This window comes from Roseburia sp. TF10-5 (genome assembly GCF_003462365.1).
Lineage (GTDB): Bacteria > Bacillota > Clostridia > Lachnospirales > Lachnospiraceae > Roseburia > Roseburia faecis.
In genome coordinates this window covers 484-58,154 of sequence record NZ_QTYW01000018.1, presented here as the reverse complement: position 1 = coordinate 58,154, position 57,671 = coordinate 484, and the positions used below count along the sequence as shown (strand labels likewise).

52 protein-coding genes, 3 tRNA genes and 1 pseudogene are annotated in these 57,671 nt (G+C 44.0%); 49 read left to right on the top strand and 7 right to left on the bottom strand.

The features are described from left to right. The first annotated feature begins 15 nt into the window (after positions 1-15). Both DXD06_RS13830 and DXD06_RS13825 read left to right on the top strand, forming a co-directional pair. A tRNA-Lys gene (locus DXD06_RS13830) sits at positions 16-88 on the top strand. Between the two features lie 69 nt (positions 89-157). Then, positions 158-472: a GGDEF domain-containing protein gene (locus DXD06_RS13825; protein ID WP_117832567.1), complete on the top strand. Its 315-nt coding sequence runs from the start codon at positions 158-160 to the stop codon at positions 470-472. A 167-nt stretch (positions 473-639) separates the two neighbouring features. Here DXD06_RS13825 and DXD06_RS13820 read toward each other — a convergent pair whose 3' ends face one another. Beyond that, positions 640-2,007, bottom strand: coding sequence for an MATE family efflux transporter (locus DXD06_RS13820; RefSeq protein WP_117832565.1), 1,368 nt, complete (start codon positions 2,005-2,007; stop codon positions 640-642). 79 nt (positions 2,008-2,086) lie between these two features. Then, positions 2,087-2,166: transfer RNA gene (locus DXD06_RS13815), tRNA-Leu, on the bottom strand. A gap of 168 nt (positions 2,167-2,334) precedes the next feature. Between DXD06_RS13815 and DXD06_RS13810 the strand changes: the two genes are divergently transcribed. From DXD06_RS13810 to DXD06_RS13785, 6 genes are all read left to right on the top strand, one after another. Beyond that, positions 2,335-2,408 (top strand) — tRNA-Ile (locus tag DXD06_RS13810). 348 nt (positions 2,409-2,756) lie between these two features. Further along, a complete protein-coding gene (locus tag DXD06_RS13805; RefSeq protein WP_022044917.1) occupies positions 2,757-3,668 on the top strand; it encodes an ABC transporter permease in 912 nt (303 codons plus the stop codon). A gap of 24 nt (positions 3,669-3,692) precedes the next feature. Continuing rightward, the gene (locus tag DXD06_RS13800; protein ID WP_330418218.1) at positions 3,693-4,781 is read left to right on the top strand and encodes an ABC transporter permease; all 1,089 of its coding nucleotides are present in this window, start codon (positions 3,693-3,695) and stop codon (positions 4,779-4,781) included. Between the two features lie 12 nt (positions 4,782-4,793). Beyond that, positions 4,794-5,810: an ABC transporter ATP-binding protein gene (locus DXD06_RS13795; RefSeq protein WP_022046526.1), complete on the top strand. Its 1,017-nt coding sequence runs from the start codon at positions 4,794-4,796 to the stop codon at positions 5,808-5,810. Next, positions 5,800-6,852, top strand: a complete 1,053-nt coding sequence (locus DXD06_RS13790) for an ABC transporter ATP-binding protein (protein WP_055067293.1) — start codon at positions 5,800-5,802, stop codon at positions 6,850-6,852. Before DXD06_RS13795 ends, DXD06_RS13790 begins: the two co-directional genes overlap by 11 nt. A gap of 52 nt (positions 6,853-6,904) precedes the next feature. Beyond that, positions 6,905-8,638, top strand: a complete 1,734-nt coding sequence (locus tag DXD06_RS13785) for a peptide ABC transporter substrate-binding protein (protein WP_117832563.1) — start codon at positions 6,905-6,907, stop codon at positions 8,636-8,638. A gap of 71 nt (positions 8,639-8,709) precedes the next feature. On the opposite strand, the gene DXD06_RS13780 is transcribed toward DXD06_RS13785, so the two are convergent. Then, positions 8,710-9,006, bottom strand: a complete 297-nt coding sequence (locus DXD06_RS13780; RefSeq protein ID WP_055067294.1) for a hypothetical protein — start codon at positions 9,004-9,006, stop codon at positions 8,710-8,712. A gap of 97 nt (positions 9,007-9,103) precedes the next feature. Here DXD06_RS13780 and DXD06_RS13775 point away from each other — a divergent pair, with 97 nt between their 5' ends. Both DXD06_RS13775 and DXD06_RS13770 read left to right on the top strand, forming a co-directional pair. Then, positions 9,104-9,829 carry a hypothetical protein gene (locus tag DXD06_RS13775; protein ID WP_117832561.1) on the top strand — a complete coding sequence of 242 codons (726 nt, stop codon included), beginning with the start codon at positions 9,104-9,106 and terminating at the stop codon, positions 9,827-9,829. An 18-nt stretch (positions 9,830-9,847) separates the two neighbouring features. Beyond that, a complete protein-coding gene (locus tag DXD06_RS13770) occupies positions 9,848-10,411 on the top strand; it encodes a DUF1653 domain-containing protein (protein WP_055261596.1) in 564 nt (187 codons plus the stop codon). Here DXD06_RS13770 and DXD06_RS13765 read toward each other — a convergent pair whose 3' ends face one another. Beyond that, the gene (locus tag DXD06_RS13765; protein WP_055067297.1) at positions 10,412-10,864 is read right to left on the bottom strand and encodes a CYTH domain-containing protein; all 453 of its coding nucleotides are present in this window, start codon (positions 10,862-10,864) and stop codon (positions 10,412-10,414) included. A 13-nt stretch (positions 10,865-10,877) separates the two neighbouring features. Further along, positions 10,878-11,753, bottom strand: a complete 876-nt coding sequence (locus DXD06_RS13760; protein WP_117832559.1) for a LysR family transcriptional regulator — start codon at positions 11,751-11,753, stop codon at positions 10,878-10,880. Positions 11,754-11,898: 145 nt separating this feature from the next. Between DXD06_RS13760 and DXD06_RS13755 the strand changes: the two genes are divergently transcribed. From DXD06_RS13755 to DXD06_RS13670, 18 genes and pseudogenes are all read left to right on the top strand, one after another. Further along, positions 11,899-12,447: a DJ-1 family glyoxalase III gene (locus tag DXD06_RS13755; RefSeq protein ID WP_117832557.1), complete on the top strand. Its 549-nt coding sequence runs from the start codon at positions 11,899-11,901 to the stop codon at positions 12,445-12,447. 168 nt (positions 12,448-12,615) lie between these two features. Further along, positions 12,616-12,831, top strand: coding sequence for an alpha/beta-type small acid-soluble spore protein (locus DXD06_RS13750; RefSeq protein ID WP_022046238.1), 216 nt, complete (start codon positions 12,616-12,618; stop codon positions 12,829-12,831). A gap of 209 nt (positions 12,832-13,040) precedes the next feature. Beyond that, entirely contained in the window at positions 13,041-14,375 is a 1,335-nt protein-coding gene (gene tig, locus DXD06_RS13745; protein ID WP_117832555.1) for a trigger factor, read from the top strand. A gap of 111 nt (positions 14,376-14,486) precedes the next feature. Next, positions 14,487-15,068: an ATP-dependent Clp endopeptidase proteolytic subunit ClpP gene (clpP, locus tag DXD06_RS13740; RefSeq protein WP_022046240.1), complete on the top strand. Its 582-nt coding sequence runs from the start codon at positions 14,487-14,489 to the stop codon at positions 15,066-15,068. Positions 15,069-15,128: 60 nt separating this feature from the next. Further along, positions 15,129-16,415 carry an ATP-dependent Clp protease ATP-binding subunit ClpX gene (gene clpX, locus DXD06_RS13735; RefSeq protein WP_055067300.1) on the top strand — a complete coding sequence of 429 codons (1,287 nt, stop codon included), beginning with the start codon at positions 15,129-15,131 and terminating at the stop codon, positions 16,413-16,415. Positions 16,416-16,454: 39 nt separating this feature from the next. Continuing rightward, positions 16,455-18,770: an endopeptidase La gene (lon, locus tag DXD06_RS13730; RefSeq protein ID WP_117832553.1), complete on the top strand. Its 2,316-nt coding sequence runs from the start codon at positions 16,455-16,457 to the stop codon at positions 18,768-18,770. Positions 18,771-18,803: 33 nt separating this feature from the next. Beyond that, positions 18,804-19,394 (top strand): annotated as a pseudogene (gene yihA / locus DXD06_RS13725) (ribosome biogenesis GTP-binding protein YihA/YsxC); the annotation flags it as partial. Positions 19,395-19,551: 157 nt separating this feature from the next. Continuing rightward, a complete protein-coding gene (locus DXD06_RS13720; protein WP_117832549.1) occupies positions 19,552-20,517 on the top strand; it encodes a metal ABC transporter substrate-binding protein in 966 nt (321 codons plus the stop codon). Beyond that, positions 20,501-21,274, top strand: a complete 774-nt coding sequence (locus DXD06_RS13715; RefSeq protein ID WP_055067303.1) for a metal ABC transporter ATP-binding protein — start codon at positions 20,501-20,503, stop codon at positions 21,272-21,274. The genes DXD06_RS13720 and DXD06_RS13715 overlap by 17 nt, the downstream gene beginning before the upstream one ends. Next, positions 21,267-22,082 (top strand): metal ABC transporter permease, encoded by an 816-nt coding sequence (locus DXD06_RS13710; RefSeq protein ID WP_243001104.1) that lies wholly within the window; start codon positions 21,267-21,269, stop codon positions 22,080-22,082. Before DXD06_RS13715 ends, DXD06_RS13710 begins: the two co-directional genes overlap by 8 nt. 74 nt (positions 22,083-22,156) lie before the next feature. Continuing rightward, positions 22,157-23,032 (top strand): 4-(cytidine 5'-diphospho)-2-C-methyl-D-erythritol kinase, encoded by an 876-nt coding sequence (gene ispE, locus DXD06_RS13705; RefSeq protein ID WP_022046248.1) that lies wholly within the window; start codon positions 22,157-22,159, stop codon positions 23,030-23,032. Between the two features lie 32 nt (positions 23,033-23,064). Beyond that, a complete protein-coding gene (locus DXD06_RS13700) occupies positions 23,065-23,754 on the top strand; it encodes a GntR family transcriptional regulator (protein ID WP_022046249.1) in 690 nt (229 codons plus the stop codon). Between the two features lie 103 nt (positions 23,755-23,857). Next, entirely contained in the window at positions 23,858-25,342 is a 1,485-nt protein-coding gene (locus DXD06_RS13695) for a spore germination protein (RefSeq protein ID WP_117832547.1), read from the top strand. A gap of 28 nt (positions 25,343-25,370) precedes the next feature. Then, positions 25,371-26,468, top strand: coding sequence for a GerAB/ArcD/ProY family transporter (locus DXD06_RS13690; RefSeq protein ID WP_117832545.1), 1,098 nt, complete (start codon positions 25,371-25,373; stop codon positions 26,466-26,468). Further along, positions 26,458-27,117 (top strand): Ger(x)C family spore germination protein, encoded by a 660-nt coding sequence (locus DXD06_RS13685; RefSeq protein ID WP_117832543.1) that lies wholly within the window; start codon positions 26,458-26,460, stop codon positions 27,115-27,117. The genes DXD06_RS13690 and DXD06_RS13685 overlap by 11 nt, the downstream gene beginning before the upstream one ends. Before the next feature lie 41 nt (positions 27,118-27,158). Continuing rightward, the gene (spoIIR, locus tag DXD06_RS13680; RefSeq protein WP_117832541.1) at positions 27,159-27,776 is read left to right on the top strand and encodes a stage II sporulation protein R; all 618 of its coding nucleotides are present in this window, start codon (positions 27,159-27,161) and stop codon (positions 27,774-27,776) included. A 64-nt stretch (positions 27,777-27,840) separates the two neighbouring features. Next, positions 27,841-28,290 carry a DUF1934 domain-containing protein gene (locus DXD06_RS13675; protein WP_117832539.1) on the top strand — a complete coding sequence of 150 codons (450 nt, stop codon included), beginning with the start codon at positions 27,841-27,843 and terminating at the stop codon, positions 28,288-28,290. A 121-nt stretch (positions 28,291-28,411) separates the two neighbouring features. After that, the gene (locus tag DXD06_RS13670; RefSeq protein ID WP_117832537.1) at positions 28,412-30,127 is read left to right on the top strand and encodes a methyl-accepting chemotaxis protein; all 1,716 of its coding nucleotides are present in this window, start codon (positions 28,412-28,414) and stop codon (positions 30,125-30,127) included. A 94-nt stretch (positions 30,128-30,221) separates the two neighbouring features. Here the strand turns inward: DXD06_RS13670 and DXD06_RS13665 are convergent, their stop codons facing one another. After that, complete coding sequence (locus tag DXD06_RS13665; protein WP_117832535.1) at positions 30,222-30,725, bottom strand: hypothetical protein; 504 nt, start codon at positions 30,723-30,725, stop codon at positions 30,222-30,224. Positions 30,726-30,865: 140 nt separating this feature from the next. Here DXD06_RS13665 and DXD06_RS13660 point away from each other — a divergent pair, with 140 nt between their 5' ends. The 13 genes from DXD06_RS13660 to DXD06_RS13600 all read left to right on the top strand — a co-directional run bounded on the left by DXD06_RS13660 (position 30,866) and on the right by DXD06_RS13600 (position 47,321). Continuing rightward, entirely contained in the window at positions 30,866-32,086 is a 1,221-nt protein-coding gene (locus DXD06_RS13660) for an FKBP-type peptidyl-prolyl cis-trans isomerase (protein WP_158569547.1), read from the top strand. Between the two features lie 54 nt (positions 32,087-32,140). After that, positions 32,141-33,532, top strand: a complete 1,392-nt coding sequence (asnS, locus tag DXD06_RS13655) for an asparagine--tRNA ligase (protein WP_117832530.1) — start codon at positions 32,141-32,143, stop codon at positions 33,530-33,532. A 192-nt stretch (positions 33,533-33,724) separates the two neighbouring features. Continuing rightward, positions 33,725-33,994, top strand: a complete 270-nt coding sequence (locus DXD06_RS13650) for a hypothetical protein (RefSeq protein WP_147343637.1) — start codon at positions 33,725-33,727, stop codon at positions 33,992-33,994. A 103-nt stretch (positions 33,995-34,097) separates the two neighbouring features. Continuing rightward, complete coding sequence (gene scfA / locus DXD06_RS13645; protein ID WP_022046260.1) at positions 34,098-34,241, top strand: six-cysteine ranthipeptide SCIFF; 144 nt, start codon at positions 34,098-34,100, stop codon at positions 34,239-34,241. Between the two features lie 115 nt (positions 34,242-34,356). Then, the gene (scfB, locus tag DXD06_RS13640) at positions 34,357-35,712 is read left to right on the top strand and encodes a thioether cross-link-forming SCIFF peptide maturase (protein ID WP_022046261.1); all 1,356 of its coding nucleotides are present in this window, start codon (positions 34,357-34,359) and stop codon (positions 35,710-35,712) included. Between the two features lie 21 nt (positions 35,713-35,733). Then, positions 35,734-38,037, top strand: a complete 2,304-nt coding sequence (secD, locus tag DXD06_RS13635) for a protein translocase subunit SecD (protein ID WP_117832526.1) — start codon at positions 35,734-35,736, stop codon at positions 38,035-38,037. Between the two features lie 118 nt (positions 38,038-38,155). Further along, on the top strand, positions 38,156-39,403 hold the full coding sequence (gene glyA / locus DXD06_RS13630; protein WP_117832524.1) for a serine hydroxymethyltransferase: 1,248 nt from the start codon (positions 38,156-38,158) through the stop codon (positions 39,401-39,403). A gap of 29 nt (positions 39,404-39,432) precedes the next feature. Continuing rightward, positions 39,433-40,725: a serine--tRNA ligase gene (gene serS, locus DXD06_RS13625; RefSeq protein ID WP_117832522.1), complete on the top strand. Its 1,293-nt coding sequence runs from the start codon at positions 39,433-39,435 to the stop codon at positions 40,723-40,725. An 11-nt stretch (positions 40,726-40,736) separates the two neighbouring features. After that, a complete protein-coding gene (locus tag DXD06_RS13620) occupies positions 40,737-40,919 on the top strand; it encodes a hypothetical protein (protein WP_117832520.1) in 183 nt (60 codons plus the stop codon). 155 nt (positions 40,920-41,074) lie between these two features. Next, entirely contained in the window at positions 41,075-43,156 is a 2,082-nt protein-coding gene (locus DXD06_RS13615) for an EAL domain-containing protein (RefSeq protein ID WP_117832518.1), read from the top strand. 133 nt (positions 43,157-43,289) lie between these two features. Next, a complete protein-coding gene (locus tag DXD06_RS13610) occupies positions 43,290-43,877 on the top strand; it encodes a zinc dependent phospholipase C family protein (RefSeq protein WP_117832588.1) in 588 nt (195 codons plus the stop codon). Between the two features lie 170 nt (positions 43,878-44,047). After that, complete coding sequence (locus DXD06_RS13605) at positions 44,048-44,851, top strand: enoyl-CoA hydratase-related protein (RefSeq protein ID WP_022046269.1); 804 nt, start codon at positions 44,048-44,050, stop codon at positions 44,849-44,851. Positions 44,852-45,038: 187 nt separating this feature from the next. Then, entirely contained in the window at positions 45,039-47,321 is a 2,283-nt protein-coding gene (locus DXD06_RS13600) for an EAL domain-containing protein (RefSeq protein WP_117832516.1), read from the top strand. Positions 47,322-47,344: 23 nt separating this feature from the next. Here the strand turns inward: DXD06_RS13600 and DXD06_RS13595 are convergent, their stop codons facing one another. After that, positions 47,345-47,572: a helix-turn-helix domain-containing protein gene (locus DXD06_RS13595; protein WP_158569546.1), complete on the bottom strand. Its 228-nt coding sequence runs from the start codon at positions 47,570-47,572 to the stop codon at positions 47,345-47,347. Positions 47,573-47,853: 281 nt separating this feature from the next. Between DXD06_RS13595 and DXD06_RS13590 the strand changes: the two genes are divergently transcribed. The 8 genes from DXD06_RS13590 to DXD06_RS13550 form a co-directional block, all read left to right on the top strand. Continuing rightward, positions 47,854-49,443: an AAA family ATPase gene (locus DXD06_RS13590; RefSeq protein ID WP_117832512.1), complete on the top strand. Its 1,590-nt coding sequence runs from the start codon at positions 47,854-47,856 to the stop codon at positions 49,441-49,443. A gap of 72 nt (positions 49,444-49,515) precedes the next feature. Next, a complete protein-coding gene (locus DXD06_RS13585; protein WP_243001102.1) occupies positions 49,516-50,211 on the top strand; it encodes a response regulator transcription factor in 696 nt (231 codons plus the stop codon). Next, entirely contained in the window at positions 50,199-51,143 is a 945-nt protein-coding gene (locus DXD06_RS13580; RefSeq protein WP_243001100.1) for a sensor histidine kinase, read from the top strand. Before DXD06_RS13585 ends, DXD06_RS13580 begins: the two co-directional genes overlap by 13 nt. Positions 51,144-51,242: 99 nt before the next feature. Further along, positions 51,243-51,929: an ABC transporter ATP-binding protein gene (locus tag DXD06_RS13575; protein ID WP_117832510.1), complete on the top strand. Its 687-nt coding sequence runs from the start codon at positions 51,243-51,245 to the stop codon at positions 51,927-51,929. Next, positions 51,926-54,598, top strand: a complete 2,673-nt coding sequence (locus DXD06_RS13570) for an ABC transporter permease (protein ID WP_243001098.1) — start codon at positions 51,926-51,928, stop codon at positions 54,596-54,598. The genes DXD06_RS13575 and DXD06_RS13570 overlap by 4 nt, the downstream gene beginning before the upstream one ends. Before the next feature lie 339 nt (positions 54,599-54,937). Then, positions 54,938-55,765 carry a DUF4300 family protein gene (locus DXD06_RS13565; RefSeq protein ID WP_117832580.1) on the top strand — a complete coding sequence of 276 codons (828 nt, stop codon included), beginning with the start codon at positions 54,938-54,940 and terminating at the stop codon, positions 55,763-55,765. A 265-nt stretch (positions 55,766-56,030) separates the two neighbouring features. After that, a complete protein-coding gene (locus DXD06_RS13555; RefSeq protein ID WP_117832578.1) occupies positions 56,031-56,426 on the top strand; it encodes a hypothetical protein in 396 nt (131 codons plus the stop codon). Positions 56,427-56,807: 381 nt separating this feature from the next. Beyond that, on the top strand, positions 56,808-57,671 hold an 864-nt coding region (locus DXD06_RS13550; RefSeq protein ID WP_243001094.1), incomplete at its 3' end, for an Rpn family recombination-promoting nuclease/putative transposase.

The window sequence follows — 57,671 nt, the reverse complement described above, 5'->3', positions numbered from 1 at the left end:
TAAAAATTAAATTATGGGATACTAGCTCAGTTGGTAGAGCACTTGACTTTTAATCAAGTTGTCGGGGGTTCGAATCCCCCGTGTCTCACTGAAAGATCTATAGTGGTTTGCTATAGGTCTTTTTTTGTGCTAAGAAGTATACAAACTGTTTATTTTTATGGCATTTGGCATTGCAGCACCACTTCCATATGAGGTTATAGGACATGGGCTGCTGTTTGTGGATATTGCGATTGCAATGTATGATCTGGACAAGTTTAAGCGTATTAATGATATGTATGGACATTCGGCTGGAGATGAAGTATTAGTTGCGGTATCGGAAGCTGTGAGGTCCAGATTATGCGAGGACGAGATTCTGGTTCGCTGGGGAGGGGAAGAGTTTATCGTCATCATGAAACAGAATGAGCGGAGATTTGAGGAACATGCGCAGGAAATCCGCGAGGCTGTGGAACAGTTACAACTGGAAACCGTGTAGTGATGTACTGCAGCGAAATGGACTCCGCAGATAACGGTTATTGTGGATAAATCAGATGATAAAAGAATCCAAAAGGTATCATCAATCATACCTTTTGACCGGAACAACTTATGAGATAAAATAAAAAGGGAGCGGTGACGCTCCCTTTTTCCGACATGGAAGAATAGTTATTTGATGCAGTTCATGGTGGCATTTTCTGCGTTTAGCTGTTTTTTGACACGATGTTTCCAAATCATATAAGTAACAATCAGTAAAATACCGGTGGTCAGCCAGGCAGCAGCATCGGCACTGCATACACCCACGTATCCAAAAGGCTTTGCGGCGATCAGGATAACCGCATAACGGCTGAACAGTTCAAGCACACCGCTGAGCATGGGAACCAGACCACGGTCTAAGCCCTGCAGACCATTACGGTATACAAAGATCCATGCCAGAGGCAGCATAAAAATACTTGCAATGTGCAGATACTGCATTGCTGCGTGCAGTGTCTGTTCAGATGGGTTGTGGATGAACCATCCGACCATCGTAGGTCCGGCAAGGCAGCAGAGCAGTGCGGCGGCTCCGGCTGCAAAGAAACATAAATAAAATGCATCTTTCATACCGCGGAAAATGCGGTCATGTTTTCCTGCACCGAGATTCTGTCCGCAGTAGGTTGCCATGGCTGTACCGAGTGTCGGCATGGTCTGGGTGGCAATGTTGCTGACTTTGGAAGCAGCAGTAAAAGCAGCTACCACGCTGGAACCAAACACGTTGACGGCACTTTGCAGGATCATGGTTCCGATTGCTGTGATGGAATAGTTTAAAGCCATCGGAATTCCCACAGACAGCATCCGGCGGATCTCATGAAAATCACAGTAATAATCTTCGCGTGTGGTCCGCAGGATGTCATGTTTGCGGAACATGACGATGAAACATAAAACTGCGGAAACCGCCTGCGAGATAACGGTGGCATAAGCGGCACCGGCAGTGCCGAGTTTTACCACAACAATAAGGAAGATGTCCAGAAAAATATTGAGACCGCTGGACAGGATCAAAAAATAAAGTGGTGTCCGGCTGTCACCGATCCCGCGTAAAATACCGGATGCTACGTTATATGCCATGGTAGCAAAGATACCGGCAAAGATGACCCGGATGTACCGGTTTGCCAGTGTGATGATATTTTCCGGAGTATTCAGCCACAGAAGCAGCTGGCGGGAAAACGCAACCGTAGGAACGGTCAGAATCATGGAAATTACAACCGTTAAAAGCAGTGAAAGTGCTACGTAATGACGGAGAAGCTTCATGTCTTTGGCACCGAATGCATGGGATACCATGACACCGAATCCCTGGGCAATTCCGTTGGCGAAACCGAGAACCAGAAACATCAGGCAGCCCGTAGAACCGACGGCGGCCAGTGCATCCTCCCCAAGATACTGGCCTACGATCACGGTGTCTACCATGTTGTAGAACTGCTGGAACAGATTTCCAAGCAGAACCGGAAGGGAAAAAAGAAGAATGATCTTCATTGGATTTCCGATCGTCATGTCTTTTCTCATAGTAAAATCTCCTTTACCTCTTATTCATTTGTAATTGTAGTCAAAGAAAGAGACTAACAGTAAGGATAGTCTCTTTTCGTGCGGGCAACAGGACTTGAACCTGCACGGTCTCCCACTAGAACCTAAATCTAGCGCGTCTGCCAATTCCGCCATGCCCGCAAGTTTATGTAGTTTTTGTATCTTTTATTATAGAAGATACTTTACTAACTATAACGACATTGTGTGCAGATGTCAATTACTTTTTGCTTAAAAAAATGACAAAATTATGGGAAAACTACTTGACGAATAGAAAAAAATATTGTATTGTATATTACGTGTTTTGCACAAGGGCTTATAGCTCAGCCGGTTAGAGCGCACGCCTGATAAGCGTGAGGTCGGTGGTTCGAGTCCACTTAAGCCCATATCCTACAGGATGTCTGGGATGACCGGACATCTTTTTTGTTTTATTGACAAGAAGAAAATATTATAAATAGGGGTTACAGTTCACAGATTACCCTGCAAACCGTAACAAATAAGGTACAAAGCATACAATACCCATTTTTTGTATATTGACAAAATATTTTATGAAGGTATAATACAAATTATCATTTGTATGATCCATTGAGGTAAATTGGTACGCAAATAATGTCAAAGGGGGCATGTTTACGTGCTTTTTTTTTGAAGCACTTTAACGTGCTACAGAGCTAATGAAGCAATGAGATAATACGATGAAATTACTAAATACTCAATAAGAGGTAGGAGAGAAGAACATGAGTAAATATCTAGTAAAACGTGTATTGTTAGCGATATTATCAATACTCATTGTAAGTGCCATTACGTTTTTCGTAATGAACCTGATTCCTGGTGGACCGTTTAATAAGGAGAAAGCGACCAGCAAGGAAGCACAGCAGGTATTGGAGGAAAGGTACAATCTGGACAAGCCGGTTCCGGAACAGTATGTATTGTATATGAACAATCTGCTGCATGGCGACTGGGGAGTTTCACTTCACAGTGGAAGAAATATCGGAACAGAGATTTCCAGAAAGTTTGCAGTATCTGCAAAATTAGGTGGAATTGCGGCAATTGTTGCCATTATCATCGGTGTGATATTGGGCAGTATCGCAGCACTTACAAGAAATAAACTGCCGGATCGTCTGATCGTATTTTTCACGACACTGGGTACGGCAATGCCGTCTTTTGTACTGGCAACGCTGCTTTTACTTGTATTTTGTTTAAAACTCGGATGGATTCCGGTATGGTCTTCGAGCAATCCGAATTATTTGCTCCCGATCATTGCACTGGCGGCATATCCGATGGCATATATTACGCGTCTGACAAAGACAAGTATGCTGGATGCGCTAAATCAGGATTATATCCGTACTGCAAGGGCAAAGGGCGTGCACCGGCTCAAAGTTATTTTTAAGCATGCGCTGAAAAATGCCCTGATTCCGGTTGTAACATATGTTGGTCCTATGGTTGCCTATATTCTGACAGGTTCCATGGTTGTGGAGAACATATTTACCATTGGTGGTCTTGGAACCGAATTCGTAACAAGCATTGTCAACCGTGATTACACGATGATTATGGCAATCACGATTTTCCTTGCGGTTCTGATGGTAGTTGCAAATCTTCTTACAGATATTGCATATAAACTGATTGATCCAAGAATCACATTTGAATAATGATGGAGGAAGGAACTTAGAATAATGCAGGGAAATGAAAAATTAAAAAAGCGGCAGATGCTGTCCGCACAGATTGATTTAAGTAAATTTAATAAGGGCGATTTTATAAAGGCAACGGAAGAAGAGAAGAAGCAGCAGGATGTCATGGGCGAGTCAACGACATTTTTTAAAGATGGCATGAAACGTCTGAAAAAGAATCCGCTGGCAATGGGAAGTATTGTGATTCTGGTTCTGATTCTGGCACTGATCATTATTGCACCGTTTTTTGTACCATACAGCTATTCGGATATCATTACAGTGGACGGCAAGCGTGACAAGACCGCAGCCAATATGGCACCGTTTGAGTACTCGAAATTAGAGCAGCAGTATATGGATCGTACCGGCGAGAAACTGTTTCCGCATATTTTCGGAACCGATAACTTAAGCCGTGATTACTTTATCCGTGTGATTTACGGTACGAGAGTCAGCCTTTCGGTTGGTGTGATCGCTGCAATCATGGTACTTATCATTGGACTGGTTTATGGTTCGGTTGCGGGATATTTTGGTGGAAAAGTGGATCTGATCATGATGCGTATCGTGGATATTGTGTATTCCTTGCCGGATATGCTCATTATCATTCTGCTTTCGGTTGTGTTTCAGGAACGGTTAAAGCCATTGATTGAGGGAACCATGTTTGAAAAACTCGGAACCAATATGATATCCATGTTTATTGTGTTTGGATTGCTTTACTGGGTAAGTATGGCGCGTCTGATCCGTGGACAGATTCTTACAATTAAAAACAACGAATATGTACTGGCAGCTCGCTGTATTGGTACCAAGAACAGTCGTATCCTGACACGTCATATTCTGCCAAACTGTTTATCTGTTATCATCATTACGACCGCGCTGCAGGTGCCAAGTGCTATCTTTACTGAGAGTTACTTAAGTTTCCTCGGTCTGGGAGTCAGTGCACCGCTGACTTCTCTGGGAAGTCTGGCAAACGATGCGCGTTCGGCTATGCAGTCGTATCCTTATCGTCTGGTTATTCCGGCAGTGCTGATCTGTCTGATCGTGCTGGCATTGAACCTTCTGGGCGATGGATTAAGAGATGCATTTGATTCAAAACTGAATTAAGGAGATAAGCAAATGAGCGAAGAAAATAAATATATATTACAAGTAAAAGATCTTCATACCAGCTTTGCAACCGATGCTGGAGAAGTCCGTGCCGTAAACGGTGTCTCCTTTAATTTGGAACCAGGTAAGACACTGGGAATCGTAGGAGAGTCCGGTTCCGGTAAATCGGTAACGTCATATTCCATCATGCAGATTCTTGCGGAAACCGGAAAAATTACTGGAGGAGAGGTACTTTACCGCGGCGAGGATATCTCCAAGTGGAACGAAAAGCAGATGCAGAAGTTCCGGGGGGAAAAGTGCTCGATCATTTTCCAGGATCCGATGACAAGCCTGAATCCGGTATTTACGATTGGAAATCAGTTGATGGAGGCAATTCTGCTCCACACAGACAAGGATAAAAAACAGGCGCGTGAGCGCGCCATTGAAATGTTAACACTGGTTGGTGTCAATGAGCCGGAAAGCCGTCTGAAACAGTATCCGCATGAGTTATCCGGTGGTATGCGCCAGCGTGTGATGATTGCCATGGCACTGGTCTGTGAACCGGATATTCTGATCGCAGATGAGCCGACTACGGCACTTGATGTGACCATTCAGGCGCAGATCCTTGAACTGATGCAGGATCTGCAGAAGAAGCTCGGTATGGCGATCATCATGGTAACCCATGATCTGGGTGTTATTGCAAGTATGTGTGATGAGATTATTGTCATGTATGGTGGACGTGTCTGTGAGCGGGGCACAGCGGATGCCATTTTCTATCATCCGGCACATGAGTACACCAAAGGACTGCTCCGCTCCATCCCAAAGGCAGACAATATGAACGAAAAACTCATCCCAATCGGCGGAACTCCGATCAATCTGCTCCAGATGCCGGAGGGCTGTGCGTTTTGTCCACGTTGTGAGTCGGCAATGAAGATCTGCTTAAAACAGCAGCCAGCGGAGTTCCGCGTGGGCGAAGACCATCTGGCGAGCTGCTGGATGAATGTAAAAGAAATCTATGAAGCACAGGAGGGCGGCAGCAATGAGCAGTGAAAAGAAAAACAATGATTATCTGCTGGAAGTAGAACATTTGAAGCAGTATTTTCCGGTGCATCAGGGTTTTAGCACCATTCCGCTGAAAGCAGTGGACGATATTTCCTTTGCCATCCGCCCGGGAGAAACACTTGGTCTGGTTGGTGAGTCCGGCTGTGGAAAGACAACAGTAGGCCGTACACTGCTTCGCCTGTATCAGCCGACGGCAGGTAAGATTACGTTTGACGGAAAAGTTCTCTTTGACAGTGGAGAACAGTATGATGAAAACGGAAAAATGATCGTTGATGCAAACGGAAAGCCGGTTATGGGCAAAAAAGTAGATGTCAATATGATGCCGTACCGCAAGGAAATGCAGATGGTATTCCAAGACCCGTATTCATCATTAAATCCACGTATGACGGTGGAAGATATTATCGGGGAACCTTTGGATGTGCATAAACTCTACAGAAATAGAAAAGAGCGTCGTGAAAAGATTCTCGATCTGATGGAGCTGGTCGGTCTGAATGCAGAGCATGCCATGCGTTATGCGCATGAGTTTTCCGGTGGACAGCGCCAGCGTATCGGAATTGCCCGTGCACTTGCGGTAAATCCGAAATTTATTGTCTGTGATGAGGCGGTATCTGCACTGGATGTTTCCATTCAGGCGCAGGTTGTCAATATGTTTGAGGAATTACAGGAAAAACTTGGAGTTGCCTATTTGTTTATCGCACATGACCTGTTGGTTGTACATCATATTTCCGACCGGATTGCGGTTATGTATCTGGGAAAGATGATGGAAATTGCGGATGCAGATGAGTTAAATGCAAATCCGATACATCCATATACACTGAGTCTGCTGTCCGCAGTTCCGATTCCGGATCCGGAGACAGCAAGAAAAAGTCATAGAATCGTGCTGGAGGGGGATGTTCCGAGTCCACTGAAAATGCCAACCGGATGTCCATTCCGTACAAGATGTAAGTATGCAACGGAAAAATGCGGTCAGGAGATGCCGCAGCTGACCGACAGGGGGAATGGTCATATGGTTGCATGCTGGAATAAATAAGGTTTTTTCCCGCAAGGGTGAAACATATAAATAATTTTCAGGAGGAACAATTATGAAGAAGAAACTTGTATCAATCATGCTGGTTGCTGCAATGGCTCTTAGCGTAGCTGCATGTGGTTCATCAAAAGGAAACTCTGCAAAGACGGACGGAACCGAAGCAATGGCTTCCAGTGTAAGTAAAACACCGGACAACCAGATAAGCATTAACCTTGCTTCCGAGCCACAATCCATCGATCCGGCACTGAACTCTGCCGTAGATGGTGGATGTATGATCGTGAATTCTTTCGCGGGTCTTTATACCTACGACAAGGACGGCAAGCTGATTCCACAGCTGGCATCTGATATGCCGGAAGTATCCGATGATGAAACTGTTTATACGGTAAAGATGATAAAATCCCAGTGGAGCAACGGGGAAGAGGTAACAGCAAACGACTTCGTATACAGCTGGAACCGTGCTGCGGATGAAAAAACAGCAGCTGATTATGCGTATCTGTTTGATATTATTGCAAGAAATGATGACGGCTCACTTGCTGTAGAGGCAACTGATGATTATACGTTAAAAATTACACTGACCAATCCATGCCCGTATTTCAATGACCTGATGGCATTTCCTACTTATTTCCCGGTATACCAGAAGGATGTGGAAAAAGCGGATCCTGATGGAAAGAATCCGGGTAAGTGGTGTCAGGAGGCTGGCTTTGTATCAAACGGTGCTTATACATTAAAATCATGGAAGCACAACGAGAGCATGGTTTATGTAAAGAACCCGAAGTATTACGATGCAGACAATGTAACTATGGATGAGATCCACATCATGCTGAGTGCAGATGATACTGCAACCTATGCAGCATACAATAGTGGAGACCTTGACTTTGTAGATACCGTTCCAAACGATGAGATTTCAACATTAAATGGAAAGAACTCTGATTTCCATATCATTCCAAACCTTGGAACTTATTATGTTGGTTTTAACGTAAACGACCCGATTTTTGACGGAAAGACCGTAGAGCAGGCAGCATCTATGCGTAAAGCAATGAACCTGCTGATTGATCGTGAGTTTATCGTGGAGAATGTAGGACAGACCGGACAGATTGCCGCAGATTCTTTCGTACCGGCAGGTATGTCAGACGGTAACGGCGGAGTATTCAAGACCGATGATACAAGCTACTATGATGCAGACAAGACAGGTGCAGACCAGGTAGAGGAAGCAAAGAAGCTGCTGGAAAGTGCCGGTTATACATTTACGGATAACGGAGATGGTTCATACAAGTGTGATCCGGCAATTTCCATGACGTTCCTGACCAACGATGACAGTACGCATATTGCAGTTGGGGAGTCCCTGCAGCAGGATTTCGCACTGCTGGGGATCAATATGGAGATTAAGTCGGAAGACTGGAATGTATTTATTGAAGACCGTAAGTCCGGCAACTTTACCATCGCCCGCGAGGGATGGCTGGCAGATTACAACGACCCGATCAATATGTTAGAACTCTTTACAACGGATTCTGGTAACAACGATATGCAGCTTGGAAAGGGAGACAAGCCTTCCGATTCTGCACCGGACTGGACAGATTATAATAAGCTGATCAAAGAGATCCGTACAACTGCTGATTTCTCCAAACGTGTGGATCTGATGCATCAGGCAGAGGATATGCTGATGGATACCGGTGCAGTAATGCCGATTTACTACTACAATGATATTTATATGTTAAAGTCAAATATCAAGGGCATTTACTCTACCATCTATGGTATGAAGTACTTTATGTATGCAACAAAAGACAAATAAAATCATCCGGATACAACCGCGATGAGAAACATGAAAACTCCGGGAAAGGCTCCCGGAGTTTTTGTGTTTTGTTAATACAGATTTTTTTTCTCATGTGACCATTTTTCCGGATGATCCTCATACTGTGCGTTAATCCAGTCAACGACCTGCTGCTTGCCTTCGTTTGTAAAGGGCGCAGTAAAATCCGTTTTGAGGGAATCATCCGTCAGGGAAAAGATAAGAGGACCGGGCCAGACCCATGCATGAAAAAAGGCGTCCCCTTCCTCGGGGGCTTCCCGTCTGATCAGAAAACGCATGCCGTTGATCCAGCCGGTATAGCTCGTTTTTTTGTAATAATTTAAGTTTAATACTTCGTCAGATGTTAACATAGTATCTCCCAGTTTCATTATTTTGTAATAATTGTAACACATTTCCATTAATTTTGGTATAATGTCTGTTAGAGTGTTTGAACGAAGGTGAAAAAATATGTTTGGGAGAAATGATTTTGTTGAAAATGTAAAATCTGCACTGGCAGCAGTGGATTGTGATATGGGGGCATTTCGCAGCTGGCAGAAAATGTATGACAAGCTGAAAAAGAAAAAAAGTGAGCAGGAGGATCGCTACCGGCGATGCAGAGAGCAGACAAAGCGTGTGCAGGAAGATGCACAGCTGATGGAACATATGCTTACCACTGCGCAATCGGTAGACGGAAAGGAATTCGGCAGACTTTTAAAAGATCTTCGTCAGATGCAGAACAGTTTTGATCATGAATTTCTGGTCAGCAAAGAAGATCAGGAGTTTCATTCCACGTACGATACGATTCTGCGGCTGGGAACGAAAGCGTTGAATGCCCCGGATCAGAAACTTCTGTTGCAGAGTGAAATTGAAAATCTGCTCGCGCTTCTTAAGGAAAATCTGGAAAAAGAGGAACCGGAGATTGCGGCACTTACATTTTATTATCAGTTTGGATCGGATCAGGAACTCGCGCAGCTGCCGCCGGCAGAGAAGCTGTCGAAGATTACATATTTATATGAATGTGAGTTCCGGCGACCGATTCTGCAGCTTTTGGAATCAGGTATTTCCGGTGCCGGAGAGCAGAAACATATATATGAAACTGCAACAGACCGTGGCAGCAGAAAAAAATATGAAACGCTGCAGATCTTTTTTGGTGCACATCCGGAACATATTTTAGAACAGATGATGGAAGAATAAAGAAACAGGAGGATTCCTATGGAACGCAGACCATTGCCGGGAGAAAAATACCGGCACTTTAAAAATAAACTATATCAGGTGATTACCATTGCAAAACATTCCGAAACGGGAGAGGAACTGGTGATTTATCAGGCGTTATATGGAAGTTTTGGCGTGTATGCAAGACCGCTTTCCATGTTTGTGAGTGAAGTGGATCATGTCAGGTATCCGGATGTACATCAGAAATACCGGTTTGAGCGTGTGGATGAGTCGATGGAAGAAACCGGGAAAAACGCAGAACCAAAGGCAGAGACGGCGCAGCCTGTTATGCAGAAAGCAACAGCGGAAAATGCCGTGACGCCGGACCAGACACAACCGGAGGTGGAACCGAAACTCATGGAGTTTCTGGAGTCAGACAGTTTTGATGAAAAATATAATATTCTGACGTCCATGAGGGATGTTATTACAGACAGTATGATCGATACGATGGCGGTTGTGATGGATACCGTGATTCCGGAGGGAGATTTGGATAAGAGATATGACGATTTAAGGTATGTGATCCGGACCAGACAACAGTATGAATTTGCCAACCGGCTGCGCTGATTAGCGCAGTCCGTGCTGACTTAAATAACTGTTATGGTATTTTCCGGAATTGGTCACGTCTTCTCCGAACCAGTCCGGTGCGGTGAAGCGATCGGCTTCTTCTATGGAGTCAAATTCCACTTCTACGAGAGAAAGCGGAGCGAGATCTTTTTCAAAGATATCCAGTTCTGCAGTCAGATGATCGTTTAATGGAATCAGATAGCGGGTTTTTGCTATCAGAAGTCCGTCGATTTTTAAAAGCAGGTGTTCGTAGGCTTCTTTGGTGAGCGGTAGATTGTATTCTTCCCGCACCATAAGGCCTTCCCCTTTATAGGTGAGATAATAATCATCGTTGGAGCGGCGGATACGTACCACCGGTGCCGTACACAGGTATCCCTGTGCGATTTTTTTACTTTGATATTGTTCTAAGTGCTCAGGTAATGTTTTTACCAGATATTTTCGTTCGATTTCCATTTTATAGAATTCCTCATTTAAAATAAGTTAATAGTTTTTGTACAGCGATACTTTGTGGTTTTCCACTGTCTTCTACGAGTGTGATCTGACGTTCCGGGATTTCTTCTTCTAACAGAATCTCATACACTTCCCCGCGTTCTACAGCGGGTCTGGCAATTCCTTCCGGGCAGAAACCGATGCCGAGATTACTGCGCACCATAGGAAGAATCTGGTCTGTCGTGGCAACTTCCATATCCGGAGAAAAACGCATATGGTTTTCATAGAAAAAGCGGATATACAGATCACTTGTTCCAGTGCCGGAAATCAGAGAAACAAAGGAATAATCTTCGAGTTCTTTCAGAGAACGCTTCCGGCTGGCGATTGCTTTGTAAGCACTGCCTCCGATGAGGATATCATGATAGCTGCGCAGTGCGGTTTTACGCAAAGGTTTTCGGATTTCCAAAGGAGAGGTGACCATGGAGATATCAACCAGACCTTTTTCTAAGGCATCAATGGCCTGCGGGGTGGAATGATTGGAAATTTTCAGACGGACATGTGGATAATCTTTATGAAATTCCTGCAGTTTGTCTAAAAGGTACAGACGCATGGCGGTTTCACTGATGCCGATATTGATCTGCCCGCTTTCAAGGCTCTTGTTTTTGATAATTTCTTTTTCTCCATAGGTGAGCTGTTCAATTGCAATGGCAACGTGACGGAACAGGTGCTCGCCCTCGGTTGTCAGCTGAATCCCTTTGTGGGAACGGATCAGCAGTTTGCAGTCAAGCTCATTTTCCAGAATATTCATACAGCGGGTGATGTTGGGCTGGTTACTTCCGAGCATTTCTGCCGCGTTGGAAAAGCTTTTATAACGGGCAACATAATAGAAAATGCGGTAATAATCTAAAGTCATGATATTCCCTCCTCATAAACTATCGAAAGTATAATACAAAAATGGCAGGTGAGTCAAATGGAAATCCTCCGATTGTGTGCTTGTCGTTTTTGTAAGAAATTGCTACAATAGATCATAGCAATTACCGAAAAGGAGAATGATAAATATGAGCAGACTTGGAATTTTTATTGCAGACGGATGTGAAGAAGTAGAAGCACTGACGGTTGTGGATATTGTGCGCCGTGCAAAACTTGAAATTGACATGATTTCCATCAACGGAACAAAGCAGGTGACCAGTTCCCGCAATGTGACATTTATGACAGACACGACAAAAGAGGAGGCTGACTTTTCCGCGTATGACGGGATCATTCTGCCGGGCGGTATGCCGGGAACGGTTCATCTGGGAGAAGATGATACGGTCAGTCAGGTGATCCGTGAGTTTGCAAAAGAAGGAAAACTTGTTGCGGCAATCTGCGCAGCACCGAGTGTGCTGGGACAGGCCGGAATTTTAAATGGGAAGAAAGCTGCGTGTCATCCGGGATTTGAAGAAAAACTGACCGGAGCAGAAGTATTCTTTTCCCCGGTAGTATGTGATGGAAATGTGATTACAAGCCGCGGCATGGGAACTGCCGTACCGTTTGGTCTTGCAGTTGCCCGTTATTTTACCGATGATGCAACCATAGAACATGTAAAAGCCGGACTTGTATACGCATAAACAGGTTCCAGAAATTGTCAGCTTTTTGTTCTCATAATTCCTCTGGTTCTGGTCACACTATACTCAGGCACATGAGAACAGCAAGTTGACCCAAAAAGCCGACCTGCCTTCTTGTGTGCAGGCCGGCTTTTTTTATGCAGGCATATAAAATACAGGAGGTGAAGAACTATGGCAGGTAACAACAATTCATCAAGCGGTACAAACCGTATGGCAGTACCGGAGGCAAAGGACGCAATGAAGCGTTTTAAGGAAGAGGTTGCAAGCGAGCTTGGAGTACCTTTAAAAGATGGATACAATGGGGATCTGACTTCCAAACAGGCAGGTTCTATTGGTGGAGAAATGGTCAAGAAGATGATCATGAAGCAGGAAGAACAGATGAAATAAGGACTTTCTGCCGGAAAACAAAACAGCGTATGGCTTTTTACAGGCCATACGCTGTTTTTATTATAGGAAATAAAAAAACACTTGGCAAATATGTATTTCGTATGCTATAATGCTTAAATGACTGTGGTGGTCGTAGTATGCCTGTTTGTACCATCACGGAAAAATAGATCGTACATGGAATTGATATATATAAGGAGGAAACAATTAAGATGAGTGTACAGGTTGAAAATTTAGAGAAGAATATGGCGAAACTTACCATCGAGGTTTCAGCAGAGGATCTGGAGAAAGCACTTGAGTCAGCTTACCAGAAGCAGAAGAAGCAGATCAGTGTTCCGGGATTCCGTAAAGGAAAAGTTCCGAGAGCCATGATCGAGAAGATGTATGGAGTTGACGTATTCTATGAGGATGCAGCAAACGCTCTGATGCAGCAGAATTATGCAGCAGCTGTTGACGAAAGCGGAATTGATATTGTGTCACGTCCGACCGTTGACGTTGTACAGATTGAAAAGGGCAAGCCTTTTATTTTCACAGCTGAAGTTGCTGTAAAGCCTGAAGTTACACTTGGCAAATACATGGGAGTGACCGTTACAAAGATCGATACTTCTGTATCCGATGAAGAAGTAGACGAAGCTCTGGAAAAAGAACGCAATAACAATGCAAGAACCATCAATGTAACAGACAGACCGGTTGCACAGGGAGATACCGCTGTGATCGATTTTGAAGGATTTGTAGACGGTGTTGCATTTGAGGGCGGTAAGGGAGAAAATCATTCATTAGAGATCGGTTCCCACACCTTTATTGATACATTTGAGGATCAGCTGGTTGGAAAGAATGTTGGCGATGAAGTAGATGTAAATGTTACTTTCCCGGAGCAGTATCAGGCTGCTGATCTGGCAGGAAAGCCGGCTACATTCAAGGTTAAGATCAACGAGATCAAAGCAAAGGAACTTCCGGAGCTTGATGATGAGTTCGCAAAGGATGTATCTGAGTTTGATACATTAGCTGAGTACAAGGAAAGCTTAAAGAAAGACTTAGAGAAGAAGAAACAGGATGAAGCAAAGCGTACAAAGGAAGACGAAGCCATCCAGAAGATCATTGACAAGTCAAAGATGGAGATTCCGGAGGCAATGATCGATACACAGTGTGAGACAATGATCGAGGAATTCGCTCAGAGAATCGCACAGAGCGGTCTTTCCATGGATCAGTACTTACAGTTCTCCGGTCTTACCGTAGACGGATTAAAGGAGCAGGTTCGTCCGGAAGCTCTTACCCGTATCCAGAGCAGTCTTGTATTAGAGCAGATTGCAAAAGAGGAAAACATCGAAGTATCTGACGCAGATGTAGATGCAGAGATCGAGAAGATGGCAAAGAATTACGGTATGGAAGCTGATAAGCTCAAAGAGTACATGGGTGAAGGCGAGAAAGAATCCATGAAGAGAGAACTTGCCATCACAAAGGCAGTTGAACTGATCATGGACAACATCAAAGAAAGAGCAAAGGCTAAGACAAAGAAAGAAAAAGAAGCTGAGACAGCAGAGGCTTAATATCGAAAACTACGACAGAGAAGGACTGGTCTGGGAGAATACCAGACTGGTCTTTTGTTCATTGAGGTGCATCGCAGGATGCATGTAATAAATACAGGAGGCGATTTTTCTATGAGTTTAGTACCTTATGTCATTGAACAGACCAGCAGGGGCGAGAGAAATTATGATATTTATTCCCGTCTGTTAAAAGACAGAATTATCTTTTTAGGGGAAGAAGTAAATGAGACAACTGCAAGTCTGGTTGTTGCACAGCTTCTGTTTCTGGAATCCGAAGATCCAAACAAAGATATTCAGTTATATATCAATTCTCCGGGTGGAATGGTTACTGCAGGTATGGCGATTTATGATACCATGCAGTATATCAAATGTGATGTATCAACCATCTGTATCGGGCTTGCAGCCAGCATGGGTGCATTTCTTCTGGCAGGTGGTACAAAGGGAAAACGTTTTGCACTCCCTAATTCAGAAATCATGATTCATCAGCCTTCCGGTGGTGCAAAAGGACAGGCAACAGAGATTCAGATTGCGGCAGAGAATATTTTAAAGACAAAGAAACGTTTGAATGAAATTCTTGCTGCAAACACCGGTAAGCCATATGAGACAATTGCAGCAGATACGGAACGTGACAATTATATGTCCGCGCAGGAAGCTGCAGATTACGGCTTGATCGATGGAGTGATCACGAATAGATAGTTATGTGGAAACCTCCGGTCATTGCCGGAGGTATTTTTCATTTATAGGAGTAAATAAATTATGGCAGGAAAGAATGATGGCAAAATCCGCTGCTCTTTTTGCGGAAAAACACAGGATCAGGTCGGAAGAATGATTTCAGGTCCAAATGGTGCATTTATCTGTGATGAGTGTGTAGATATCTGCGCAGAGATCATTGAGGAAGAGAATCTGGAAGAAAAAGCTCCGGCTTCTGCAAAGGAAGAAATCAATCTGATTAAACCGGAAGAAATGAAAGCGTTTCTGGACGATTATGTAATCGGGCAGGATCAGGCAAAAAAGGTACTTTCGGTTGCGGTATACAATCATTATAAGAGAGTGCTTGCAGATCAGGAAAATGATGTGGAACTTCAGAAAAGCAATATTCTGATGCTGGGACCGACCGGTTCTGGAAAGACGCTTCTGGCGCAGACACTTGCCCGTGTACTTAATGTACCGTTTGCAATTGCAGATGCTACGACACTGACAGAGGCCGGTTATGTGGGAGAGGATGTAGAGAACATTCTTTTGAAGCTGATTCAGGCTGCAGATTATGATGTGGAGCGTGCACAGCACGGCATTATCTATATTGACGAGATCGATAAGATCACAAAGAAATCGGAGAATGTATCCATCACGAGAGACGTATCCGGAGAGGGTGTTCAGCAGGCATTACTTAAGATTCTGGAAGGAACGGTTGCATCGGTTCCGCCACAGGGAGGACGTAAACATCCGCAGCAGGAACTGATTCCGATTGATACGACAAATATTCTGTTTATTTGCGGCGGAGCATTTGATGGTCTGGAGAAAATTGTAGAGGCACGTATGGACGCTTCTGCGATCGGATTTAATGCAGAGGTGAAGTCAAAGTCTGACATCAATGTGGGGGATGCATTTAAGCGTGCACTGCCACAGGATTTTGTGAAGTTTGGACTGATTCCGGAGTTTATCGGACGTGTGCCGATTACCGTATCTTTAGATTCGCTGGATCGCGACGCATTGATCCGTATTTTAAAAGAGCCAAAGAATTCTCTGATCAAACAGTATACCAGACTTCTGGAGCTGGATGGGGTAGGATTGGAATTTGAGGACAGCGCAATCGAAGCAATTGCAGATAAGGCATTAGAGCGCAAAACCGGAGCGCGTGGACTGCGTGCCATCATGGAAGCGGTAATGCTGGATCTGATGTATCGTGTCCCATCGGATGATTCCATCAGCAAGTGTGTGGTAGATAAAAAGATGGTGGAAAACAATCTTGCTTTAGATGGAGAAGAGATTCTTGGAATTGAGCAGGACCCGAAGAAAGAAGTAAAAGAAGAACTTGCTTCATAAAAAGACCGGATGCGTCTGGAAATATAGGAGCAGATACAAGTGGAAGATAAAATATTGACAATTCCGGCGGTGGCACTGCGGGGAATGACGATTTTGCCGGGCATGGTGGCTCATTTTGATATCAGCAGGGACAAATCCCTGCGTGCTGTCGAGGAAGCCATGAAAGGAGACCAGAAGCTTTTTATCGTCACACAAAAAGATACAGAGAAAGAAGATCCTCAGGGAGAAGATCTGTATGAAGTGGGGCTTCTGGCTGTGGTTCGTCAGGTCGTAAAATTACAGAAAAATATTATGCGTGTACTGATCGAAGGAATCGGGCGCGCAGAGACATATGAATATACGCAGACAGACGATTATATGCAAGCGCGTGTGATCGTGTATGATCAGGAAGACGATGAACAGCTTCCGGAGCAGGCAAAGTCTGCAATGCTTTTGAGTGTGCAGGAAACGTTTGCAAAATATGCAAGAGTACATGGCAAAATCGGGCAGGATGTGATGCGCCAGGTTCAGGAAGAGACGGATCTTTTAAAACTTCTTGATTATGTGGGAAACAGCCTTGTAATCAGTTATAAAAAGAAACAGAAACTGTTAGAGGCTGTCACGCTGACAGCACGTTATGAGTCGGTGCTTTCTTCTTTGCTGCAGGAGACAGAGATTCTGGCTTTAAAGCGTGATTTCCAGAAAAAAGTGCAGGAACATGTGGATAAAAACCAGAAAGATTACCTGCTTCGGGAGCAGATGCAGGTAATCCGGGAAGAGCTGGGAGAATCCAATACAGAAACCGATGCACAGGAGTATGAAAAGAAACTGCAGGAACTTCAGGCTTCCGGGGAAGTGAAAGCAAGAATTCATAAGGAGATTGAGCGTTTTCAGGGAATTTCAGGAAATTCATCCGAGAGTACGGTAAGCCGTGGTTATATCGAAACCTTACTGGAACTTCCGTGGGATGCAGTATCGGAGGATAACAAAGACTTAAAGCATGCGCAGAAGATTCTGGATGAGGATCATTACGGTCTCGAAAAGGTAAAGGAACGTATTCTGGAATTTCTTGCAGTCCGTAATCTGACCGGAAAGGGAGAGAGCCCGATTATTTGTCTGGTGGGGCCTCCGGGAACCGGAAAAACCAGCATTGCGCGTTCGATTGCCCGTGCGCTGGATAAAAAATATGTTCGTATTTCACTCGGAGGTGTGCGGGATGAAGCGGAGATCCGCGGACACCGCAGAACCTATGTGGGAGCAATGCCGGGAAGAATCGTCAATGGACTGCGGATGGCGGGAGTCAAAAATCCACTGATGCTGCTGGATGAAATTGACAAGATGAGCAGCGATTATAAGGGAGATACAGCTTCTGCCATGCTGGAAGTGCTTGATTCGGAACAGAATCATAAATTCCGGGATCACTATGTAGAGCTTCCGGTGGATCTGTCCGAGGTACTGTTTATTGCAAGTGCCAATTCCATGCAGGATATTCCGGGACCGCTTCTGGATCGTATGGAAATTATAGAGGTTAGCAGTTATACGGAAAACGAAAAGTTCCATATTGCAAAGGATCATCTGCTGGCGAAACAGTTTGAAAAAAACGGAGTTGCAGATGGCAAACTAAAGATTACGGACAAAGCGCTGCGAATGGTGATTTCTTCTTATACCAGAGAAGCAGGTGTACGTTCTCTCGAACGGCAGATCGGAGAAATCTGCCGCAAAGCAGCCCGCAGAATCTACGAGGGCGATGAGAAAATGATTCGTGTAACCGGCACAAATCTGGAAGATTTTCTCGGAAAACCGAAATATCGTCCGGAGAAGAAAAACAAAAAGAATGAAGTAGGCATTGTGCGCGGTCTGGCATGGACCAGTGTGGGTGGTGTAACTTTAGAGATTGAGGTGAATCTGATGCCGGGCAAGGGCAGTGTGGTGTTGACGGGAAAACTCGGAGACGTCATGAAAGAGTCTGCACAGACCGGAATCAGTTATATTCGGTCCATCAGTGAAGATTACCATATTGATCCGGAATTTTTCCAGAAACATGACATCCATATCCATGTTCCGGAAGGTGCGGTTCCAAAAGACGGACCGTCTGCCGGAATTACCATGGCAACCGCAATTCTTTCTGCGGTCACCGGGAAGCCGGTACGGGCAGATGTTGCCATGACAGGGGAAATTACACTGCGCGGACGTGTACTTCCGATTGGCGGATTAAAAGAGAAATTGCTTGCGGCAAAGAATGCCGGAATGAAGACGGTCTGTATTCCAAAAGAGAATGAACAGGATCTTGCCGAAATTTCGGAAGAGATCGTTGGAGATATGGAGATCATACCGGTAGAACATATGGATCAGGTAATTAAGGCTGCATTTGTATAATGCAGCCCAAATTCTTTTTGCAGGAGAATAAATATGATTATCAAAAATGTGAATTTGGAGACAGTTTGTGGAATTACAAGTGCGATTCCGGACAACCTATTGGATGAAGTGGCTTTTGCCGGAAAATCCAATGTGGGAAAGTCATCGCTGATCAATGCGCTGATGAACCGGAAATCGCTTGCGCGTACTTCTTCCCAGCCGGGAAAAACGCAGACCATAAATTTTTATAATGTCAATGAGGCAATGTATTTGGTGGACTTGCCGGGATACGGATACGCAAATGCAAATATTGAGATTAAGGCGAAATGGGGACAGATGATCGAAAATTATCTGCATACATCCAAACGGCTGAAAGCAGTTTTTCTTCTGATTGATATTCGTCATGAACCGTCGGAAAATGATCAGATGATGTATGAGTGGATGGTTCATCAGGGATTTGCGCCAATCATCATTGCAACAAAATCGGACAAATTAAAAAAGATGCAAATCCTGCAACATGTGCAAATGATAAAGGATATCCTGCAAGTAGAGCCGGGAACGATCGTTATTCCGTTTTCTGCGGAGTCAAAACAGGGCAGGGAAGAAATCTGGCAGATTGTAGAATCCGTTATTGAACTTCCGCAAGCGTACATCGAGGCGGAAAATGCCAAAAGAGAGGCAAAACAAAAGCAGCCGGCACCGCAGGAACCGAAGAAAAAAGAGCGCTGGAAAAAGACAGACCGCCCGGTAGCCAAAAAGACACTTCGAAAAGAACAGAAAAAGAAAGTGAAAAAAAAGTAGAATGAAGAAAAAGTATTTGTATACTGCAATCATGCTTTTTGCCATTCTGGTGGCAGGAATGGGACTGACCGGATGGTACGTCAGCCAGACACAGGAACAGACGGATGGACAGGAACTGACGGTTGTGACTTCCTTTTATCCAATGTATATTGCGGCTGAGAATGTAATCGGGGATGCAGACGGAGTGCGTCTGGAAAATTTAAGTGAGCCGCAGACCGGCTGCCTGCATGATTTCCAGCTGACACCGGAAGATATGAAGTTACTCAGTACGGCGGATGTGTTTATCATCAATGGTGGTGGAATTGAAAGCTTTATGAAGGAAGTTGCAGAGGCTTACCCGAATCTGAAAATTATAGAAGCCTGTGAGAATATTTCTTTGCTCTCCGGGGAGGAGGACGATACACATCATCATGAGGGGGAAACAGAAGAAGAACATGCCCATGGGGATGTCAATGCCCACGCATGGATGAGCGTTTCTGCTTATGAGACACAGGTACAGACGATTGCCGATGGATTATCTGGAGCAGATCCGGAAAGAAGCAGTGCCTATCAGAATGGGGCAGAGGCATATCTGGAAAAACTGGACGGACTGAAAAAACGTCAGGAGAAATTAAAACAGGAAATTTCCGGTCAGTCGGTGATTCTGTTTCATGAAGCATATGCCTATGTCGCTGAGGACTATGGGCTGCAGGTAAACTATCTGCTGGATCTCGATGAGGAACGGCAGGTCAGCGCAGGAGAAGTATCGGATGTGCTTTCTGCTGTCCGCAAGGGGCATGTAAAATACATTCTTGCAGAAGAACTGTATGGAAAGAGTATGGGAGATACGATCCGGAAAGAGTCCGATGCAAAGGTATTATATCTGGACCCGCTGAATCGCGGAACTTACGAAAAAGACAGTTATATTAACGGTATGAAAAAAAACATGGAGATACTTGAGGAGGCATTTTATGCGAAAGATCATTAGTCCGTGTGGATTTCACTGCATCAAGGTGAACCATCTGGGGGTGTGGTTCAGTGAGCAGGAAATCTTAAAAGATGTGAATCTTCATATGCACTGTGGATCGCTGAATGCGATTATCGGAAAAAACGGTGCCGGAAAATCGACATTGATCCGTGCCATGCTGGGGGACATCCCGCATACGGGAGATATTGAGTTTCGGGATACCAAAGACGGACGGATGCAGAATTTAAAAATCGGATATGTCCCGCAATCGATTAACATCGAAAAAAATACACCGGTCAGTGTCTATGACCTGCTGGCAAGCTATGAGTCGAGATATCCGGTGTTTCTGCCGAAAAACCGGAAATTATATGAAAAGATCAAAGCGCATCTGCGCATTTTTGAGGCAGAAGAACTGATCGACAAACAGGTTTGTAATCTGTCCGGAGGACAGTTGCAGAGAGTGCTTCTTGCACTGGCGGTGATGGATGAGCCGAATCTGCTGCTTTTGGATGAGCCGGTATCCGGAATTGACCAGAATGGCATGGAACTTTTTTTTAAAACGATGGATTATCTGAAAAAACATTATGACCTTGCGATTATTCTGATCTCACATGATCTGGATTACGTGGCAAGATATGCGGATCATGTAGTGCTTCTGGACAAGACGGTCCTCAGGCAGGGAACGGTAAAAGAAGTATACGAAAGTTCCGAATTTGAACGGATTTTTTCTGCGGGAAAAGAAGAAACATGGATAAAGGAGGATGAGACAAATGATTGATTGGACCTCCTGGATGGATTATGGTTTTATGAAGATGGCATTGGCCGCAATACTGATCATTACACCACTGTTTGGGCTGATGGGAACCATGATTGTCAATAAAAAAATGGCATATTTTTCGGATGCCCTGGGGCATTCCGCACTGACGGGAATTGCTGTAGGAGTGGTATGCGGAATTCCGGATACGAATATTTCCATGGTGATTTTTGCAGTTGTATTCGCGCTGCTGTTAAACAAAATCGGAAGCAGAAGTACCGTATCAACCGATACGATTATTTCGGTTTTTTCCTCCTGTTCGGTTGCGATTGGTCTGGCAATCCTGTCAAAAGGCGGAAATTTCAGTAAATATTCGAGTCTTTTAGTCGGGGATGTTCTGAGCATTACCAAAAAGGAAATCGGGTATCTTGTTATTATTTTTATCGTTACGATTTTGTTCTGGATCACCTGTTTTAACTGGCTGAATGCCATCTGTATTCACCGGGCACTGGCAAAGAGCAAGCGGATTCCGGTACAACTGATGGATTATGTTTTTGCGGTACTTGTAGCACTGATTGTCATGCTTTCCATCAAGTGGGTAGGTATTCTGATCATCAATGCATTGCTGATCCTTCCGGCGGCATCGAGCAGAAATCTGTCGGTAAATATGCGGGAATACCATGTCTTTTCGATAATTTTTTCCGTTTTCTCGGGCATCATGGGGCTGATTCTGTCTTATTATACAAACGTTGCAACCGGCCCAATGATTGTAATTATCGCATCTGTGATCTATTTTGTGACTTATTTTTTCGGAAGAAAGTGGAAAGAATAACAGGGAGAATAGAATTTGACCGATTGTATTTTTTGTAGTACAATCGGTGTATACAAAATACTGAGGAAATACAAATGGATGAAATAACACTCAAAGCACTTGCAAAAATAAATCTGGGACTGGATGTGGTCCGGCGCAGGGAAGATGGATATCATGAAGTGCGCATGATCATGCAGACCATTCATCTGTACGATCTTTTGGAGATTCAAAAGATCCGGGAGCCGGAGATACAGATTGTTTCCAACCTCTCTTTTTTGCCGGTAAATGAAAATAATCTGGTCTATAAAGCTGCACGGCTGTTACAGGAAGAGTTTGCGCTTACAGATGGAATTTCCGTAAAACTGACAAAGAGAATTCCGGTAGCGGCGGGGATGGCAGGAGGAAGCACGGATGCTGCCGCCATGCTGTATGCGATGAATCAGTTGTATGATCTGGGATTGTCCCGCAGGGAACTGATGAAGAGAGGGGTACAGATCGGGGCAGATGTTCCTTACTGTCTTATGCGTGGAACGGCACTAGCAGAAGGAATCGGGGAAAAACTGACGCAGCTTCCGCCGATGATCAAATGTCCGGTGCTGATTGCAAAACCATCCATTTCTGTATCGACCAAATTTGTATATCAGAACCTGAAGCTGGATGAACAGACGAACCATCCGGATATTGATGCACTGATGAAAGATATCCGGGAGAAAGATTTTGACGGTGTCTGTGCACATATGGGAAATGTACTGGAATCGGTTACGATACCAAACTATCCGGTAATTGCAGAGATCAAACAGCAGATGATGCGTTCGGGTGCCAAAGCTTCCATGATGAGCGGAAGCGGTCCTACCGTATTCGGTCTTTTTGAAGATGGAGAAACGGCAAAGCGTGCGCTGCGGGAAATGAAACGCTCCGGTCTTGCAAAACAGGTATATCTGACCACGATCTACAACAACAGGAGAAAGTAATAATTCACACAAACAGAAATGGAGACGATAACATGACAGATGATCTGACGCTCAATATGGACGCATATCTGCCACTGAGAGATGTTGTATTTAATACGTTAAGAGAGGCAATTTTAAAAGGAGATCTCAAACCGGGAGAGCGGCTTATGGAGTTACAGCTGGCAGCAAAGCTTGGGGTGAGCCGTACACCGATCCGTGAAGCCATCCGTATGCTCGAGCAGGAGGGACTTGCTGTAACCATGCCACGCAAAGGGGCAGAGGTTGCAAAGATGACACTCAAAGATATGGAAGATGTTCTGGAAATCCGGGAGGCGCTGGATGAACTTGCCGTAAAGATTGCATGTGATAAGATTTCGGAGAAAGAGCTGCAAAAACTTTTAGAAGTCAAAGATCAGTTTGAAAACAGTACAAAGACCGGAGATGTGAAAATGATTGCCGAGATGGATGTAAAATTCCACGATGTTATTTTTGAATCAACGGGAAATCCGAAACTCGTGACGTTATTGAACAATCTGCGGGAGCAGATCTACCGATACCGTGTGGAATATATCAAAAATCCGGACAATTATCCGGTATTGATCGCAGAACATAATGCGATTGCGGAGGGCTTGAAAAACAGGGATAAAGAAGCGGCAACGCTTGCCATGCACAAGCATGTAAAAAACCAGGCAGTGGCAGTAAAAAGTGTAATCCAGTGTCAGGATGAAGCAGAAAATGAATAGTTTATGTAACAGATGGAAATAGTAAGGACAGATACCTTTTGGTGTCTGTCTTTTTTTAGGTATACAGGCACCTTATGGGATGAAAAGAGATAGGAATGTAAAAATGGAGCATACAAAAATTTCGACCGATATTGAGCAGAATATAAAACAGTTTCAACAGCTGTTTGCAGACAGTGCAGATATTAAAATGAAGGAAATGCGTCTGGGAAAAGGAAAAAGAAGACGATGTTTTCTGGCATATATTGAGGTGGCAGTCAGCAATATGCTGCTGGAAACGACGGTTTTGGGGAGACTGCTGGCGGCATTATCGGAGCTGCCGGACAGAGACTTAAATCAGGTACTCAATGAGAATGCGATGGGGATTTCAGATGTGACACCGTACGATACCATAGAGGATGCAGCACAGGGGATGCTCACGGGGGATGCCATCCTTTTTGTGGATGGATACGGACATGCATTAAAGATTGCCGACAAAGGATATCCCGGCATGGGGGTGCAGGAACCGGATTCGGAAAAGGTGATCCGTGGTTCGAAGGAGGGGTTTACCGATTCCATCAAAACCAACACGGCTCTTATCCGTAAGCGTGTGCGATCAACACGGGTTAAAGTAGAAGAAGTACAGGAGGGGGTGCGTTCGCACACGGCAATTGACCTGGTGTATATGGCAGATCTGAAATATGAATTCGTGCTGCGGCAGATCCGGGAAAAAATTACAGAATATGAGATTGACGGGGTCATGGACAGCGGAATCTTAGAGCAGCTGGCGGAAAAGAAATGGTATTCACCGTTTCCACAGTTTCAGACGACACAGCGACCGGACCGGGCAGCACTTGCGGTGCTGGAGGGAAGGATCGTATTGTTATGCGACAATTCTCCGGTCGCTCTCATTCTGCCGACAGACCTGAATTCTTTTCTGAAGACGAGTGATGACTATTATAATCGGTTTGGTGTGGCAACGTTTGCACGGATCTTGCGTTACATGGCAGCTTTTTTTGCCATGACACTCCCCGGACTGTATCTGGCGGTGACAAATTTTCACACACAGATTCTGCCGACACCGCTTTTGTTATCCTTCTGGGAGGCACGGATCGGTGTGCCTTTTCCGGCGGCACTGGAGGTCATTCTCATGGAGATTTCTTTTGAACTGTTGCGGGAGGCGGGTGTCCGGCTGCCGGGGGCAATGGGAAATACGATCGGAATTGTCGGAGGTCTGATTATCGGGCAGGCAGCTGTGGATGCCAACCTTGTCAGTCCGATTGTGGTGATCGTGGTTGCGTTTACCGCGCTTTGTTCCTTTTCCATTCCGAATGAAGAATTTGCTTTTTCATTCCGGATATTGAAATTTTATGTGATTGTCCTGTCCGCATGGCTTGGATTTTTCGGATTTTTGATTGCACTGCTTACGGTGTTCATCCATCTGTCGCGGCTGGAAAGCTTTGGGATTCCGTATCTCATGCCGTTTGTGGGGGCAGATGTCAATGATTATCATGATGAACGCGACAGTATCTGGCGTGCACCACTGAAAAAAATGGTGCGAAGACCCATTTATGCAAAACGCGGGGAGCGGATACGTCTGCGGAAAAAATAGGCTGAGTAAACAGTAACGGAGGAACGATATGTTTTCAAATAATAACCGGATATCAACGCGGCAGGTGTTCCGGCTGTTTGTGTTCGATTTTGTAGGGGAAAGTACGCTGATTCTGCCCTCACAGCTGGCAGCATTTGCGGGAAATGACGGTCTGGCATCCATTGTGCTGGGAGGTATCATGGGAAGCCTGTATCTGTGGTATCTTGCATATGTTTTAAAAAAGATGGAAACGGATCTGGTCACTTATATGGAACGGATTCTGCCGGCATGGATGAAAAAAATTTTTCTGGTGTTACTGCTGGTCTATTTTACCGGTATGGCAGGATACGGGGCATATATCTTTTCGGACGTGATACAAAAGGGGCTGATTGCAGGGGAGTCGTTTCCCCTGATTCTGATTCTGGTATTGCTGACGGCAGGATATGCCGTGTGTGGCGGGATTGAAAGCCGTGCACGGGTGTATGAGATTTTGTTTGTCGTTTTGTTTGTACTTCTTGCAGGAATGCTTTTGATTGCGGCGGGGGATCTGGAGATGGAATATCTGTATGGCTTTTTTCAGGCAGATACCGGGTCGGTGATGAAAGGAAGTCTGGCAGTCTTTTTTTGTCTGATGCCATTGTTTCTGCTTGCATTTTTTCCCTCCTATGTGCAGAAAGAAAAATGGGGGAAGCTGGTGCATGCCGTGCATGCGGCAATGTGGTTTGCCATAGGTGTTCTTGCGGTTTTGTATGTGATCCTGCTGGGCAGTTTTGGAAGCCGTTCCCTAACGACCATGAAATATCCGGCAATTACGCTGATGAGCAGTATCCATCTGAGGGGAAGTTTTTTGAAGCGGCTGGATGCCTTTATGATCGCCATCTGGTTTTTTACGCTGTTTGCACTTGTGACTGTGTTTTTGTTTTATGCACAGGAACTGGTACAGAAACTGCGGAAAAAAGATACGCATAAAAAATGGTATCTCTGTGGGGTGATGGTTGCCGTTTTCGGGGTGGCAGAAATGCTCCACCAAAGCAGCCATGGGGAATGGTTCCGGGATTATCTGCTGTATATCGGAATCCCGTTGTTTTTGTTCCTGCCATTGTTTGTACTTTTGTGGGGAAAGGGGAAAAAACGGCATGAAGGGTAAAATAAAAAAATATGTTGCACTGGTATTGTCTGTGCAGCAGCTGCTTTGCGGATGCAGCGCCACAGAACTCGAAGACCGCTGTTTTCCAATGATGGCGGTTGTGGACGAAAAGGATGGACAGATTTCTTTTGGTTATGGATTTCCCAAGCTGAGCCAGAAGGATAATACGGATCTGGAAGAGGCGCGTGTGAATATCGCGCCTGTCACGGGAAAGACGATGGAAAGCTGTGTGCAGACCTATGATAGCCGGCTGGAAAAACTGGCAGACTGCAATCATATGAAAGTGCTTGTCTTCGGGGAAAATCTGATGGAGGATACCGGACGGTATGAGGATGTTCTTTCTTATCTGAAACAAACCGGACTTTTCCCAAGAAACATCTATGTATGTGTGGCGGAAGATCCATTGGCATTGTTTGAGACAGAAGAAGATCTGCCACAGGATCTGGGAAGTTATCTGGAACAGTATCTGCAGAATCAGGAATCAGCGGGATCAGGAAAACTGTTTAAGCTTGGCAGGCTGCTGGACGAGAAGGAAAACCATATCCTGCAGATTATGCTGCCATATCTGGAAACAGAAGACCATATCATCTTCTGGAAAACCATGTACCGGGTACCGGATGACAGGTTTTTGTATAAACAGGAAAAATAATGGAAATGCTCTTACTATCAGAGGAAAGAGAGTGTGGGAAAATGAAAAAGAAAAAAATTATGTTTATCATTTTATGTATGTTAACGGTTCTTGCTGCGGGAACTGCGCACGCAACAGAAAAGGAAAGGGTGGACCCACTGCAGCCGGCAATTGCAGAAAAAATACTGCGGTTTCATGTACTGGCAAACAGTGATGCCAAGGACGACCAGAATGTGAAACTAAAGGTTCGGGATGCGGTGGGGCATATGCTTGGGCAAAAACTAAAAAAGGTAACAGACCGGGCGCAAACCGAAAAAATTGTGCAGGACCATATGGACGAAATTATAGAAACAGCGGAAAAAACGCTGCGCAAAAGCGGCTATACATACGGTGCCAGCGCAAGGCTTGCCAATGTGGATTTCCCTGTGAAAACGTATGGGGATTATACGTTTCCGGCAGGTAAATACCGTGCATTGCAGATTACACTGGGAAAAGGAGAAGGACATAACTGGTGGTGTGTGCTGTATCCGAACATGTGTTTTCAGGGATCAGTATATGAGGTTGTGGATGAATCTTCCGGCGAGGAGCTGCGTGAAGTTTTGACGCAGGAAGAATATGCAGATGTGTTTGATTCTGGAAAAATGCAGATCCGGTGGAAATTCCTTGATTATTTCCGTTAAACTGGTTATGATAATGAAGCACGCCATTGTGTGTTAAGATATCAAGGAAAAGAAGGAACTGGCTATGACAAAAGACGTATTATTGTCCATCAAGGGATTGCAGATCGGAGAAAACGAACAGAATGACACGATAGAAGTGATCTCCCCGGGAGATTATTATTTTCGGAACGGCAGGCATTTTTTTATGTACGAGGAGGTCATGGAAGGTCAGAAAGAATCGACCAGGAACATGATTAAAGTGCGTGATAATTATATGGAACTGACGAAAAAGGGTGCTGTCAACGTTCATATGATTTTTGAAAAAAATAAAAAAAATATTACATATTATAATACCCCATACGGCAGCCTGCTGGTGGGAATTGATGCCTACCGTGTGGATGTGCAGGAGAAAGAAAATGAGATTACGGTTGAGGTGGAATATGCACTGGAGATAAACAATGAGCATCTGGCGGACTGCCATATCCGGATTCTGGCAAATCCGAAACAGAATCCGGCATTTAAACTTGTCAAATAAACAGATAATGGTAATTAAAACAGAAAAAATAAACGAAAATATACGAAAAAAGCTGTGGAATATTGTGAAAAATGCCGATTTGTGGTAAAATACAAAAAATGATAACAGAGGAGGAATCATTATGAATACGGAACACAGGCAGCAGAAAATTTCTTTCTGGCATTCTATGAAAACGCAGTTTATTGCGGTAGTGATTCTTGTGGCGGCAGTGATTGTAATATTGTATACACTCATGATTATGCCTGGGGTAAAAAGCAATATCCGCAGTATCTATTCCAACTATCTGCTGGATCTTTCCATTTCGTATGGACGGGAGATGGAAAGTGCCATGCAGGTAAATATTGATCTTTTAGATAACCCGGAAGCTGCACAGGACATTTTACAGCAGCTAGATGTCGCAGGAGCCAAGACAGCTTATGCCTATCTGGTTGGATTTGACGGAACGATGCTGTATCATCCTACCGCTGAGAAAATCGGGCAGCCGGTAGAAAACGAGGCTGTCAAAAAGATGCTCAAAGAGATACAAGGGGGAAGTATCCCAAAACCGGAGACTGTGCAGTATGTATTTCAGGGGGAGAAAAAATTTTCCGCATGTTATACCAGCAAAAAACAGTTTATCCTTGTAGTCACGGCGGATGATGCAGAGCTTCTTGCACCAGCACTAATGCTGGAGCAAAGGGGAATCCTGATTTCCGGTGTGCTGCTGTTGCTCGGGGCTTTGGCAGCGTTTGTTTTTGCAACACGGATTACACGTCCGTTATCAAAGATTACAGATTCCGTGAACCGGATTGCACAGCTGGATCTGCGAAACGATCAGGTACTGGAACAATGTGCCGCACATCGTGGGGAAGTCGGAAGCATTGCAAATGCCGTGCTTCGGATGAAAGAGGCTCTGACGGAAATTGTACAGAAGATACGGCAGCAGGGTGGACAGTTGTTTGATGCGTCGGAAACGTTAAACAATAACGCGGTAAAGACGGCAGGAAACGTAAATAATGTGGAGACCGCAGTAAATGAGATCGCAACCAGTGCAACCAGTCAGGCACAGGAGACTCAGGGGGCAACCGAGTCCATTATTTCCATGGGTACGATGATTGAGGATTCTACAAACCAGGTAAAATCCATGAACGAGACGGCAGATGTGATGAATGAGTCCGGACAGATAGCCAAAAAGGCACTGGAAGAACTGGGAGAAATCAATGAGAGGGCAACCGAGTCCATCAATGTGATTTATGAACAGACAAATACAACGAATGATTCTGCCTTGAAGATCAAGGATGCAACATCGCTGATTGCTTCCATTGCAGATGAAACCAATCTGCTGTCACTCAATGCTTCCATTGAGGCTGCCAGGGCAGGAGAGGCAGGAAAAGGTTTTGCGGTGGTGGCAGCACAGATCCAGAAGCTGGCAGAACAGTCCAACGAATCTGCCAAGCGGATTGAGGATATTATCCGTGAACTGCTGAAAGATTCCGAAACTGCAGTACATACGATGGAAGATGTGAAAGAAATCATGCAGGAGCAGAACGAAAAAGTGAAAAAGACGGCAGAAGTTTTTGAACAAATGCATGAAGGCGTAAATTTGTCCATCCATGGAATGGTATCCATAGAAGAACAGACACAAAAGATTGAGGATGCAAGAAATAAGATCGTAGATACGGTACAGAGCCTGTCGGCAATCGCAGAGGAAAATGCGGCAAGCACACAGGAGACTTCGGCTTCCATGATGGAAATTGGTTCGGTTATCAATGATATCAGCCAGAATGCAGAGAACCTTAAAAATATTGCAGAGGTTCTGGAAAAGAATGTGCAGCTGTTTCAGATGGAAGAATCATGATTTGTGGAACAACGTTATAGAATCTGCATGAAAAGAAAAGGCTTATCTTCCCGATGGGGAAGATAGGCCTTTTCCTGTTTTTCCTGTAAACACATTATTTCTTTTTCCTGCTGGAACCGGATTTGGATTCTTTCAGCTGGGCATTGGCTTCATTGTACTTTTCCTGAAGCTTTGCACGGAATCCTTTTTTCTTTTTGACCGGTTTTTCCAGCGGTCCACGGAGTCCGCGTACGCCTGTGATATAAAGACCACTGACGGTTGCCTTGACTTCTTTCTTGACCGGAATGTCATCGTAGATCTGCTCGTCTGCGATCAGTGTCATGACTCTTGGTCCGACTTTGGCTTTTACGATTGGAAGTTTGGCGCGCTGCATGAGTTTGTTTGCCTGCTCCATTACCTGGGAAGGAAGGCCGGCATCTTTCATTTTCATTCGTTTTTTGTCGATGATCAGCATCGTCACTGTCTGTGCAGCGGCTTTCATCTGCTCATCCTGTTCTTCTTTTTTCTTCTGTGCTTTCTTTCCGAGAAAGTACAGGACAATCATAGCGGCTACCAGAATAATGGCAATCACTAATAATACGATTCCTATTGGTTTCATCGTGGATTTCCTCCTCTATATACTAAAATTTATTGTAGCAAAGATTTCTGTAAAAATCAACGTTTACTGTTTGTATTTTCTATGGATTTATGGTATGTTTAATTAGTTGTAAAAGGAAAGAAAGAAGGATTTGGGACATTATGAAGAAAAGAGTGGTTATACTTTTTTTGTGCATGACGATGGTATTATCCATGGGGGCATGTGGTACAGACAGTGATAAAAAGGCAAGTACCCAGCAGGGAACACAGGAGACGGCAAGTGAAGTGTTTGACGGACCGCACAGCGCACAGATGAAGCTGGATCTGTCAAAACTGGTGACGAAACTTGCAGATTATAAAGGGATAGATGTCACCATCACCGGAAATTATGATGTGACAGATGATCAGGTGGAGCAGAATCTGATGTCACTGCTTTCATATTACGGAATCACCGGAGTTGAGGTAAAGGACCGTGATACCGTTCAAAAGGATGATTATGTCAAGGTGGATTATACCGGATATCTTGACGGGGATGCGTTTGATGGCGGTTCTGCGACAGACACAATGATTGATGTGGCGAACAACTGTGATGCCACACAGAAGACAAATTACATTGATGGATTCAGTGATGGGCTTGTCGGCGCAAAAGTCGGGGATGAAGTAAGTTCGGATGTGACCTTTCCGGAGAATTACCAGTCTTCCGATCTGGCGGGAAAGAAAACAACGTTTAAATTCAAAATCAAGGGAATTTATAAGCCGGTTACCATGGACACGCTGACCGATGACATGGTAGCAGATGCATTTACCGAGCAGAAGATCACCACGAAAAAGGATCTGGTTGCATATGTACGGCAGGTACTCGAAAAGCAGGCCGCAAATTCCAAGTCTCAGGCAAGTATCAGCGCAGTTGAAGATGAACTGCTGGATAAATGTAAAGTGACGATTCCGGATGAGTATCTGGATGCGCGCCTGCAGGAATACCAGTATGAATTTGAAGCAGACAACTGCAATGATACACAGACTCTGGAACAGTATGCCAAGAACAACAGTACCACCGTGGATGATATGAAAAAACAGTGGAAAGAACCGATGACCAAGCAGATCAAAACTGAATTTATCTTTGGACGGATTGCGGAAAAAGAAAATATTACAATCAGTGATGATGATTTTAAGTCATTTGTAGATTATCTGGTAAGTTCGAGCAACAGCCAGATGACAGATGAAAATGCGGTATATAAATATTATGGCGTTGGAAATAAAGAGGATGGAGAGAAAACACTTCGTCAGCTGTATGTGGTCAATCAGGCGATTTCGTATGTTGTGGAGAAAGCCAATATTACCGTAGAACCGGATACACAGACGACAGAGTCATCGGAAAACTAAAGGGTTCAATAAAAACAATTAAGGGATAGATTAGATTTTTAACGGAGGGACAGTATGGAATTAGTAAATGTCAGAGAGATTTTCAAAAATACGATCAGATATGAAAATCAGCAGGTAACGATCGGCGGATGGGTAAGAAGTAACCGTAATTCCAAAAATTTTGGATTCATTGTAGTGAATGATGGTACCTTTTTTGAGCCGATTCAGGTTGTATATGGAGATGGTCTGGAGAATTATGAGGAAGTCTGCAAGATTAATGTCGGAGCAGCAGTCATTGTAAAAGGACAGCTGGTGCCTACGCCGGAAGCAAAACAGCCGTTTGAGATCCAGGCAGCAGAGGTAACCGTGGAAGGGGCTTCCACACCGGATTATCCGTTGCAGAAGAAGCGTCACACGTTTGAATATCTGCGTACCATTTCACATCTGCGTCCGAGAACCAATACGTTTGAGGCGGTGTTCCGTGTACGTTCCCTGTGTGCATATGCGATTCACAAGTTTTTCCAGGAGCGCGATTTCGTTTATGTGCATACTCCGCTCATCACAGGAAGTGACTGCGAGGGCGCAGGGGAAATGTTCCAGGTAACAACGCTTGATTTAAAAGATGTGCCGGAAAAACAGGATGGAACCGTGGATTATACAAAGGATTTCTTTGGAAAACCTACCAATCTGACCGTATCCGGTCAGTTAAACGGAGAAACCTATGCGATGGCCTTTAAAAATATTTATACGTTTGGACCGACCTTCCGTGCGGAAAATTCAAACACAACCAGACATGCGGCTGAGTTCTGGATGATTGAGCCGGAGATCGCATTTGCGGATCTTGAAGATGATATGATGCTTGCGGAAAGTATGTTAAAGTATGTGATTAATTATGTGATTGAACATGCACCGGAAGAAATGGCATTTTTCAATAATTTTGTGGACAAAGGTCTGCTGGATCGTCTGGAGAACGTAGTAAACAACGATTTTGCACGGGTAACTTATACGGAGGCCATCAAGATTTTGTCAAAACACAATGACAAGTTTGACTATAAGGTATCCTGGGGCTGTGATCTGCAGACAGAGCATGAGCGCTATCTGACGGAGCAGATTTATAAGAGACCGGTATTTGTCACTGATTATCCAAAGGAGATCAAGGCATTTTACATGAAACTCAATGAAGACGGAAAGACAGTTGCAGCAGTGGACTGTCTGGTTCCGGGCATCGGGGAGATCATCGGTGGAAGCCAGAGAGAGGATGACTATGACAAGCTTCTGGCACGTATTCAGGAACTGGGACTCAAAGAGGAAGACTATAAGTTTTATCTGGATCTGCGTAAATACGGATCTGCCAGACATGCAGGATTTGGACTTGGATTTGAGCGCTGCGTGATGTATCTGACAGGTATGGCAAATATCCGCGATGTCATTCCGTTCCCTAGAACCGTAAATAACTGCGAACTGTAAAATGGAATAAAAGAGCCGTATTTCCCATAAACTCTAAGGAGGACAATTTCCGGAGAAGTATGTGTGGAGAATGGGCAGGAACAAATAAATAATAAAACAGGAAGAAACGTCGCAAAGTTTGCAGGCTGCTTTATAGGCACATGTCTGCTCTCCGCGGCGCTTTTTCTGTTATGGTGCGGGATTTCCTATTCCATGAGATTGTCAGTGGAACTGATCCGGGTGGGAATTACGGCATGGTATGCGCTTTCCGGTCTCATCGGTGGAAAAATTCTGCGCGCATGTAAATGTGGTGCCATACCTTTTTGCGCAGTTATGCTGGGAGGCTTTTTTTTCGGGATTCTGTATGTCTGTTCCTGCATACGGGAACAGCACTGGATTGCGCTGGAGGGAGAAAACCTGACGATTCTGATTTTGTGTACGGCAGGGGCACTGCTGGGAAGCGTGCAGTGGAAAAAGAAGTAAGGGCTGTGTGACTGTAAAAAAAGACTTTCCTTATGGTGACCACTGTGCTATAATAATACAGATAGACGGGAAATCCAAAAAAACAGACAAAGGAGAGATTCTCATGAAGCATGTAAAGACATTAAATACAAGAAAGTTACAGAACACAATCAAGACAGGTGGATGTGGCGAGTGCCAGACATCATGCCAGTCTGCATGTAAGACATCCTGTACAGTAGGAAACCAGACCTGCGAGAAGTGCAAGTAATCACGGAGTGATTACTTACACAGCCCGAACGCTAAGGTAAGAAAAATAAGGCATAATAAAGCCGCGTGCGTAGCGCGCGGTTTTATTATGTTTAGGAAAGAGAGGAAATATTATAGTGGTTCATCAGTTTAAGAACAATGGCTATGATATTGTATTAGACGTAAACTCCGGTGCCATTCATGTGGTGGATGATGTGACTTATGACGTGATCGCATTATTTGAAGATCACTCCAGGGAAGAGATCATTGCCCAGTTACAATCCCGGTATCCGGAACAGGAGATTGCAGAAGCAATCGAAGAAACAGAGCAGTTAAAGGAGCAGGGAGACCTGTTTACGGAAGATGCTTACGAACAGAAGATTTTTGATTTTAAGAAGCGCCCGACGGTAGTAAAGGCATTGTGTCTACATATTGCACATGACTGTAATCTGGCATGCCGCTATTGCTTTGCGGAAGAGGGCGAATATCATGGAAGAAGAGCCCTGATGTCTTATGAGACAGGAAAACAGGCACTTGATTTCCTGATTGCAAACTCCGGAAACCGGAAAAATCTTGAAGTGGATTTCTTCGGAGGAGAGCCACTCATGAATTTTGATGTGGTAAAACAGTTGGTTGCCTATGGACGGGAACAGGAAAAGCTGCATGACAAGCATTTCCGTTTTACGCTGACAACGAATGGGGTGTTGTTAAACGACGATATCATGGAATTTGCAAATAAGGAAATGGACAATGTCGTTTTAAGTATTGATGGAAGAAAAGAAGTGAATGACCGTATGCGTCCGTTCCGGAAGGGGGCGGGAAGCTATGACCTGATCGTTCCGAAGTTCCAGAAACTTGCAGAAAGCCGGAATCAGGAGCGTTATTATGTCCGCGGTACCTATACCCATTTCAACACTGATTTTTCCAAGGATGTACTGCATCTGGCAGATCTGGGATTCAAGCAGATTTCTGTTGAGCCGGTTGTCGCACAGCCGACCGATGAATATGCACTGCAGGAAGAGGATCTTCCGGTTCTCTTTGAAGAATATGATAAACTGGCAGCCGAGATGGTCCGCCGTAACAGGGAAGGAAATTCTTTCAATTTCTTTCATTTCATGATTGATCTGGAAGGGGGACCATGTGTGTACAAGCGTCTGTCCGGATGTGGTTCCGGAACGGAATACCTTGCGGTCACACCGTGGGGAGATCTGTATCCGTGCCATCAGTTTGTCGGAAATGAAGATTTCCTGATGGGAAATGTCTGGGATGGCGTGAAAAACACGAATCTGCAGGACGAGTTTAAATGCTGCAATGTCTATGCAAAAGAAAAGTGCCGTAAGTGCTTTGCCAGATTTTACTGTAGTGGGGGATGTGCTGCAAATTCATACAATTTCCATGGAACCATCACAGATGCCTATGATCTGGGATGTGAACTTCAGAAGAAACGTATCGAATGCGCAATCATGATAAAAGCTGCGGAAGCGGAAAATTAAAGGAATAGGAAGGAAGCAAAAATGAAAAAAAGCAAGGGCGTCGCTATAATCGCGATTATCCTGGCCTGTCTGATCGGACTGGGATATTATACAAGCACGATTATGACTGCGACAAGCACGAGTCAGAAGAAAACGGACAACAAGACGGAGTCCGAAGGTATCAAACTTGGTCTTGATCTTTCCGGAGGTGTATCCATTACTTACCGGATTAAAGACAAAAATCCGTCCAAGAAAGATATCGATGACACAGTAGCAAAGTTAGAGGAACGTGCAGAAAGTTATAGCACGGAGTATTCCGTATACCCGGTGGGTGATGACCGTATCACGGTAGAGATTCCGGGTGTCTATGATGCAAATGCCGTACTTGAGGATCTGGGAAGCCCGGGATCGCTGTATTTTATCGTACAGAAAGATGCAGACGGTAATGAAAACTACAGTTATGACAGTTCTACAGGAACCTATAAGCTCAACTATGACATTCAGAATCTGATCGACAACGGTTCGGTGATCATGGATGGTAACGACGTAAAGTCTGCCAATGCAGCGTATAACCAGTCTTCATCTACCAGCACCAAGGAGCCGGTGGTCCAGCTGGCATTAAAGAAAAAAGCCGCAGAGGTATTTGGCGAGGCAACAACAAAGGCAGCTTCTTCCGGAGAATCCATCGGTATTTATTATGATGACCATTTTATCAGTGTACCGAAGGTAGAGAGTGCAATCAAAGACGGAAGCTGTGTTATCAACGGCATGTCGGATTATGAAGAAGCAGAACAGCTTGCAACATTTATCCGTGTAGGTGCCATTAACTTAAAACTTGAAGAGATGGAGTCTTCTGTCGTAGGTGCACAGTTAGGTGGAAAGGCACTTTCTTCCAGTGTCAAGGCAGCCATCATCGGTCTGATCCTTGTTATGCTGTTTATGATCTTAAACTACAGCTTATCCGGTATCGTTGCATCCATTGGTCTTGCAATCTATACGACAGTAACTGTTGCATTGATCTATCTGTTTGAGATCACGCTGACACTTCCGGGTATCGCGGGTGTTATCCTTGGTATCGGTATGGCGGTAGATGCGAATGTTATTATCATTTCGCGTATCCGTGAAGAAATTGCAGCAGGAAAGTCCGTACTGACATCCATCAAAACAGGTTACCAGAAGGCCATGTCTGCCATCATTGACGGTAACGTGACCACCTTTATTGCAGCACTGGTGCTGATGTGGCTTGGTTCCGGAACAGTTAAGGGATTTGCATATACACTGATTATCTCCCTGATCGTTTCCATGTTTACGGCACTGGTTATTTCGAGACTGTTAAATCTGGCATTTTATGCCGTTGGATGCAGAAACGAGAAATTATACGGCCGTGCAAGAGAACATAAGACCATTGATTTCATGAAGCATCGCTGGGTATGCTTTATCCTTTCCCTTGTTGTGATCGCAGCCGGATTTGTTGGAATGATCGGTTACGGAGCAGCTGGAAAGGGATCTTTGAATTTCAGTCTGGAATTTAAGGGTGGTACATCCATTTCCGCAGATTTTGGTAAGGATTATACCGTTGAACAGGTAGAGGACAAGATTGTACCGGAAGTCGCAAAGGTTATTAATGATAATGCGATCCAGGCAAGTACCGTATCCGGCAGCAATGTTGTGACAATCAAGACAAAGACACTGAGCCTGAGCGAACGTGAAGAAGTAAATCAGATGCTTGTGGACAAGTTTGGTGTGGATGAATCCACAATCGAGAGCCAGAGTATTGGTTCTACCATCAGTAATGAGATGCGTTCCAATGCGGTCAAGGCACTGATCGTTGCATGTATTTTCATGCTGTTTTATATCTGGTTCCGCTTCAAGGACATCCGTTTCGCCGGAAGTGCGATTATTGCACTGGTACACGATGTACTTGTTATGCTGACAGGTTATGCATTGATCCGTATTTCTGTAGGTAATACATTTATTGCCTGCATACTTACAATTGTCGGATATTCTATCAATGATACCATTGTTATCTTTGACCGTATCCGTGAGAACATGCAGGGAATGAAGAAACAGACACCGGAAACACTGGCAGAGGTGGCAAACCGGTCTCTGACACAGACACTTTCCCGTTCACTGAATACCTCCATTACAACCATCATCATGGTATTGCTGCTGTTTATCCTCGGAGTATCTTCCATCCGTGAGTTTGCATTACCGCTTATGATTGGACTGATCAGTGGTACGTATTCTTCCATCTTTATTGCAGCTGCATTATGGTATGTCATGAAACTGCATCTTGGCAAAGACAAATTGTTAAAACCAGCAGTAGCAAAGACAAAAAAGAAATAAATATTAAAAAACAGGGGAGCTGCACGGCAGCTCCCGTTTGTTTTCTAAGGAGTGGAATGGTTGCATTGCACCGAAGAATTCGGTATAATGGGAAAAAAGAGTTGAAAAGGAGAATATTATGTATACACTGGAAGATATACAGGCAGTAGATCCTGAAATTGCAGCAGCGATCACTGCAGAGTTTGACAGACAAAACAGCCACATTGAGCTGATCGCATCGGAAAACTGGGTGAGCCCGGCGGTTATGTCTGCAATGGGAAGTATTCTGACCAACAAATATGCAGAAGGGTATCCGGGAAAGCGTTATTACGGCGGATGTGAGTGCGTGGATGTAGTTGAGGAACTGGCAAGAGAGCGCGCAAAGAAACTGTTTGGCTGTGAGTACGTCAATGTACAGCCGCATTCCGGTGCACAGGCAAACATGGCAGTACAGTTTGCCATTTTAAAGCCGGGTGATACCATTATGGGAATGAATCTCGATCACGGCGGACATCTGACACACGGTTCACCGGTGAATTTTTCCGGTACGTATTTCCATGTGGTACCTTATGGAGTCAACGATGAGGGATTTATTGACTATGATAAAGTAAGAGAGATTGCACTGGAATGCAAGCCAAAGATGATTATTGCAGGTGCCTCTGCATATGCGCGCACGATTGATTTCAAGAAATTCCGTGAAATCGCAGACGAGGTAAATGCGGTACTCATGGTAGATATGGCTCATATCGCAGGACTGGTAGCTGCCGGACTTCATCCAAGCCCGATTCCATATGCAGATGTTGTTACAACCACAACACACAAGACACTGCGTGGACCTCGTGGAGGAATGATTCTCTGCAGTGAGGAAACAAATAAAAAATATAATTTCAACAAGGCTATTTTCCCAGGTACACAGGGAGGCCCGCTGATGCATGTGATCGCAGCCAAAGCGGTATGTTTCGAGGAAGCGTTAAAGCCTGAGTTTAAAGAATATCAGACACAGATCGTTAAGAATGCACAGGCACTCTGCAAGGGATTACAGGCGCGTGACATTAAGATCGTATCCGGTGGAACAGACAATCATCTGATGCTGGTTGACCTGACTCCATATGAGCTGACCGGAAAAGTTGTGGAGAAACTTCTTGACAGTGCGCATATTACTGCCAATAAGAATACGATTCCAAACGATCCACAGAAACCATTCGTGACAAGTGGAATCCGTCTGGGAACACCGGCAGCTACATCCAGAGGATTAAAAGAGGACGATTTTGATCAGGTAGCTGAGGCAATTGCCATGCTCATCAAAGAGGGTGAGCCGGCTGTTGAGAAAGCACTGGCAATCATCAAAACATTGACAGATAAATACCCACTTCAGCCAATGCACTAAAATAAAAATAATATCAATAGGAGGACATTATGATTGATTTAAAATTTTTACGAGAGAACCCTGAAGTGGTAAAAGAGAACATTAAGAAGAAATTCCAGGATCACAAGCTTCCACTTGTTGATGAAGTGATTGAACTGGACGCAAAGGCGCGTGCCGCACAGGCAGAAGCAGATGAGCTTCGTGCCAATAAAAACAAGATTTCCAAGCAGATTGGTGCACTGATGGCACAGGGGAAGAAGGAAGAAGCAGAGGAAGTAAAGGCAGAAGTAGCCAAGAATGCAGCTCGTCTGACTGAGCTTGAGGCACAGGAGAAGGAGCTTTCCGAGAAAGTCACCAAGATCATGATGACTATTCCAAACATCATTGATCCATCCGTACCGATCGGAAAAGACGATAGCTGCAACGTAGAAATCGAGAAGTTTGGCGAGCCGGTTGTTCCGGATTTCGAGATTCCATATCATACAGATATTATGGAACGTTTTGATGGAATTGATCTCGATGCTGCAGGAAAAGTTGCAGGAAACGGTTTCTATTATCTGATGGGAGACATCGCAAGAATTCATTCTGCAGTAATCTCCTATGCAAGAGATTTCATGATCAACCGTGGATTTACTTACTGTGTTCCGCCATTTATGATCCGTTCAAATGTAGTGACCGGTGTTATGAGTTTTGACGAGATGGATGCCATGATGTATAAGATCGAGGGTGAGGATCTTTACCTGATTGGTACATCTGAGCACTCCATGATCGGTAAGTTTATCGATACCATCAACGACGAGGAGAAGCTTCCATATACACTGACCAGCTATTCCCCATGTTTCCGTAAGGAAAAGGGAGCACATGGTATCGAGGAGCGTGGTGTTTACCGTATCCACCAGTTCGAAAAGCAGGAGATGATTGTGGTATGTAAGCCGGAAGAATCCAAAGCATGGTATGACAAGCTCTGGAAGAATACGGTAGATCTGTTTCGCAGTCTGGATATTCCGGTTCGTACCCTGGAGTGCTGTTCCGGTGACCTGGCAGATCTGAAAGTGAAGTCCTGTGACGTCGAGGCATGGTCTCCGCGTCAGAAGAAATACTTTGAGGTAGGAAGCTGCTCCAATCTGGGAGATGCTCAGGCAAGACGTCTGAAGATCCGCATAAAGGGAAAAGATGGCAGGAAGTATTTTGCACATACCTTAAACAATACCGTTGTTGCTCCGCCGCGTATGCTGATCGCATTTCTGGAGAATAATCTGAACGAAGACGGAAGCGTAAATATTCCAAAGGCATTACAGCCATATATGGGAGGAATTGAGAAAATCGTTCCAAAACATGAATAGGAGGCAGTCCTATGGGAGATATAAATAAGATAGAGGAAGAATGTACCCATAATTGCATGACCTGTGGGCATGGCTGTGCAGAAGGCAGTGATGGTGTGGGAAAATTCGAAAAAGCCCTGAATAAACTTAGTGATATTGATGCCGGGGAGCTGTTGAAAGGATTACAGTCGCTGGGAGAATCAGACAATCAATAATTGAAAACGATAAAAAAAGCACCGTATGAAATTACCTAAAAAGTCTTTTCATAGGGTGTTTTTTTGTTGAAATTGTACATTTCCGTTGCTTTTCGTCAGAAAGTGAGCGATAATAAAAGAAAAAACAAGAAGAATCAATTGGGGTAGGAGAGGGTATGAAAGAAGTATTAAAAAGAGGAATGCTGAAATTTGAGAACAGCTTTTTTTCGCATGTCGTCCGATGTGCATTGGGAATGATAATCCCACTTGTTCTGACAGGAGGGATTGCCTGTGCTGTCCGTGATTTTCCGGTCGCCCCGTACCAGACGTTTCTGACGCAGGGGGGTGGGAGATGGTTTTATGATTTCCTTACAATGGTTTATGAGGGAACATACGGTATTTTTTCTGTAGCATTGGTGATTACCATTGCGTACAGTTATGCAATGGAGAAAAATGAATCGCTGGAAAATGTCGTTATGTATGTGGTTGTGGCACTTGCCGCATTCAGTGCACAGCTGAATCTGGGAACAGAAGATTTTGATGTGGCAGGACTGGGAACGACCGGATGTTTTGCGGCAATGTTTATCGGTTATTTGTCCTGCATGGCATTTTCAAAGCTGCGCAGATGCCATAAACTGATGCTGGAACAGTATACCGCGGGGATGGGGGGAGGCTGTGTCTCGGCAATCCGTACACTGATTCCACTCGGTATTGTTGCAGCTGGTTCGGGAGGCTTGAATCTGCTTATTGGCAGAATTACCGGAATCTATGGATGTTATCAGTGGTTTAACCATATTTTCTATGCAGCATTTCAGAATATTGCAGATTACAGTAATTTCCTTTCCGGACTGCTCTATACGTTTGCGGTAAATCTGATGTGGTTTTTCGGTTTGCATGGAAGCCATATTCTGGAGGCAGTGGCAGTCCATAATTTTGGTGTCACAGGAAATGTTGTTTTTTCAAAGGCATTTTACGATGTGTATGTGGCAATGGGAGGCTGTGGCACAACGGTCAGTGTCCTGATTGCATTGCTTTTGTTCTTCCGCAAAGAACGTACCGGTAAGCTGGCAGGGCTGGCATCATTTACGGTAGTCTTTAATTTAAATGAAATGCTTACATTTGGTATTCCGATTATATTAAATCCGATTCTGCTGGTTCCGTTTGTCCTGACACCGGTGGTGTGCTATTGCCTGGCATATGCGGCAACAGTATGCGGTTTTCTGCCGGTTCTTACTCATGAGGTGGTATGGTCGGCACCGGTTGGTATCGGTGGCTATCTTGCCAGCGGTTCATGGAAGGGAATTGCCGTGCAGGCAGTGGGAATTCTGGCAGGGATATTGTTTTACCTTCCGTTCCTGAAGATGAATCAGAGGATGGAGGTATATAAAGCCAAGCGTCATGTTCAGGTTCTGATACACGAATTACAGGAAAAGGAAGAACAGATTGACCAGCCGGTGTTTTTGACGCGCGGAGACCATATCGGAATGATTTCCCGTATGCTCCTGCTTGATTTAAAGCATGCGATCAAGAATAAAGAACTGTATATGCTTTATCAGCCACAGGTATACAGCGATGGTACCTGTATTGGTGCTGAGGCATTGCTGCGTTGGAACCATCCGGTATATGGTATGATATATCCACCACTTATTATTTATCTTGCAGAGGCGGGAAAGGTATTGCCGGAACTGGAACGGTTTATCATTGATGAGGTTACGGATGGGATTGTGCAGACGCATGCACAATATGATTCGGATTTTAAAATTTCCGTAAACATTACCGCGCACTCCCTGTTGTGGGACATTGAGGGATATATCCGGCAGACAATGGAACAAAAAGGGATAGATGCCCGCATGCTCTGGATTGAAATTACAGAACAGGATATCCTTCTGCAGACGGATGTGGTTGTCCGGAAACTTGAAGAACTCAAAAAGCAGGGACATAAGCTTTTGATTGATGATTTCGGCATGGGACATACTTCCCTGCTGTACCTGCAGTCAGAGTATTTTGATGTAGTCAAGCTGGACGGTTCACTGACCCGCCCACTTTTAAAAAGCCATACGAATCAGAAAATTGTGCGTTCGATTATTGAACTGGGACAGGAACTTGGTGTAAATGTCATTGCAGAGTTTGTGGAAAACAGGGAGCAGAGAGATCTTCTGGATACGCTGGGCTGTCATTGCTATCAGGGGTATCTGTATGCAAAACCGCTGGAACTGGAGGCGTTTATTACTTATATGAAACAGATGAACGAGAAGTAGCGGTCTGTTTCTTCAAAAATTTCCAGTGATATTTACCAAAATTTCTCTTGTTTTTTTGAAGCCCTGGATATATGATGATGACAGGGAAATTGTTACAGCACAAAAGCCATTTCAGAAAGGATGGACGGAAAACATGAGAAAGAAGTCACATATTTCACTGGCACGTTATATTGTAGCAAACACAGAGGACGAAGGGCTGAAAAAACACTGGCTGTCGTTTTATATTGGAAGTGTCCTGCCGGATTGTAAGCCATCTTTTATCTATAAACGGCATGAGATTACCGGTACATTTCCAAAACTCAGGAAGGATATAGATGCATTGATTCATGGAAAAGAGAATCGTTTTCCAAAACGGAAGCGGATGTATTACATGAACCTGGGGGAGATCACGCATTACGTAGCAGATTATTTTACCTTTCCGCACAATAAGATTTATCCGGGAGGATTTAAAGAACACTGTGCTTATGAAGAACATCTCAAACATGAACTCCGCGCTTTTTTAAAGACGGAGGCACCGAAGGCATTGAATGAATGCGGGCATCGGCAGTTTGCCAGCCAGGAGGCACTGTTTGATTATATTCAGAAGATGCATGATAAGTATTTAAGCAGTAAGATTGATACTGCAAAAGACATTGAGAATATTGTGCTGGTCAATAAACAGGTGGTGGATGGCATCGATTATCTGTTTTTAAAGAATCATATGCAGCATAGGGTTGCATAGAAGGAAAGCAGTCGGAAATCCGGCTGTTTTTCTACGTTTACGGACACTTATAGGATTGACAAATTTTTGACAAAGTGTTACGATTATCCCATATGAAACTGTCGATGATTCGTGACAATCAGGTACATATACCGTTACGAAAGACATTTAGGATTAGGAGGATTTATACAATGAGTGAGTTCAAGAATTTAACTCTGGAAGTAGCTGACGGAATCGCTGTATTAGCAATCTCCAGACCAGCAGCATTAAATGCATTAAACAGTGAGACTCTGGATGAGTTAAACGTATGCTTAAGCGAGATCGAAGCAAACGATGATATTAAAGCTGTCATCTTAACCGGTGGTCCGGACAAGAAGGGCAACGAGTTCAAGTCATTCGTAGCTGGTGCAGACATTGCCGAGATGGTAAACTTTACAGCTCCGGAAGCACGTGCATTCGGAATCAAGGCTTCTGAGCCATTTTTCAAACTGATGAACATGCGTCAGGTTACTATCGCTGCCGTAAACGGATTTGCATTAGGCGGAGGATGTGAGATCTCTATGGCATGTGATATCCGTATCGCAAGCGAGAATGCCATCTTCGGACAGCCAGAGTGTGGTCTTGGAATCATTCCTGGATTCGGTGGTACACAGAGACTTGCCCGTCTGGTAGGTATGGGACGTGCAAAAGAAATGATCTTTACCTGTGACAATGTAGATGCAAACGAAGCATACCGTATCGGCCTGGTAAATAAGGTAGTTGCCAAGGAAGAACTTATGCCAACTGCAAAGGCTATGGCAGCAAAGATTATTTCTAAGGGAAGCTATGCAGTATCTGTTGCAAAGGCTGCAATCAACAATGGTTATGACATGGATATCAAGAACGCTGTTGAGATGGAGGCTAACCTGTTTGGCGTTGTCAATGATACACATGACAAGAAGGAAGGCATGGGAGCATTCTTAGAAAAGAGAGCTGCTACATTAACAGATTTCTAAAACCATACAGAGGGCGATAAGGGACGATATGAGAAATCATATCGTCCTTTTTTACCATATTTCAGGATAGGGAAAATGGAATTATATTAGACAATCTGGTGAAATTAGGTTATTATAAATAATAAGGGAGTTACCCTAAAACAGGAGTGTTATAAAAATTATTATTAAATGGAGGTTTAACGTCTTCATGGATAAACTTTATATGATCTTATTATGCCTGATGATAGTACCAATTCTTATTTGTATCAAATATTCCAGAAAAATAAAAAGTGATGTGGCATCTTCCATTGTGAAATGCCTCATTTTTGCAATTGTTACGATCCTTAGCAATGGTTTGTCTGCTTTTTCAGGAAATGAAACATTTTCTTATATAATGGAAGCACTTTATCGGTTTTCCTTTGATCTGATGCTGATATATGTATTGCAGTATTCCCAGCAGTATACACGTGTTTTTCACGAGGTTTCACCGTTTAAAAAGGGGTGTTTCATAATTGCATATCTGGATGGAATTTTACTGTTTTTAAATATAATTTTTCATAACGTATTTACGATAGAAACCGTGCGATTCCCGAATTTTGATATGTATCATGTAGCCGACAAATCCATTATTTTTTACTTTCACTATGTGTTTGCATATGGTCTGGTAGTTTGTATTATTGCATCGTTTATCATCAAAATTATACAGATACCGGATTTTTACCGTAAGAAATATTTGCCGATACTTGTGTTAATATGTGTGATCACGGTATCAAAATTTATATGTGGAATTTCAGAATTTCCGATTGATGTGTCGCTTCCTTTTTTTGTATGCGCAGCAATACTGATCTGTTACCTGACGCTGTACCGTTCTTCGCGTGAACTTGTAGATAAAACACTGTCCATCGTTGTAAATGAAATGAATAACGCTGTGATATGTTTTGATATAAATAACGAATGTGTGTATGCCAATGAGCGTGCATTGAAAATATTTAACAGTTCACTGGATTCCCTTTCCGGGATCTCGGAGGATGTACAGGGCTGGATAAAAGAACATGACACCAACAATTCGGCCTCCCTTGAATGGAGTGGTCAAACCATTATTGACAACAAAACGTATTATTTCGATATCGAATACAGAAAACTGTTTGATAAAAAGAATGAATATATAGGTTTTTTCCTGAATCTGATTGATAATACGGAGAAACATATTGCGTTTGAGAAAGAAAAATACCTTGCAACACATGATACGCTTACCGGATTGTATAATAAGAATTATTTTGCCCAGAAAACATCGGAAATTTTAAATGAGAATCCGGATAAAGAGTGGCTGCTGATCTGTTCCAATATCAAGGATTTTAAACTGGTCAATGATCTCTTTGGTCTTGAAAAAGGAAACGAAGTCCTTAAAATGGAGGCAGATCTTCTTAAAGCACAATGTGGGGAAGGGAGTGTCTATGGACGCACCGGTGGTGACAAATTTGCAATATGCATCCCAAAAGAAGAATTTAAAGAGCAGGATTTTATGGATGCGATACAGACCATGGGGCATGCATTTAACAATGACCTGTATCATCTTCATATTTATGTCGGTGTTTATGAAATCACAGACCGGAATGAAGAAGTATCCATTATGTGTGATAAAGCCAATCTTGCAATAAAGACACTGGGGGAAAACTATGATAAATCAATTGCATACTATAGCGACACGATATTTCATGATACCGTTGCCGAAAAGCAGCTGGTGGGTGATTTTGATAAAGCACTTGCCGAAAAACAGTTCTGCATGTATTTACAGCCACAGGTGACATCGGAAGGAAAATTACTGGGGGCAGAGGCTCTTGTCCGATGGCAGCATCCAAAACGCGGTCTGATTTTTCCGGGGGATTTTATTGAAGTTTTTGAAAAAACAGGTCTGATTTACCGGCTTGACCGGTTTGTGTGGGAACTTGCCGTACAAAAACTTGCACAATGGCAGAAAGACGGGCGGGACGATCTGTATATATCCGTAAATATTTCGACCAAGGACTTTTACTATATGGATGTATATGAAACAATTACCAGTCTTGTTGAAACCTATAAAATCATTCCTTCCACACTGAAACTGGAAATTACGGAAACCGCAATTATGACCGGAACCGCAGGGGAACTTGAAATGATTGAACGGTTCAGGAAATCCGGCTTTCAGGTGGAAATAGATGATTTCGGAAGCGGCTATTCTTCATTTAATACGCTAAAGGATATGGACGTGGATGTGCTGAAAATAGATATGGGCTTTTTAAGGACAACCCGGCCGGAACGCTTAGAGAGAAGTATGTCCATTATAAATACGATCATTTCACTCACCAAAACACTTGGTCTTTCCGTTATCACGGAGGGAGTCGAAACAAAGGAACAAATTGATGAGCTTACCCGGATGGGATGCGGAATTTATCAGGGGTATTATTTTTCAAAGCCGATTCCGGTAGGTCAGTTTGAAGATACCTATCTGTAAATTTATCCGGTATAGTTTCAGGCTTAAGATAGTGTGTCACGGTAGAGACGCTGATATTTCGCCGGAGTGGTGTGTAATTCTTTTTTGAAGGCACGGATAAAGGCCTCCGGATTTTCATAGCCGAGCGTATCGCGGATGGCGGCAACTGATTTGGTGGTGTTGTGCAGCATGTGCTCGGCTTTTTGTATGAAGAAGTCATGAATGGTCATTCTAAAATCAGGAATAAAGGTATTGCCAACATATTCAGTCAAATGGGACTTGTGGAGGCATGGGGAAGCGGAGCTATCTGGAGGTGTCCGGGGATTACCGGTAATAGTTGTCATTGCCTCAAAAGTTTATTTCAATCCTGATTTATAATATGCAGCTTGTGGCAAAAGAGCACGGCTGTCTGGGTTCTTCCGGTGGGAATACAACTATATTGTGTGTGAGTAAAACGGTATGGGGGATCGGGACTCGGCAATATAATTGTTTTTTTAAGAGTAATCCGTTATACTAGATGCATAGTATAGCGGATTATTTTTTGGAGGTACTTATGGGAAGATTTTTGAATCCAGATAACGGGGCTTTTTCAGAGGCAGTCAATTCAGAAATTTATATTGATAAAACCCGTTTGCTGGAATACACCAACCGGGTGATAAATACCACATCAAAATTTATCTGTAACAGCCGTCCGAGACGTTTTGGAAAGTCCATGACTGCAGACATGCTTTCCGCTTATTACAGCAGGGGATGTGATTCCAAAGAGCTCTTTAAAAATTATGAGATAAGTACAGTTTCATCATATGAAAAGAATCTTAATAAGTATGATGTGATTCATTTTGATGTACAGTGGTGCATGATGGATGCCAAAGATGCAGATCATGTTGTAGATTATATCAACGAGGGAATTTTACAGGAACTGAGGGAAGCATACGGACAGATCATTCCGGATGCGGTCAGGACTGCTTATGGGGCAATGTCCTATATCAAAGCGGCTACGGGCAATAAATTTGTTGTCATCATTGATGAGTGGGATGTTTTGATTCGAGATGAGGCACAGAATCATACATTGCAGGAGGCATATATTGATTTTCTCAGAGGAATGTTTAAAGGCACAGAACCTTCCAGATACATTGCGTTAGCATATTTGACGGGAATTTTACCGATTAAGAAATTAAAAACGCAGTCAGCGCTCAACAATTTTGAAGAGTTTACCATGCTCGATGCAGGACGGATGGCTCCTTACGTCGGGTTTACAGAAGAAGAAGTCCACGGACTGTGTGAACAATACGGATGCAGTTATGAACAGGTGAAATCCTGGTATGATGGCTATTTATTAGAGGATTATCAGGTATATAATCCGAAGGCCGTTGTCAGTGTTATGTTAAATGGAAAGTATAAAAGTTATTGGTCAAATACCGGAAGCTATGAGGCAATTGTGCCACTGATCAACATGGATTTTGATGGCTTGAAATCTGCAATTATCGAGATGTTGTCGGGCGCATCCGTAGAAGTGGATGTGACATCCTTTCAGAATGACACGGTAAGTTTTGCAAATCGGGATGATGTGCTTACGTACCTGATTCATTTGGGATATCTGGCTTATGATCAGGACAGCCGGCATGTTTTTATTCCGAATGAAGAAATCCGGCACGAGTTAAATCATGCAGTGAAACGTACCAGTTGGAATGAGATGGTGACATTTCAAAAAGAATCGTCAGCGTTATTAGATGCAACGCTGGAAAAAGATGGAATGGAGGTTGCAAAGGGGATTGAGAAAATTCATACCGGGTATTCTTCAACGATTATGTACCATGATGAAAATTCGCTCAGCAGTGTACTTACGATCGCATACTTAAGTTCCATGCAGTATTATTTTAAACCCATCCGGGAATTGCCGACCGGCCGTGGTTTTGCGGATTTTGTTTATATTCCAAAACCGGAATATAAAGCTGATTATCCGGCACTGGTTGTGGAACTGAAATGGAATAAAACTGCGGATACCGCCTTACAACAGATAAAAGACAGAAAGTATCCGCAATCGTTAGAGCAGTATACAGGAAATATTCTGCTCGTAGGAATCAATTATGATAAGAAGACGAAAGAACATTCCTGTGTGATTGAAAATGATAAAAAGCAATAAGCGTTAAGCTCCGTCTTTTTGCAGGATTGAAACAAATCCCGCAACAAAACTAAACAGAACAGGAAGAAACCAATGGAAGAAAAAATCATGCATCTTCTGATCACGGAAGACGATATGGCACTCGCACAGGGACTGCAGCGCGCATTACAGGAGAAAAACCGGCAGGTGCTATGTTGTAAAAACATACAGGAGACCAGACAGCATCTGCACCAGAACCAGACAGATCTGCTGATTCTCGATGTGAATCTGCCGGATGGGAGTGGTTTTGATCTGCTGCAGGAGATCCGCAGAACCTCGGATCTTCCGGTGATCTTACTTACGGCAAACGATCTGGAAATGGATATTGTAAGCGGACTGGAGCAGGGAGCAAATGATTACATCACAAAGCCGTTCAGTCTGGCGGTACTCCGGGCGCGGGTAAACACCCAGCTTCGGAACCGGACGGCGCAGATGCAGAAAGAAAGCGCAAAAAACACACAGATCTGGGAGGGCAGTATCTGGAAGTTTGATTTTACAAATATGCGTTTTACCGTAAGCGGACAGGAAGTGGAGTTAAGTAAAACCGAGCAGAAACTTCTGGCGCTTCTTGTGCAGCATGCGGGGATGACCGTGCCGCGGGAAACTTTGATGGATCGCATCTGGACCGATGGCGCGGTGTACGTGGATGAAAATGCGCTTTCGGTTGCCATCAAGCGGCTGCGGGATAAATTACAGGCAAAGGAGCAGATCCGGACCGTGTATGGGATCGGATATGTATGGGAAGTATGATCGGATATTTTGTAATTATATTGCTTGCGGCAGGGAGTGTGCTTGCAGCAGCACTTTTCTTCAGACACCGGCAGAAACAGGTGATGGATGGACTTTCCGATATGCTTGAGGCGGCGATAAACGGCACCTTTTCCGAGACCACATTTGATGAGTCGCGGCAGTCGTCGCTGGAAAACCGTCTGGCGCAGTATCTGGCGGCATCGGAACTTTCGGTGCGAAGCATAGACGTGGAGAGGGAAAAAATCAAGGAACTGATTGCAGATATTTCCCATCAGACGCGGACGCCGCTTTCAAATATTTTATTGTATACGGAACTGCTGGAGGAAGAACCGCTGGGGGAAGCAGCACAGGATTCCGTAAAAAAGCTGCGGCAGCAGAGTGAAAAATTACAGTTTTTAATGGATGCGCTTGTCAAACTTTCAAGGCTTGAGACAGGCGTTTTTGTGTTGCATCCAATCCGGCAGCCGCTGACAGAACTGGTGGTAGACGGTATGGAAAGTTACCGGGAAAAAGCAGCCGCCCAAGGACTTTCGATTGCGTTTTCCGGGACGAAAAAAGCAGAGAAAGACGCACCGGTTTATGCGTACTTTGATAAGAAATGGTCCATGGAAGCACTGGGAAATATTCTCGATAATGCGATCAAATATACGAACACAGGAGGGATTACCATAAAACTCTGTTCCTATGAACTGTTTGCCTGCGTGGAAGTGACGGATACGGGAATCGGCATCGGTGAGGAGGAGCATGCGGCGGTATTTGGGCGTTTTTACAGGGGAAACGCGGTTGCCGAAAAGAGCGGTGTGGGGATCGGGCTGTATCTGGCACGTTTTATCATGCAGCAGCAGGGCGGATATATCCGGCTTTCGTCCACGCCGGGGAAAGGCTCAACGTTTGGGCTGTATTTTCCAACGGCAATTGTGTCAAAACTGTAAGAATCTTTTGTTTCCGGGACAGATTCTCGAAAGAATTCTGTGCGACAATCTTAAAAGAAGGCAGGAAATGCCAAATCAGGAGCAAAAGGAGATTACAGGATGGTCATTTTGGAAACCAGAGATTTGAAAAAACAGTATGGCACGGGGGAGACCGCCGTGCACGCGCTGGCGGGGGTAAACCTGTTGGTGGAAAACGGAGAATTTGTCGCGGTGGTAGGAACCTCTGGATCAGGAAAATCGACGCTTTTACATATGCTTGGCGGACTCGACCGGGCAACATCCGGCAAAGTCTATGTGGACGGCAAGGACATTTTTGCATTAAAGGATGAAGAACTGACGATTTTCCGCAGAAGAAAAATCGGATTTGTCTTTCAGTCCTTTAATTTAGTTCCGGTGCTGTCTGTCTATGAAAACATTGTGCTGCCATTGCAGCTTGACGGAAAAACCGTGGACAATGCATTTATCGGGGAGATCGCAGAGGCACTCGGATTGGAAGAAAAATTAAACGTGCTGCCAAACCAGCTTTCGGGAGGACAGCAGCAGCGTGTGGCGATCGCGCGGGCACTCGCAGCCAAACCGGCGATTCTATTAGCAGATGAACCGACCGGAAATCTCGACAGCTGTACCTCACAGGATGTGATGGGGCTGCTCAAAACGACCAGCACCAAATTTTCGCAGACCATTGTGATGATCACACACAACGAGGAGATTGCACAGCTCGCAGACCGGATCATCCGTATCGAGGATGGACGGATTGTGACCGGGAAAGCAGGTGAGGCATTATGATACAGGTAAAAAACCGTGCCTGTGTGCGCACCATTGCCGTGCGCAGTCTGCGGGCTTCTAAAATGAGAAACCTGATTGCCGTGATTGCAATTATGCTGACCACGATGCTGTTTACCGCGCTGTTTACGATTGCAATTTCCATCAACGATTCGTTCCAGCAGTCCAACTTTCTTATGGTCGGAGGCGATGCGCACGGGTCTTTTAAGAAACTGACGGAAGAACAGATGGAAACCTTAAAAAAAGATCCGCTCATTCGGGAGACAGGTGCGCGGTTGTTTTTAGGAATGGGAACCGGGGATGCATTTCGCAAGACACAGGTGGAAGTCAGCTATATGGATGCGCATGAAGTAAAACATTATTTTTGCACACCAACGCACGGACATCGTCCCAAAGAGGGAAGCAATGAGGCGATGACAGATACCCGGGTGTTAAAACTGTTAGGAGTACAGCCAAAAATCGGCACCAAATTTACCGTGACGTATCAGATCGGAGGAGTTCAGTCAGAACCGAAAACGGTGACGCAGGAGTTTGTTCTCTCCGGCTGGTGGGATTACAACGGAGTTTCCCAGGCGAGCCATGTGATCGTGCCGAAAAGTTACGTGAAAAAGACATTGCAGCATGTGGAGATCGGGGAGGAAGAAGAGTGTGGAAAATGGACACTTGACGTTATGTTTGGGAATGCACTTCATATCGAAAAAGATATGCGGCAGGTGATCAGAGACTGTGGATTTCAGTCAGAAGATGCTTCCAAACCGGGCTATATTGCATTTGGTGTAAACTGGGGCTATACCGGTGCGCAGTCGAGCAGCAATCTGAATCCGGAAAGCATTGCAGCCATTGTGGCATTGCTTGTGCTCATTGTATTTACCGGATACCTGGTCATTTACAATGTGTTTCAGATTTCCGTTGCCAACGATATCCGTTTCTACGGACTGTTAAAAACGATCGGCATGACCGGGCGGCAGCTCAAGCGGATCATCCGGCTGCAGGCAGTCCTTTTATCAGCCATTGGAATTCCGGCGGGACTTCTTCTGGGATTTGGAATCGGCGTGGGACTGGCACCGGCTGTCATGGCACAGACGAGTTACACGACAGCGGTTGTAAAATTGCATGCGTGGGTATTTGTGGGAGCAGCACTTTTTTCACTGGTCACCGTATTTTTATCCTGCAATAAGCCGGGGCGGATCGCTGCAAAGGTATCCCCGGTCGAAGCGGTGCGCTATACGGAGGCAGACTGTGGCCGAAAAAAAGCAAAAGCGGCAAAAAAGCCGGCGTCTTTGGGGCGTATGGCATGGGCAAATGTGGGACGAAACCGGAAGAAAACGGTTCTTGTTGTCATTTCCCTCTCCCTTGCGGTTGTTCTTTTAAATCTGACCGTTATGTTTGCAAACGGATTTGATATGGATCTGTATTTGAAACACTTCTGTGTGAGCGATTTTGTGTTTGCCAATGCGGATTATTTTAACGTGCAGAAAGGATTTCATTCTTCCGATGAAGCGGTGGAAGATTCTGCAATGCAGACCGTGCTCGCGCAAAATGGGGTTAAAGAGAGTGGATGTGTCTACGGACAGACAACCCGGGTTTTGGAAAAAATAAAGAAAAAAGATATGCTGGCGTATTTTACATCCATGGGACATACCATGACAAAAGAGCAGGAAAAGGGTTATTTCAATTGGAAGGAACAGGCAGATGATGGCAGTTATTATGACGATATTCAGTTGTATGGAATGGATGCATTCCCGCTTCAGAAAGTAAAGGTGCTCAAAGGCGATGTCACAGCTCTGGATCAGGAGAATGCCATTGCGGCAGTCTATAAGCAGGATGATTATAACAAAAAAGTTGATCACAGTAACTGGGCCGGGGTGGGCGATCAGGTGACACTCAGGTACGTAAACAGTTGGAAATACTTTGACGCAAAGAGTGGAAAAGAGATCCTGGAGGATGAGGTTGACGATTATGAAGATGCCTATGTCATGAAAGCAGATGATTATACACAAAAAACCTATACGGTGGTGGCAGAGATTCTGGTGCCTTCCGCGATGAGCTGCCGGTATTATGGATCGCCGCAGTTTGTGCTTGGAAGCGATACGTTTATCAAAGATACCGGGACAAAAGATGTCATGCATATGATGTTTGATATGAAAAACAATCAGAGTGCAAGAGCAATGGAAAGTTTTTTGAAAAATTATACGGAACAGGTCGAGCCGCTGTACAGCTATGAATCGAAGTTTTCCTACGAAAAAGAGTTTGATTCGTTCCGTGGGATGTTTCTGCTGCTTGGAGGTGTTCTCTCCGGCGTGATTGCCGTGGTCGGAACATTAAATTTCCTGAATGCCATCCTCACGGGGATGATTGCAAGGCGCAGGGAGTTTGCTGTGCTGCAGTCGGTTGGCATGACCAGACGCCAGTTGAAGCGGATGCTTGTGTATGAGGGACTGTTGTATACGCTTGCGGCGATTGTCATTTCGCTTATTCTTGTTGTGGCATCTGAGCCGTTTATGGGAAAGATGATTGAAAAAATGTTCTGGTTTTTCCGGTTTCAGTATACCATCGGTCCGGTCGTGCTTGCGGCACTGATCTTTACCGTGATCGGCGCGGGGGTTCCGCTTGTGGTCTATTGTGTGGTTGGAAAGCAGACGATTGTGGAGCGGCTGAGGGAGACGGAGTAAAAAAGAATAACAAAACATTTCCGAATAAAACCTGAATCCATGTGGCATAAGAAGCAATTCATTCGGTTACTTTGCTTTTCAGGACAGATGTGATATCTGCCGAAAGCGTTGCTGAATGTTCCAAAAACAGAGCAATAAAAATAAATATTTCTTTAATTTTGAAACCATACTATTTACATAAATGAAACCGTAAGGTAATCTTAAAAAATATGTAAAATATGAGGATCATAAGAAAGAGGTTTATGGATGAGGAAGAAACGGATCACAGTTATAATTGGCAGGATGTTTTGTGGCGGAGCGTTTAATCTATGGAACAGGCAGAATAAAACCAGAACGGCAATGAAATTATCAGCTGTTGTTATGCTCCTGTGCCTGATGCTGGGGGCATGTGCACAGAAACAGAAGATACCGGCTGCAACTTATATGGGAGGAAACCATACCATTACAGAAATTTGCAAAGAACTGGATACCGCGGGAGCTTCCCATGTAGATACATTCCGGGAATGGGTAACTGATTTTGCGGATTCGGCCGGGAAGAATGCAAAGCTTGAGGATGTCTGGTCTGATCCGGAAAACATGAAAGCAGATATCGGCAAATGTATGGATGGCTGGGAACAGAATCATGATTACTCCGACACGGACTGCAGAATGACAGCCTTTCTCTTACTGGATGGTCTGCTTCACGCAGAATCAACGGAAGACAATTATGAAGGTACTTATCTAATGTTTGATACAGAAGCAATAGATAATGTGGAAAGGTATGAAACCATAAAAGAGAACCGGGATATGTTTACCACACTCTATGGAGAAAAGAGTGTTGCGGATAAAAAACATCCGGAAACAGCATTTTCGGATAGTTGGAAACATTATGGATTTCAAATAGACAGTGACAGGATATCGCTCCTTAGTATCGTGATATATGACCCGTATTCGGATGTTACTTTCGTGGGTCATACAGGTATCCTGATAAAGGACAGGGACGATTACTTATTTGTAGAAAAGATTGCATTTGAACAACCATATCAGGCAACAAAGGTGAAGACGGTGGATGAATTGCTCAATATTCTGTCATTGAGACCGGAATATTTCGGAGAAGAGGGAGAAGCCGGACCGTTTGTTTATAATAATGGGGAATATATTGGAACATTAAAGGCGAAGACATATTAGCAAAAAACATTTGACATACCGGAAATATTCCCCTACAATCGTTCTAAAAAGAACGATTGTAGGGGGGTGGGGAAGAGAATTTCTTTTGGCTGTTATCTGCCGGTTACTTTATTTAGTAAAACGAAACCAAAGGTGGGATTATTAATGATTCCAAAAACCTGTGCATATATGTGGATGATTGCAATGGGACTACAACTGTTATTTTAAAAACAAAAATATTATAGAGGCAGGGCATTATAATGAAAATGGAAAATTTGTAAAGCTTATGACGGGGCATTTTGATAACAGAGAACAATTTACAGAAATGAAATCTGCAGGAAAATTATTTCCGTATGCCAGACATGTGAATACAGTCTGTAATGATAAGATAAATAATATTCCGGCAGGAGAAGACAAAAATACGTTTTCTTATGCTTCCATGAAGAACGTAGAATATAGTGACCTGAAAAGATCTGAGAAGTTTACCCCGGCATTGTATCAGGAAAAGGATGGTGTCTGGGAAGGGGGAAGTGTGAGTCAGTTTACCCCTGTGATGACATTCCGGTTATGGGAGAGATTCTCGGAGACATGTCTGGAGGTGTCCGAAAGTATGGAAGTGAATGGAAAGAAAACTTTCGGATATGATGTGCCGGTCATTTATAAAAGGGAACGAGGTGCCTGACACCAGTTCCGTGGGAAGCATAGATGCTGAAACGGTAGCGCTTGCACGATCAATTAAATAAGCACTAGATAAAAGAGTCATCCATCTGGATGGCTCTTTTATTGATCCTGATATCTGCGCGGATTTCGACAAACAGCTCTTATGGTAAATTTAAAGAAATTAAAAATTTTTATATCGCATGGTTTTCTTTTTCTGCTTGACAAATACCATTTGATTGTTCCTATACTTTTTTGAAAATTCTGGTATTTCTTTAGGTATGAAAAAGTTCATAGAAAATTCAGTTGATTCCGTAAAGTTCCTCGCTTATAATGATATTGAGGCAGAGAGCCTTTTGCGGAATTTTAGAAGTGTTATGCACAATACAAAAGGAGGGATGCCGACTTGAATACAGAAATAGCAAATGCTGTGAATGCAGCAGGAGATAAGGCACAATATGATACTCGTGTTAAAAGGTTACTGGCACAGAAGATTATATTAGCACATATTCTGGTGAAAACAGTCGATGAATTTAAAGGAATGAAGCCGGAAGATGTTGTGAAATACATCGAAGGCGAACCGAGTATTAGCGTTGTTCCGGTTGAGCCGGGATTAGCAAATATGGAAAAAACAGATGCTGCAGGACAGCGTATCGTAGGTCTTAATACGGAAAATGCTGAAATTAATGAAGGATTAGTCAGATTTGATATTATTTTTTATATCCGCATGCCATCCGTAGATGACACAAAAAATGGACTTTCGCAGATTATTGTGAATATTGAGGCTCAGAAGGATGAGCCGACGGAATATAAAATTTTAAATCGGGCAATCTTTTATGTGAGTAGGCTGATTTCGTCACAAAAGGAAAGAGATTTTGTAAATACTAACTACGACGACATTAAGCAGGTATTCAGCATATGGATATGTATGAACATGGATGATAACAGCTTAAGCCACATCCATTTGACAAAAGATGAGATGTTAAAACCATGTAACTGGAAAGGTAATCTCGATCTGTTAAATATTGTGTTAATAGGAATCACAAATGAGATTCCGGAACATGATGAAAAATATGAAATGCACCGCCTGATTGGGACTTTGCTTTCAGGCGAATTGAAAGAACAGGAAAAATTGGATATTATAGAACATGAATATAATATTCCAATCAGTCAAGAATTTAGAGAGGATGTGAGAATTATGTGTAATCTGAGTACAGGAATTGAAGAAAGAGCTACTGAAAAAACAAGCGAAAAGTTTATTCTGAATATG

Excerpts from the sequence above, each read along its gene's own strand:
- DXD06_RS13825 (WP_117832567.1), top strand. The coding sequence starts at position 158 with ATGGCATTTGGCATTGCAGCACCACTTCCATATGAGGTTATAGGACAT.
- DXD06_RS13820 (WP_117832565.1), bottom strand. The coding sequence starts at position 2,007 with ATGAGAAAAGACATGACGATCGGAAATCCAATGAAGATCATTCTTCTT.
- DXD06_RS13805 (WP_022044917.1), top strand. The coding sequence starts at position 2,757 with ATGAGTAAATATCTAGTAAAACGTGTATTGTTAGCGATATTATCAATA.
- DXD06_RS13800 (WP_330418218.1), top strand. The coding sequence starts at position 3,693 with ATGCAGGGAAATGAAAAATTAAAAAAGCGGCAGATGCTGTCCGCACAG.
- DXD06_RS13795 (WP_022046526.1), top strand. The coding sequence starts at position 4,794 with ATGAGCGAAGAAAATAAATATATATTACAAGTAAAAGATCTTCATACC.
- DXD06_RS13790 (WP_055067293.1), top strand. The coding sequence starts at position 5,800 with ATGAGCAGTGAAAAGAAAAACAATGATTATCTGCTGGAAGTAGAACAT.
- DXD06_RS13785 (WP_117832563.1), top strand. The coding sequence starts at position 6,905 with ATGAAGAAGAAACTTGTATCAATCATGCTGGTTGCTGCAATGGCTCTT.
- DXD06_RS13780 (WP_055067294.1), bottom strand. The coding sequence starts at position 9,006 with ATGTTAACATCTGACGAAGTATTAAACTTAAATTATTACAAAAAAACG.
- DXD06_RS13775 (WP_117832561.1), top strand. The coding sequence starts at position 9,104 with ATGTTTGGGAGAAATGATTTTGTTGAAAATGTAAAATCTGCACTGGCA.
- DXD06_RS13770 (WP_055261596.1), top strand. The coding sequence starts at position 9,848 with ATGGAACGCAGACCATTGCCGGGAGAAAAATACCGGCACTTTAAAAAT.
- DXD06_RS13765 (WP_055067297.1), bottom strand. The coding sequence starts at position 10,864 with ATGGAAATCGAACGAAAATATCTGGTAAAAACATTACCTGAGCACTTA.
- DXD06_RS13760 (WP_117832559.1), bottom strand. The coding sequence starts at position 11,753 with ATGACTTTAGATTATTACCGCATTTTCTATTATGTTGCCCGTTATAAA.
- DXD06_RS13755 (WP_117832557.1), top strand. The coding sequence starts at position 11,899 with ATGAGCAGACTTGGAATTTTTATTGCAGACGGATGTGAAGAAGTAGAA.
- DXD06_RS13750 (WP_022046238.1), top strand. The coding sequence starts at position 12,616 with ATGGCAGGTAACAACAATTCATCAAGCGGTACAAACCGTATGGCAGTA.
- tig (WP_117832555.1), top strand. The coding sequence starts at position 13,041 with ATGAGTGTACAGGTTGAAAATTTAGAGAAGAATATGGCGAAACTTACC.
- clpP (WP_022046240.1), top strand. The coding sequence starts at position 14,487 with ATGAGTTTAGTACCTTATGTCATTGAACAGACCAGCAGGGGCGAGAGA.
- clpX (WP_055067300.1), top strand. The coding sequence starts at position 15,129 with ATGGCAGGAAAGAATGATGGCAAAATCCGCTGCTCTTTTTGCGGAAAA.
- DXD06_RS13720 (WP_117832549.1), top strand. The coding sequence starts at position 19,552 with ATGAAGAAAAAGTATTTGTATACTGCAATCATGCTTTTTGCCATTCTG.
- DXD06_RS13715 (WP_055067303.1), top strand. The coding sequence starts at position 20,501 with ATGCGAAAGATCATTAGTCCGTGTGGATTTCACTGCATCAAGGTGAAC.
- DXD06_RS13710 (WP_243001104.1), top strand. The coding sequence starts at position 21,267 with ATGATTGATTGGACCTCCTGGATGGATTATGGTTTTATGAAGATGGCA.
- ispE (WP_022046248.1), top strand. The coding sequence starts at position 22,157 with ATGGATGAAATAACACTCAAAGCACTTGCAAAAATAAATCTGGGACTG.
- DXD06_RS13700 (WP_022046249.1), top strand. The coding sequence starts at position 23,065 with ATGACAGATGATCTGACGCTCAATATGGACGCATATCTGCCACTGAGA.
- DXD06_RS13695 (WP_117832547.1), top strand. The coding sequence starts at position 23,858 with ATGGAGCATACAAAAATTTCGACCGATATTGAGCAGAATATAAAACAG.
- DXD06_RS13690 (WP_117832545.1), top strand. The coding sequence starts at position 25,371 with ATGTTTTCAAATAATAACCGGATATCAACGCGGCAGGTGTTCCGGCTG.
- DXD06_RS13685 (WP_117832543.1), top strand. The coding sequence starts at position 26,458 with ATGAAGGGTAAAATAAAAAAATATGTTGCACTGGTATTGTCTGTGCAG.
- spoIIR (WP_117832541.1), top strand. The coding sequence starts at position 27,159 with ATGAAAAAGAAAAAAATTATGTTTATCATTTTATGTATGTTAACGGTT.
- DXD06_RS13675 (WP_117832539.1), top strand. The coding sequence starts at position 27,841 with ATGACAAAAGACGTATTATTGTCCATCAAGGGATTGCAGATCGGAGAA.
- DXD06_RS13670 (WP_117832537.1), top strand. The coding sequence starts at position 28,412 with ATGAATACGGAACACAGGCAGCAGAAAATTTCTTTCTGGCATTCTATG.
- DXD06_RS13665 (WP_117832535.1), bottom strand. The coding sequence starts at position 30,725 with ATGAAACCAATAGGAATCGTATTATTAGTGATTGCCATTATTCTGGTA.
- DXD06_RS13660 (WP_158569547.1), top strand. The coding sequence starts at position 30,866 with ATGAAGAAAAGAGTGGTTATACTTTTTTTGTGCATGACGATGGTATTA.
- asnS (WP_117832530.1), top strand. The coding sequence starts at position 32,141 with ATGGAATTAGTAAATGTCAGAGAGATTTTCAAAAATACGATCAGATAT.
- DXD06_RS13650 (WP_147343637.1), top strand. The coding sequence starts at position 33,725 with ATGAGATTGTCAGTGGAACTGATCCGGGTGGGAATTACGGCATGGTAT.
- scfA (WP_022046260.1), top strand. The coding sequence starts at position 34,098 with ATGAAGCATGTAAAGACATTAAATACAAGAAAGTTACAGAACACAATC.
- secD (WP_117832526.1), top strand. The coding sequence starts at position 35,734 with ATGAAAAAAAGCAAGGGCGTCGCTATAATCGCGATTATCCTGGCCTGT.
- glyA (WP_117832524.1), top strand. The coding sequence starts at position 38,156 with ATGTATACACTGGAAGATATACAGGCAGTAGATCCTGAAATTGCAGCA.
- serS (WP_117832522.1), top strand. The coding sequence starts at position 39,433 with ATGATTGATTTAAAATTTTTACGAGAGAACCCTGAAGTGGTAAAAGAG.
- DXD06_RS13620 (WP_117832520.1), top strand. The coding sequence starts at position 40,737 with ATGGGAGATATAAATAAGATAGAGGAAGAATGTACCCATAATTGCATG.
- DXD06_RS13615 (WP_117832518.1), top strand. The coding sequence starts at position 41,075 with ATGAAAGAAGTATTAAAAAGAGGAATGCTGAAATTTGAGAACAGCTTT.
- DXD06_RS13610 (WP_117832588.1), top strand. The coding sequence starts at position 43,290 with ATGAGAAAGAAGTCACATATTTCACTGGCACGTTATATTGTAGCAAAC.
- DXD06_RS13605 (WP_022046269.1), top strand. The coding sequence starts at position 44,048 with ATGAGTGAGTTCAAGAATTTAACTCTGGAAGTAGCTGACGGAATCGCT.
- DXD06_RS13600 (WP_117832516.1), top strand. The coding sequence starts at position 45,039 with ATGGATAAACTTTATATGATCTTATTATGCCTGATGATAGTACCAATT.
- DXD06_RS13590 (WP_117832512.1), top strand. The coding sequence starts at position 47,854 with ATGGGAAGATTTTTGAATCCAGATAACGGGGCTTTTTCAGAGGCAGTC.
- DXD06_RS13585 (WP_243001102.1), top strand. The coding sequence starts at position 49,516 with ATGGAAGAAAAAATCATGCATCTTCTGATCACGGAAGACGATATGGCA.
- DXD06_RS13580 (WP_243001100.1), top strand. The coding sequence starts at position 50,199 with ATGGGAAGTATGATCGGATATTTTGTAATTATATTGCTTGCGGCAGGG.
- DXD06_RS13575 (WP_117832510.1), top strand. The coding sequence starts at position 51,243 with ATGGTCATTTTGGAAACCAGAGATTTGAAAAAACAGTATGGCACGGGG.
- DXD06_RS13570 (WP_243001098.1), top strand. The coding sequence starts at position 51,926 with ATGATACAGGTAAAAAACCGTGCCTGTGTGCGCACCATTGCCGTGCGC.
- DXD06_RS13565 (WP_117832580.1), top strand. The coding sequence starts at position 54,938 with ATGAAATTATCAGCTGTTGTTATGCTCCTGTGCCTGATGCTGGGGGCA.
- DXD06_RS13555 (WP_117832578.1), top strand. The coding sequence starts at position 56,031 with ATGACGGGGCATTTTGATAACAGAGAACAATTTACAGAAATGAAATCT.